The sequence below is a fragment of the Nocardioides antri genome (assembly GCF_008373765.1).
Lineage (GTDB): Bacteria > Actinomycetota > Actinomycetes > Propionibacteriales > Nocardioidaceae > Nocardioides > Nocardioides antri.
Window position 1 is genome coordinate 56,608 of the sequence record NZ_VUJW01000001.1, and the last position, 56,193, is coordinate 112,800.

Sequence of the window (56,193 nt, forward strand, 5' to 3'; positions counted from 1 at the left end):
ACGACCTGGACGTGAAGGCGATCTTCGGCCAGCACTGGCTCTTCGTCGCCACGGAGGCCGAGATCCCGGAGGCGGGTGACTTCGTCACGGTCGAGATCGGCACCCAGTCGCTGATCATCGTCCGCGACGACGACGAGGAGGTCCGCGCGCTGCGCAACGTCTGCCGCCACCGCGGCTCGCGTCTCCTCGAGGAGCCGTGTGGTGCGATCGGCAACCTGGTCTGCCCCTATCACCAGTGGACCTACCGCGCGGACGGCGAGCTGGTGTACGCCGAGAGCCAGTCGCCCTCCTTCGACAAGAGCAAGTTCGGCCTCAAGCAGGTCCACGTGCGCACGGTCGGCGGCCTGATCTTCGTCTGCCTCGCCGACGAGCCGCCGGCGGACTTCGACGAGGTCGCCTCGGTGATCGAGCCCTACCTCAAGTCCTACCGCCTCAAGGAGGCGAAGGTCGCCCACCAGACCGACCTGGTCGAGGAGGGCAACTGGAAGCTCGTCATGGAGAACAACCGCGAGTGCCACCACTGCGACGCTTCCCACCCGGAGCTGATCACGTCGTACTTCCCGTTCCTTCGGTACGACGAGTCCGACATCACGCCGCGCCTCCAGCCGCTCTACGAGCGCTACCTGAAGGCGACCGAGGACCTTGACAACGTCTGCAAGACCAACGGCGTCCCGCGGGAGCTGGTCCACGAGCTCGACACCCGCGAGACCGGCTTCATGATCATGCGCCTTCCGCTGGACGGTGACGGTGCCTCGTTCGGCATCGACGGCGCCCAGGTCTGCCAGAAGCTGATCGGCGACTCGCCCACCCCGAAGTTCGGTGACCTCTCCCTGCACATGCAGCCGAACTCATGGTTCCACTTCCTCAGCGACCACGTGATCGTCTTCAGCGTCCTGCCGATCGCTCCGGACAAGTCGATGGTCCGCACGACGTGGCTGGTCCACCCGGATGCCGTCGAGGGCGAGGACTACACCATCGAGGGGCTGACCAGTGTCTGGAAGGCCACCAACGACCAGGACCGCGCGCTGGTCGAGAAGGCCCAGCGCGGCGTCACCGACCCGAGCTACGTGCCCGGTCCCTACGCGCTGGTCGAGGACGACGTCGAGTCGTTCATCAACTGGTACGTCGGGCGGCTCCGCGACTACCTCGAGCCGCACCGCGAGAGCGCCGAGCGGCTCGGTCATCTCAACGCGGTCGCGGCCCAGTAGTCACCTGATCTCCGGGAGGAGAAAGAAATGTCGTCCACCCAGGCACTCGAGAGCCTCGTGCCGTCCCTGCAGTCTGCGGTCTGCTGGGCGGACGAGGACCAGGCCGTGCTGGTGTGCACTGCGGTCAGCGACGTCACCCACGACGTCAAGAACTTCGTGTTCGAGCCCGAGGGCGACCGGCTCTTCGAGTTCGACGCGGGTCAGTTCCTGACCCTGATGCTCGACATCGACGGCACCCGGGTGAACCGGTGCTACACGATCTCCTCGCCGCCGACCCGCCCGAACCGCATCGCCATCACGGTGAAGCGGGTCGTGGGCGGCAAGGTCTCCAACTGGGTCCACGACAACATCGTGCCCGGCAGCAAGGTCACCGCACTGGCGCCGCTCGGTGCCTTCACGCTCACCAGCCGGCCGACGGAGAAGCTCCTCTTCCTCTCCGCGGGCAGCGGCATCACCCCGCTGATGTCGATGCTGCGGACGCTCTACGACCTCGGGTCCGACGCCGATGTCGTCTTCCTGCACAGCGCGCGCACGCCGAGCGACATCGTCTTCCGCAGCGAGCTCGCGGCCATCGAGACGCTCATGCCCAACCTCCGGGTCGTGCACGTCTGCGAGGCCGACTACCCGTCGGAGCGCTGGGGCGGCATGCGGGGACGTCTCTCGCCGACCATGCTCCACACGATCGTCCCCGACCTGCTCGAGCGGACCATCTTCAACTGCGGCCCGGTGCCGTACATGGACGCCGTACGCCGGATCCTCGGTGAGCTCGACTACGACCTCGGCAGGTACCACGAGGAGAGCTTCACCTTCGACGACCCGGCCGTGCCGGGTGCGACGCCGCCTCCCGACGGGGTCGCCTACGAGGACATCGCCGTCGCGTCGCCGCCCGCCGGCGACGACGGGGTGGCGACGTACTCCGTCGAGTTCACCAAGAGTGGCCGCACGATCACGTGTCGCGCGGACGAGAACGTGCTCGACGTGGCGCTCGCCGCCGGCGTGCGCCTCGCGTCGTCCTGCAGCCAGGGGATGTGCGGCACCTGCAAGATCCCCAAGCTCTCCGGCGAGGTGGAGATGAACCACAACGGCGGCATCCGCCCCCGCGAGATCGCCGCCGGAAAGATCCTCGCCTGCTGTTCCAAGCCGCTCAGCGACCTCTCGCTCGACGCCTGATCGCGCCAGTAGCGCACCCCCTCACCCGAACAAGAATGGAGTCACCCCATGGCTGACAACCGAGTCGTCGTCTACGCGGGACCTGGCAAGGTCGCGATCGAGAACACCGAGTTCCCCAAGCTGGAGATCCCGCAAGAGGTCGCCCAGGGGCTCGGCATCAAGCAGGCCGCCCCGCACGCCGTGATCCTCAAGCTCGTCACCACCAACATCTGCGGCAGCGACCAGCACATGGTCCGTGGCCGCACGACGGCACCCGTGGGCCAGTCCCTGGGCCACGAGATCACCGGCGAGATCGTCGAGATCGGTGACGACGTCCTCTTCCACCAGGTCGGCGACATCTGCTCCGTGCCGTTCAACATCGCCTGCGGTCGTTGCCGGATGTGCAACGAGGGCAAGACCGGCATCTGCCTCAACGTGAACCCGGCGCGCGCCGGCGCGGCGTACGGCTACGTCGACATGGGCGGCTGGGTCGGCGGCCAGGCGGAGTACGTGATGATCCCGTTCGCCGACTTCAACCTGCTGAAGTTCCCGGACCGTGACGCGGCGCTGGAGAAGATCCTCGACCTCACGATGCTGTCGGACATCTTCCCGACCGGCTACCACGGCGCCTACACCGCCGGCGTCACCACCGGCTCCACGGTGTACGTCGCCGGCGCCGGCCCGGTGGGCCTCGCCGCGGCGTACTCGGCCCAGCTCCTGGGTGCGTCGACCGTCATCGTCGGCGACATGAACGCCGACCGTCTCGCGCAGGCCAAGAGCTTCGGCTGTGAGATCGCGGACCTGTCCACCGGCGACTCGCTGGCGGACATCATCGACGACATCCTCGGCGAGCCCGAGGTCGACGCTGCCGTCGACGCCGTCGGCTTCGAGGCGCGCGGCCACGGCAAGGACGCCGCCGAGGCGCCGGCCACGGTGCTCAACGACATCATGAACGTGTCGCGTGCCGGTGCCTCGCTCGGCATCCCCGGCCTCTACGTGACCGGCGACCCGGGCGCGGTGGACGACGCCGCGAAGGTGGGCCAGATCGGCGTGCGGCTGGGCCTCGGCTGGGCCAAGTCCCACACCTTCGTCACCGGCCAGTGCCCGGTGAAGCAGTACAACCGCCAGCTGATGAACCTGATCCTGGCCGACAAGGCGCACATCGCGAAGGCCGTGAACGCCACCACGATCAGCCTCGACGACGCCGCGCAGGGTTACGCCGCGTTCGACAAGGGTGCAGCGCAGAAGTTCGTCATCGACCCGCACGGCATGGTCCGGGCCTGACCCATGGGAGATCTCATGACTTCGCACTCCGTCCTCGACCGCACCCTCGCCGACTTCGACCCCGAGGTCGCCGAGCAGATCGAGCGTGAGCTGGTCCGCCAGCAGAGCACCCTGGAGATGATCGCCTCGGAGAACTTCGCGCCGCGGTCGGTCATGGAGGCCCAGGGCTCGGTCCTGACCAACAAGTACGCCGAGGGCTACCCGGGCCGGCGCTACTACGGCGGCTGCGAGAACGTCGACGTCGTCGAGCAGCTCGCGATCGACCGGATCAAGGAGCTCTTCGGAGCCGAGGCCGCCAACGTGCAGCCGCACTCCGGCGCCCAGGCGAACGCCGCGGCGATGTTCGCCCTGCTGGACCCGGGCGACACCATCCTCGGCCTCGACCTGGCCCACGGCGGTCACCTCACCCACGGCATGCGGATCAACTTCTCCGGCAAGCTCTACAACGTCGTGGCCTACCAGGTCTCGCCGGACGACTTCCGGATCGACATGGCCGAGGTCGAGCGCCTCGCCGTCGAGCACAAGCCGAAGCTGATCATCGCCGGCTGGTCGGCGTACCCGCGCCAGCTGGACTTCGCGGAGTTCCGCCGGATCGCCGACAAGGTCGGTGCCTACCTCATGGTCGACATGGCCCACTTCGCCGGTTTGGTCGCGACCGGCCTGCACCCGAGCCCGGTCCCGCACGCCGACGTCGTCACCACGACCACCCACAAGACCCTCGGTGGACCGCGCGGTGGCGTGATCCTGAGCAAGCAGGCGCTGGCCAAGAAGATCAACTCCGCGGTCTTCCCCGGCCAGCAGGGTGGCCCGCTGGAGCATGTGATCGCTGCGAAGGCGGTCGCGTTCAAGATGGCCGCGGAGCCGGCATTCAAGGACCGTCAGCAGCGCACCCTCGAGGGTGCGCGGATCATCGCCGAGCGGCTCTCGCAGCCGGACGTCGCCGAGGCGGGCATCTCCGTGCTCTCCGGCGGCACCGACGTGCACCTGGTCCTGGTCGACCTGCGCCACTCCGAGCTCGACGGCCAGCAGGGCGAGGACCGCCTGCACGCGGTCGGGATCACGGTGAACCGCAACGCCGTGCCGTTCGACCCGCGTCCGCCGATGGTCTCCTCGGGCCTGCGGATCGGCACCCCCGCCCTGGCCACCCGCGGCTTCGACGCCGGGGCGTTCGAGGAGGTCGCCGACATCATCGCGGCCACCCTCGCCGGGGCCGGTGAAGGGGACGACCTCGCCGCGCTGCGCAGCCGGGTCGAGGCCCTCGCCTCGAAGTTCCCGCTCTACCCGACCCTGGAGGACTGATGGCCAAGCTGCTTCCGGAGCACCCGGCCTGGCTGTGGCGGGACCCCGACCCGAAGTCGTCGTACGACGCGGTCGTGGTCGGTGGCGGCGGCCACGGTCTCGCGACCGCCTACTACCTGGCCAAGAACCACGGCATGACCAACATCGCCGTGCTGGAGAAGGGGTGGCTCGCGGGCGGCAACATGGCCCGCAACACGACCATCATCCGGTCCAACTACCTGTGGGACGAGAGCGCGGCGATCTACGAGTTCTCGCTGAAGCAGTGGGAGCAGCTGCCGGCCGAGCTGGACTACGACTTCCTGTTCAGCCAGCGCGGGGTCCTCAACCTGGCGCACACGCTCCAGGACGTCCGTGAGGCCACCCGGCGGATCAACGCCAACCGGCTCAACCGGGTCGACGCGGAATGGCTGGAGCCCGACGAGGTGGCGAAGGTCTGCCCGATCGTCAACGTCTCGCAGGACGTGCGCTACCCGGTCCTCGGTGCGACCTTCCAGCCGCGCGCGGGCATCGCGAAGCACGACCACGTGGCGTGGGCCTTCGCCAGGGCCTGCGACGCGATGGGCGTCGACATCATCCAGAACTGCGAGGTCACCGGCTTCGTCAAGGACGGCGACCGCGTCGTCGGCGTCGAGACCACCCGCGGCCGGATCAACGCCGGCAGCGTCGGTCTGGTGGCCGCCGGCCACAGCACCGTGCTGGCGGAGAAGGCGGGCTTCCGGCTCCCCGTGCAGTCCCACCCCCTGCAGGCGCTGGTCTCCGAGCTCTACGAGCCGGTCCACCCGACGGTGGTCATGTCCAACCACGTCCACGTCTACGTGTCCCAGGCCCACAAGGGCGAGCTGGTGATGGGCGCCGGCGTGGACGCCTACAACGGCTACGGTCAGCGCGGCTCCTTCCACGTGATCGAGCACCAGATGGCCGCGGCTCTCGAGCTGTTCCCCATCTTCGGGCGCGCGCACCTGCTGCGCACGTGGGGCGGCATCGTCGACGTCTCGCCCGACGCCTCCCCGATCATCGGCCCGACCCCGCTGGAGAACCTCTACATCAACTGCGGGTGGGGCACCGGTGGGTTCAAGGCGACACCCGGCGCCGGCTGGGCGATGGCCCACACCATGGCGACCGGCGAGCCCCACGACCTCAACCGTGCGTTCGGGCTGGAGCGGTTCGTCTCCGGTGCGCTCATCGACGAGCACGGCGCCGCTGCCGTGGCCCACTGACCTTCAAGACCGAGGAGCTGCTCACGATGATGCTGCTGACCTGCCCGTGGTGTGGCCCGCGGGACGAGACCGAGTACCACTACGGCGGCCAGGCCCACGTGGCCTACCCCGAGAACCCCAGCGACCTGTCGGACGAGGAGTGGGCGGACTACCTGTTCTTCCGCGACAACCCCAAGGGCCCGTTCGCCGAGCGGTGGTCCCACAGCGCGGGCTGCCGTCGGTGGTTCAACGTCGTCCGTGACACCGCGACCTACCAGGTCCTGAAGGTCTACACCAACGCCGACGACCCGCTTCCCGTGGTCGGCTCCAGCGCAGAAGCAGGAGGCTCCCGATGAGCAGCCAGTCCCACCGCCTCCCCACCGGAGGGCGGATCGACCGCGACCGGGTCCTGACGTTCTCCGTGGACGGGGTGGACTACACCGGCCACCCCGGCGACACCGTCGCCTCCGCGCTGCTGGCCAACGGCCGGGTGAGCGTCGGCGACTCCATCTACCGGCGCCGGCCCCGCGGCATCATGGCGGCTGGCGTCGAGGAGCCCAACGCGCTGCTCCAGGTCGGCGGCGACTGCCCCGAGCCGATGGTCCCCGCGACCACGCGCGAGCTGGTCGACGGGTTCACCGCGTCCACGCTGAGCGGGCTCGGTGTCCTCGACCCGCTGCCCGACGACGCGGTCTACGACAAGAAGTTCGTCCACGCCGACGTCCTCGTCATCGGCGGAGGCTCCGCCGGCCTCGCCGCAGCGCTGTCCGCTGCCCGGTCCGACGCGCGCGTCGTGCTGATCGACGAGCAGCCCGAGCTCGGTGGCTCGCTGCTGGCGAGCCGGCGCGAGCTGGTCGACGGCATGCCTGCCCTGCACTGGGTCGCGTCGGCCGCGGCCACGCTCGACGCGGCCCCCGAGGTCACGGTGCTCAACCGCACCGTCGCGTTCGGCTCGTACGACGCCAACTACGTGCTGGCCGTGCAGAACCGCACCGACCACCTCGACGGCGCCACTCCGACGGGGGTCTCGCGGCAGCGGGTCTGGCACATCCGGGCCCGTCAGGTGGTGCTGGCGACCGGCGCCCACGAGCGCCCGCTGGTGTTCGCCGGCAACGACCGTCCCGGCGTGATGCTGGCCGGCGCCGTCCGGACCTACATCAACCGGTACGCCGTCAGGCCGGGCGACCGCGCGGTCGTCGCGACCACCAACGACAGCGCCTACGACACCGTCGACGACCTGCTCGCAGCCGATGTCGACGTCGCCGCCGTGCTCGACGCCCGCGACGTGCTCTCCGGGCGCGCTGCCGAGATCGCCGCGCACGGCGTACGGGTGATCCCGTCCAGCACCGTGCAGGACACCGACGGCGACCCGAGCACCGGCCGGCTGACCCGGGTCCACGTCGGGACCCTCGGCGACGACGGCGCGGCCACCTCGTGGGAGAGCCTGGACTGCGACCTGCTGGCCGTCGCGGGCGGCTGGAGCCCGGTGGTCCACCTGCACAGCCAGCGCAACGGAAAGCTGCGCTGGGACGACCGCCTGGCCGCCTTCGTCCCCGACGGCACCGTCGAGGACCAGCAGGTCGTGGGAGCGGCCGCTGGGACCCCCACCCTGGACGCCTGCCTCCAGCAGGGCGCGGTCGCCGGAGCCGAGGCCGCACGCCGGGCCGGCTTCCCGACGAGCCCACTGAGCATCGGCGGGTCCGCGCCGCTGGCGGAGGCCGGCGAGGTCCGCCAGCTCTGGCTGGTCCCCGGGCGCGACGGCGACCCCGGCGAGTGGGACCAGCACTTCGTCGACCTGCAGCGCGACCAGACCGTGGCCGACGTGTGGCGGGCCACCGGCGCCGGCATGCGCAGCGTCGAGCACGTCAAGCGCTACACGTCCATCGGCACCGCCCACGACCAGGGCAAGACCTCCGGCGTCAACGCGATCGGAGTGATCGCGGCGGCGCTCGGCGGGCCCGGCGGGCCCGGCGTGGGAGAGATCGGTACGACGACCTACCGCGCGCCGTACGCGCCGGTGTCGTTCGCCGCTCTCGCCGGTCGCGAGCGGGGCAACCTGTTCGACGCCGAGCGCACCACGCCGATGCACCCCTGGCACGTCGAGCACGGCGCGGTCTTCGAGATCGTCGGCCAGTGGCTGCGGCCGCGCCACTACCCGCAGCCCGGTGAGGACATGGACGCCGCCGTCGCCCGCGAGTGCCGGGCGGCCCGCACCGGCGTCGCCATGATGGACGCCTCCACCCTCGGGAAGATCGAGGTCCAGGGACCTGACGCCAGCGAGTTCCTCAACCGGGTCTACACCAACGCGTTCAAGAAGCTCCCGGTCGGCTCGGCGCGCTACGGCGTCATGTGCAAGCCCGACGGGATGATCTTCGACGACGGTGTCACCCTGCGCCTGGCCGACGACCGCTACTTCATGACCACCACCACCGGCGGGGCCGCAGGCGTCCTGGACTGGCTGGAGGAGTGGCTGCAGACGGAGTGGCCCGAGCTCGACGTCTACTGCACCTCGGTCACCGAGCAGTGGTCGACCATCGCCGTCGTCGGTCCGCAGTCCCGCGAGGTCATCGCGCGGGTCGCGCCCGACCTCGACGTCAGCAACGAGGCGTTCCCGTTCATGACGTTCCAGGAGACGACGCTCGCCTCCGGCGTGCCGGCGCGGATCTGCCGGATCTCGTTCTCCGGTGAGCTCGCGTTCGAGGTCAACGTGGCCGGCTGGTACGGCCTCGCCGTGTGGGAGCAGATCCACAAGGCGGGCCAGGACCTCGGCATCACGGCCTACGGCACCGAGGCGATGCACGTGCTGCGGGCCGAGAAGGGCTACCCGATCGTGGGCCAGGACACCGACGGCACGGTGACCCCGCAGGACGCGGGGATGGAGTGGATCGTGTCCAAGCAGAAGGACTTCATCGGTCGCCGGTCGTTCTCCCGGATCGACACCCAGCGACCCGACCGCAAGCACATGGTCGGTCTGCTGCCGGTCGATCGCAGGACCGTCCTCCCCGAGGGCGCCCAGCTCGTCGCGCCGGGGACGGTGGTCGACGAAGGCCCGGACCCGGTGCCGATGCTGGGTCACGTCACCTCGAGCTACCACAGCGAAGCGTTGGAGCGCCCGTTCGCCCTCGCGCTCGTCGCGGGCGGCCGGGACCGGATCGGCGAGCGACTGCTCGCGCCGATCGGTGACGACCTGGTCGAGGTCGAGGTGGCCTCGCCCGTTCTCTACGACCCCGAAGGGACGAAGCGCGATGGCTGAGCTGACTGGGCTGACCCAGGACTTGATCGGGATGCGCCGCAGCCCGCTGGCCGGCATGGCCCGCGAGCTGATGGAGAGGGCCGTCACCGGCGAGCGCAACGTGCGGGTGTCGGAGTGGCGGTTCACGACGATGGTGAGCCTGCGCGTCGATCCCGCGTCGTCTGCTGCGGAGGAGCTGGAGGGAGTGCTCGGCACCACGCTGCCCCGCACCTCCGGTGAGGTCAGCAGCCACGGCCAGCACAGCGTGCTCTGGCTGGGACCCGACGAGTGGCTCGTGGTCTCGCAGATGTCGCCCGCCGTACTCGTCGCGGCGCTCCTGGAGAGCGTGGGCGACGCGCACGCGGCGGTCGTCGACGTGTCGGCGAACCGCACCGTGGTGGAGCTGCGGGGTGCGGCCGCACGCGCCGTGCTCGAGAAGGGCTGCCCGCTCGACCTCCACCCGCGGTCCTTCGGCCCCGGCCAGGCGGTCAGCACGACCCTGGCGCGGATCCCGCTCGTCCTGTGGCAGGTCGGCCCGGACAGCTACCGGCTGCTGCCGCGGTCGTCGTTCGCCGAGTACGTCGCCCGGTGGCTGGTGGACGCCTCGCAAGAGTTCGCCTCCACCTTCCGGGACGGTGGGCGCAGCTAGTGACGCTCTCCGCCTTCGACCTCTACTCCGTCGGCATCGGGCCGTCCTCGTCCCACACGGTGGGGCCGATGCGCGCGGCCAAGCGGTTCGCCGACAGCCTGGCCGACGCGGGACGGCTGTCCGACGTCGTGCGCGTGCGTGCGGAGCTCTTCGGCTCGCTCGGCGCCACCGGCCACGGGCACGGCTCTCCGAAGGCGGTCGTCCTCGGGCTCGAGGGGGAGGACCCCGCGACGACGGACCCCGACCGCGCGGACGGCCGGCTGGAGGAGATCAGGAGCAGCGGTGAGCTGCTCCTGGACGGCACCACGTCGATCAGGTTCGACGTCGACTCCGACCTGGTCATGCACCGCCGCAAGAGCCTGCCGGCGCACCCCAACGGCATGACGTTCGCGGCGTACGACGCCGCCGACGCCGAGATCGCCAGCAGCACCTTCTACTCCGTCGGTGGCGGTTTCGTCGTCGACGAGGCCGCCACCGGGGCCGACCGGGTCGTCCTCGACGACACCCCGGTCAAGTTCCCGTTCTCCACCGGCGCCGAGCTCCTCGACATCTGTGCGCGCGAGCAGCTCTCCATCAGCGACGTCATGCTCGCCAACGAGCAGTCGTGGCGCAGCGAGTCGGAGATCCGCGACGGGCTGCTGCACCTGTGGTCGGTGATGGCCGAGTGCATCCAGAACGGCTTCCACCGGGAGGGCGTCCTTCCCGGCGGCCTCCGGGTCCCGCGGCGGGCCCCGGCCCTCTACCGCGACCTCACCGCGCAGGGCGACGCCGACCCGCTCCACGTCGTCGACTGGGTCAACCTCTACGCCCTCGCGGTCAACGAGGAGAACGCCTCGGGGGGCCGCATCGTCACCGCGCCCACCAACGGCGCGGCCGGCATCATCCCCGCCGTCCTCCACTACTACGTCCGCTTCGTCCCCGGAGCCGACGACGACGGCATCGTCCGGTTCCTGCTCACCGCTGCCGCGGTCGGGATCCTCTTCAAGACCAACGCGTCGATCTCCGGCGCCGAGGTCGGCTGCCAGGGAGAGGTCGGCTCGGCCTGCTCGATGGCGGCCGGGGGGCTCGCCGAGGTGCTCGGCGCCGACCCGCGCCAGGTGGAGAACGCCGCCGAGATCGGCATCGAGCACAACCTGGGCCTCACCTGCGACCCGGTCGGCGGCCTCGTGCAGATCCCCTGCATCGAGCGCAACGCCCTGGCCTCGATCAAGGCGATCAACGCCGCCCGCCTCGCCATCAACGGCGACGGCACGCACAAGGTCAGCCTGGACAAGGCGATCAAGACCATGCGGGACACCGGTGCCGACATGAAGACGAAGTACAAGGAGACCGCCCGCGGCGGTCTCGCCGTCAACGTCATCGAGTGCTGATCCCCGCCGGCCTCGGTAACGAGAAGAACTCCGGCCGTGCGCTCTCGCGCACGGCCGGAGTCGTTGTGCCGGGAGCTACGCGCGGGTGTCGTCGTTCCCGTTCTTGCCGGTGCCGCACTCGACGCTGAGGGCGAAGTCGTCACCGTGCTCGGTGACCCCGGCGATCACCGCCTGGGAGACCGCCTCCTCGGCGTACCTGCGGCGCACCATCAGCGGGTCCTTGCGCAGGTCCTTCACCAGGGCCACCGCGAGTCCGACCATCACCACGACGAACGGCAGCGCGGCCACGATGGTGATCGTCTGCAGGCCGCTGAGCGCGTCGGGTCCTCCGACCAGCAACATCACCGCCGCGGAGGCGCCGGTCGCGACACCCCAGAAGACCACGTTGGGCCGGCTGGGTTCCTGGGTGCCCTTCTGGGAGAGCGTGCCCATCACGATCGAGGCCGCGTCCGCGCCCGAGACGAAGAAGATCGAGACCAGCACCATGACCAGGATCGACGTGGCCGTCGCGAGCGGGAAGGACTCCAGCGTGGTGAACAGCCGCGACTCCAGCCCGGTGGCACCGGCGATGTCGGTGCCGTTCAGCTGGAGGTCCATGGCCGCGCCACCGAGGACGCAGAACCAGACGACGCTCACCAGGCTCGGGACCACCAGCACGCCGGTGACGAACTGCCGGATGGTGCGACCACGGGAGATGCGGGCGATGAACATGCCGACGAACGGCGTCCAGGACAGCCACCACGCCCAGTAGAAGACCGTCCAGCTCTCGAGCCACTCCTGGGTCTCGGCCCCCTCGGCACCGGTGCGTGCCGACATCTCGGGAAGTGTCTGCACGTAGCTGCCGATCGACGTCGGGAGCAGGTCGAGCATGAAGACCGACGGGCCGACGACGAACAGGAAGAGGGCGAGGAGGACCGCCAGCACCATGTTGGTGTTGGAGAGCCACTGGATGCCCCTGGCGACACCGGAGACGGCGGAGACGACGAAGGCCGCCGTGAGTACGGCGATGATGCCGATGAGCACCGCGTTGCCCGTCGTGCCGATGCCGGCGACGATCTCCAGGCCGGTCCGGATCTGGAGAGCTCCGAGGCCCAGCGAGGTCGCGGAGCCGAACAGGGTCGCGAAGATCGCGAAGATGTCGATCAGCTTGCCGAGACCGCCGTTCGCGCGCTTGCCGAGGAGCGGCTCGAACGCGGACGAGATCAGCTGCAGGCGCCCCTTGCGGTAGACGCCGTAGGCGATCGCGAGACCGACGACGGCGTAGAGCGCCCACGGGTGCAACGTCCAGTGGAAGAGCGTGGTCGCCATCGCGTTCTGGACCGCGTCGGGGTTGCCGGCCTCGCCGGTGCCCGGCGGAGGGGTGGTCAGGTGCGAGATGGGCTCGGCCACGCCGTAGAACATCAGGCCGATGCCCATGCCGGCGCTGAACATCATGGCGATCCAGGAGACGGTCCGGAACTCCGGCTCCTCGTCGTCACGACCGAGCGGGATGGTGCCGTAGCGGCTCGCCGCCAGCCAGATGACGAAGACGACGAACGAGCTCGACGTGAGCACGAAGAGCCAGCCGGCGTTGCCCATCACCCAGCCCAGCGCGTCGCCCGAGGCACTGCTCAGGGAGCTGGTGCTGATCATTCCCCAGGCGAGGAACGCGAGCGCGACGGCCGCGCTGACCCCGAAGACGATCCTGTCCAGCCCGCCCTGCTCGCCCCGAGCCGCCTCGGGCTCGACATCGAGCGCCGGGTGGGGGATCGGGTCCCCTGCGGGCGACTTCAACGCGTCCTCGACGGCGTCGTGCACCGCCTTCCCAGTCGTCCGGCCGTCCGGTGCCGGTGGTCGGCGGCTCGGGGTCTCGGGTGTCGTTGTCATTGCTGGTGTCCCTTCGAGGGGTCGTCGTGCGCCCGGGCGTACCTAGGACCATAGACATTTGTTGTGACAGACGCAACAGAGTGCTTATCGTGCAACAGAGATTTGACTTTCAGGTGGCCGTCTCCGCCACTGGGACCGAGCCCGGAGTCTGGTCCGAGCGGGCGAGGGTATCGGTGCGCTGTGAGTCTGATGGCGGAAGTGCTCCTTGCCAGCGGTGTCGCGTTGGACCTCGTGGGTGCCGGAGTCCTTGCCCACGCGCACAACGCCGAGTCGATCGTCGAACTGCGCGAGGAGGTCGGTCAAGAGGGCTCTGCGGTAGGGGAGCCGGACGCGCTCTCCACCCACGCCCAGCTGCTGGCGGAGAAGCGGATCGGCTTCCTGCTGCTGACCCTCGGCTTGAGCGTCTACCTCTGCGGCATCGTCCTGAAGAGCCCCGAGGGGGAGGCGGTGATGGCGCCCATCGCGGTGGGTGTCGTGCTGGCGGGGCTGGTGGCGAGCGTCGTCTTCACCCGCGTGGCCCGGTCGCGGATCCGCGAGCAGGCGCGGCGGGACCCCCAGCCGGAGCACTCGGACGAGCTTCCCGAGCAGTAGCTCGTCGCCGGAGCGGCGGAGGCGTCAGGTCGCGGACAGGCCGGCGATCTCCCCGGCGCGGAACGCGTCGACGAACAGAGCGTGGTCGCGACGGACGGTCCCGGCGTACGCCATGGCGAAGTCGACCAGGTCCCCGACGAACTCCTGCTCCTGGTCGCCGATGACGTCGAGGATGGCCTCCTCGGTCTGGAACTCGACGAGCTCCTCGTCGCTGTCCTCGTCGGAGGCGCAGTGCACCTTCGCCGTGGCTCGGCCCAGGTCCTCGAGCAGCGGCGCCATCTCGTCGGGCTCGGTGATGTCGCTCCAGTCCAGGTCGGTCTCGTACGGCGACAGCTCGGCGACGACGAAGCCGGCGTCGTCGATGGTGGTCCAGCCGAGGAACTGGTCGGTGTGGGCCTGGAGGGCACGCTGGCTCACGACCGTGCGATGCCCGTCGTGCTCGAAGAAGTCGTGGATCCGCTTGTCCTGCACCACCTGGCTGGCGGCGGGGCGGTTGCCCAGCTTCATGCTGAGGACGATGTCGTTCTCGAGAGCCTGGTTGAACCCCTCGATGAGCACGTTGTAGGCCGGCAGCCCGGCGCTGCCGATCCCGAAGCCGGTGCTCGCGACGACGTCCTTCACGTCGTAGAAGACCGTCCGGCCGGAACGCTTCCTCGGAGGGATCGTCTCGAGGTAGCGGTCGAAGGCGGCGAGCACCATGGACCGCTCCGAGGCGTTGAGGTGCCGCGCGGTGGCATCGTCCACGAACCGACGCTCGTGGTCGGACACGACCGTCATCGACTCGAGCAGGCCGATCCGGGTCTGCGCCCGCGCGGCGTGGAGCACGGCGTGCACGGCCCCCTCGGTGTTGTCGAGCCGCAGGGCGAACTCGTCGAGGTCGTCCTCGGTCTCGGCGTACCGACGGACCTGGTCGACGTAGGCACGGAGGTAGGCCGCGGCCAGGTCGCGCACCTCGTCCTCGGGGAGTGCCTTCTGCCAGCCCATCAGCGCGAGGCTGGCGACGAAGCGGCGCAGGTCCCAGGAGAAGTGGCCGAGGTAGGCCTCGTCGAAGTCGTTGACGTCGAAGACGAGCAGGCCCTCGGCGTTCATGTAGGTGCCGAAGTTCTCGGCGTGCAGGTCGCCGTGGATCCACACCCGTGACGTCCGTTCGTCGGCCCACCGGTCGTCGAGGTCGGCCAGGTCCGCGTAGAACAGGCACGCCGACCCCCGGTAGAAGGCGAACGGGTCGGCCGCCATCTTGCGGAACTTCGTCCGGAAGCCGCGCGGGTCGGTCCGGAGCAGGTCGTCGAAGGCCTGGGCGAGGACGTCGATGACCTGCTGGCGCCGCGCCGCCTCTCGTTTGCTCACCCGCTCAGCCTAGGCCGGGGACGATGAGCGGGCCGGGCGCGTACTTTCCTCAGAAGCGGGTCGTGCCGCGCAGGCCCCGGGGCCTGCCGTCGGGGTCGTAGAGCGTGCGGTACGCCGCGCCGGCCCACAGCCGGGTCCGCGCCGGGAGCGCAGTCGGGACGTGCCGGCTGATGCGGCTGTCCGGAGCGCCCACCCGCTCCGCCCAGAGGTCCATCGCCCGGTCCAGGTCCGACAGCCGCGGGTCGTCCTCCGGGAGGCCGAGGTGCTCGGCCCACAGCGTGGCCCGGGTGCTGCGCGGCAGCTCGTCGTCGGGGTCGACGACCGCGCACGTGAGCTCCGAGTCGTGGGTCCAGGAGCGCAGGTTGAGGTTGTCGGACCCGATCGTCATCCAGTGGTCGTCGACCACGCACACCTTCGCGTGCACGTAGATCGGCGTCCCGGCGGCGTTCTCCAGGTCGAACATCGCGAACCGGTCCCCGCCCGCGTCGTGGAGCGCCTCCCACGCCAGTCGCTGCCCGTAGATCATCGGGGGCCCGCTGACGCGGCTGTCCTCTTCGGGATAGCGGGGAACGACGGCGATCACCCGCAGCTCGGGTTGACGTCGCAGCGCCTCGGCCAGCGCGTCGGCCACGACGGCGGACCAGAAGTACTGGTCCTCGATGTAGATCAGCCGTCGGGCGCGCTCGAACGCGCGCGAGTACCCCCGCGCGATGGTGCGGTCGCCCTCGGGCGCGAAGGGGTACGCCGGCCGCTTGGCCGGGTAGGTGCGCAGGAGCTGCACCTGGTGCCGGCCGACCTCGGGAGGCGGGTCCCAGCGTTCCGGCAGCTGCTCGGGGTGCCGCGGCATCCGGACCATCCGGTGGAGGACCGCCCGGTAGGGGTTGCGGTGGTCGAGCGGCGTCGGATCGTCCCAGCGCTCCGCGAACGTGTCGAGGACATGGGCGACCGCGGGCCCGCGGATCTCCGCCATCGCGTCGTGCCAGGGCGGGGTCGGGCCGTACCGCTTGTCCAGCGGCGGCGCCTGGGGATCTCCGGCGTGGTCGGCGTCGTCACGACGACCGTGGCAGAGGTCGATGCCGCCGACGAACGCCACGTCCTCCTCCGGCCGGCCCTTCCGTCGTACGACGAACAGCTTCTGGTGGTGGGAGCCGCCGCGGCGCACCCGCTCGTCGAGGAGGGCCTCGCCGCCGCTCTCGTTGATGACGGCGCCGAGGTGGTCGTTCTCCTCGGAGTTGAGCTTGCCGGGGTGCGAGCGCCACAGCAGCGCCCGGACCTCGACGCCGCGCCGCGACGCCGACTCCACGAGCTCCCCGACGGTGGGGCCGTCGTCGGTCATCTTCTCGTCCACGTCGCCGCGCCAGTCGGTCAGGAAGATCCGGTCCCCGGGCTCGGTCGCGCCGACGACCTCCAGCAGGCGAGCGAAGTAATTGGCTCCGTGGATGTGCGGCACCACGATGTTGCCCGAGGTCCAGCTGCGCTCCTCGGTGGGAAGGAACCAGTCGCTCACCTGCTCAGGCTCGCAGCAACGGTGCGGATCGTCCACGACCCCGGGCCGGGGTGGCGTGTCATACCCCCTCCACGTCCTTCGCCGGTGCCTCGGCGACGGCGACGCGGCCACGGCCGGTCTTCTTGGCCTTGTAGAGCGCGCGGTCCGCTGCGGAGTACAGCCTGCGGAGATCGGTCGCGTGGCTGGGTGCGTGTGCCAGGCCCACGCTGATCGTCACCTGGAGACCCTCGGACTCCGCGAGGGAGAACGTGTGGACACGGACGTCCGCCAGCATCTCCTCCGCGCGGGTCTCCGCGTCCTCGCGGGAGCAGGCCGGGAGCAGGACCGCGATCTCGTCACCGCCGAGCCGGCAGACGACGTCGCCGCGACGCGTCCGGCTGACGAGCAGCTCCGCAAGCTGGACCAGCACCTCGTCGCCCGCGGGATGGCCGTACTGGTCGTTGATCGACTTGAAGTGGTCGACGTCGAGCAGGATCAGCGAGGTGCCCTCCTCGCTGCTGGCACCGGACAGCGCCGAGGTGGCGGCCTCGTCGAACACCCGGCGGGTCACCAGGCCGGTGAGGGAGTCGACCGCCGCCATCTGCTCGAGCTGGGCCACCAGCCTCGCCTGGCGCTCGCTGGTGATGGTCAGGAGCACCGAGACCGTGATCAGCGCGGCTCCGACGTAGCCGCCGTCGACGACCGCCTGCTGCAGCGGCAGCTGTGCTCCGACGACGATCAGCTCACCGGCCAGCGCCGCTGCGGTCATCACCGCCGAGCCGGCCGGCCGGAGCTGCGAGGCGCCGTACAGGATCGGGAACACGAAGAAGATCTGGGCCGCGACCGTCGCGTCGTTCGTCATCAGGTCCAGCACGACGATCGTGGCGACCGCCAGCAACGGGCCGGCCACCCACGCGACCGTGTTGGCCCGCGGGTCGTAGCGCGCCGCGACGCAGAGGAGCACGACCGCGGTCAGCATCGCGGTCCCGGTGACCAGCTCGGCGACCCCGGGCTGGCTCGTCGCGGACTGGAAGGGAGAGAGAACCAGCGTCACGACGGCGGCAACGGCGCAGAGCGCGATCACGGAACGAGCGGCTGCGCGGTGGTCCCGAGGCTGCATGCAGTCGAGAGCGTTCATCGTGCGTCCAACGACACCAGGTCCGTTGGGGACACGCCATCGAAACCAGGAATCGATAACGACCGGGACCAAGGTCCCACTGCTTGGCCGGTGGCGGATAGTGCGTCCGGGCCATGCCCGCCGCGTCGGTCGGCCAGGAAAGCCCGAAAGCGCCACGGACTGGCCCGCGCGGCCCCGACCATGGTCCGGTGCCACGTCTCCGACCTGCCCGCTCGACGGCCGCGCTCGCCGCGCTCGCCGTGGCCGGCGCCGTCCTGGCGCCGGGCGCGGCCGTCGGTGGGGACACCCCTCCGAACGGTGCGGGCACGGCGGGACCGCCGTACGAGTACGACACCGCGCTGATGGGGCAGTACGCCTTCATCCCGCTGCCGGACCAGGCGATGGTGACCCGCTCCGACCGCGGCTACGTGTTCCGTGCCGGCCAGCAGGACAGCCGGCTGGTCGTCACGCTCGAGGGCGGGCGGCTGCGGTTCGCCGACAGCGGGACCGAGCGGTTCAAGCGGCTCGGCCGTGGCTGCCGCGAGGAGGCCGTCGAGGTCGGCGTGGCCGCGACCTGCCGGGTGCCGAGCTGGGTCACGACCGACCAGCCGCTGCTCCTGGAGGTGTGGCCACGGCTCGGCGACGACCATCTCGACGCATCGACCCTGCCGGCGACCTTCGCGATGACCATGCTCGGCGACGCCGGCCACGACGTGGCGATGTTCGGCGCCGGACCCGACTTCTTCAACGGGTTCACCGGGAACGACCAGGTGTGGGGCGGCGACGGCAACGACTGGATCCGCACCGGCGACGGCGCCGACGAGGTGTGGGGCGGCGGAGGCGACGACCAGATGGTGGGCACCGACGGCAAGGACCGGTTCTACGGCGAGGACGGCGACGACCTGCTCGGTGGGGGAGCGGGCGACGACGGGCTCGACGGCGGCCCCGGTTCGGACCTCCTGCGCTGCGAGGGCGGCCGCGACACGGTCCGGACGGATGGCGCCGATCGCTTGCGCAACTGCGAGACGGTCGACCGCGGCTGATCCGGCTCCCGGTCAGCCCAGCAGCGCGGCGACCTCCGGCGAGGAGTAGAACGGCTCGAGCCGCGACCGCAGCAGCCGCTCCAGGTCGCCCGAGGCGTCGAGGAGGTCGACGACGCCGGGCGCGAGCCGGACGATGTCGTCCCGGACGTCTGCGCGGTCGACGTCGAGCTGCTCGAGGAGCTCGGTGGCGGTGTAGCCGCCGAACCGGTCGATGAACCCGTCGACGAGCACGTCCGCGAGCTCGGCGGCGTGCTTGCTGGCGAGCGCGGTGGTGGTGAGCTCGTGGACGGCGTTGACGACCTCGTCGAGCTCCTCACGACTGGCGTGCCGGTCGAGGCCGGCCAGCGGCTCAGCGGCGACGACGTCCCAGGCCTGCAGGATCGCCTCGCGGGTCGTCGGGTCCTGCATCGTCTCGACGATGATCCGGGTGAGGCGTCGTACGGCGAACGCCCCGCTCTTCCCGACCGTGTCACCGAGCAGCCCCTCGAACTGCCGGTCGGCCGCGCCGACCACCCTGGCCGCCGTGCTCGTCCCGAAGGACATCAGGGTGCCGAGGCCGGGCACCTTGTCGGCCACCGCCTTGTTGGCCTGCAGCACCTCGCCGACGATCCGGCCCATGAACCGGGACGCGACCATCCCGATCAGCGGGCTGTCGGCCAGCCGGGAGAGGCTGCGGTCGACCGCCGGGCTGAGGGCCAGCAGCGCGTCGACGAGCACGGCGACCTGGTCACGGTCGACGAGGTCCCCCAGCGGGAAGGGCTCGGCCGGCCCCTCGTGGACGACGTCGAGCAGCAGCTCGATGACGCCGCTCACCGCGGCGCTGCGCGGCACGGTCGTCAGCGCCCGGACCACGACCTCCTTCACCGCCTCGTGGTCCACCAGGTCGGCGATCTGGTGACCGCCGGCCGCGTCGAGCAGCTCGTCGGTGAGGGCGGCGGCGTTGGCACGCAGGTTGTCGCCGCGGAGCTGGTCGAGGTGGTAGGCCACCTGGGCGTCGAGCAGCTGCTGGGCGAGAGGCGGGGTCGGGGACACACGGGAACCCTAGGGAAGCGCGGCCAGGAGCGCTGTCATGCATCCCACACCGATGGGGGCGGTTGCTGACGGCCGAGCTCGCGAGCGAGCAGAGCAGCCCCGGGGCCGACCTCGTGCCCGAGTCGGAGGCAGCCGGCCGGCGCCCGGTCCTGGGCTGCGCCGCCGACGGCGACGAGGAGGCCGGGGCGACGTGCCCCCAGCGCCTCCACAGCCGCTTCGGTCGCGGCGGCGTCCGCCTCCATCGGCACGGCCAGCACGGCGGCCGCGGCGGGGTGCGACGCGACGGCGGTGGCCCAGTCGCTGACGGGCACGTCGGCGCCGAGGTAGGTGGTCGCCAGGCCGGCTCGGCGGGCGGCGGCAGCGAAGGCGAGGATCCCCAGCTCGTGACGCGACCCCGGAGGGAGCCCGATCACGACCGTGGGCGCGCCCGGGTTGCTGCCGGCGGCGTCGTAGGCGGCAGCGAGGCGGCGTGCGACGCCGTGGGCGACCAGGTGCTCCCCGGCGACCGACACCCGGCCGGTCTCCCAGCCGGTGCCGAGGTCGCGCAGGGCGGGGAGCAGCCACGCGTCGGCGACGGACTCGAAGGACGCGGCGCTGAACCGGCGGTCGAGCAGCCTCGTCAGGCCGGGGGCGTCGAACGTCTCCGCGGCCCTGACGAGGGCCTCCGCGTCGCTCGCGTCGTCCGCCGCCGGCTCGGGGTCCCGCGCGGGGCCGCTCGCCATCCGCTGGCGGGTCTCCTCGGCGGCGGCGCGCACCGACCAGCCGGCCGCGACGAGCGACTGCATGAGGCTGAGCGCCCGGACGGCGCGGTCGTCGTACAGGCGGTAGCCGGCCTCGGTACGCCGGGCCGCGCCGACGCCGTACCTGCTCTCCCACGCCCGCAGGGTCGAGGTGCTCACCCCGACCTGCTCCGCCGCCCGCTTGATCGTGTACATCCGCTTCCCGATCGAACCTTTGACAAACCTTACACAAAGACTCTACCGTCGGGGAGGTGACGAAGCGAGGGGTGACGGGCCGATGACGGCGGTCCTCTGGCTGCGCCGTGACCTCCGGCTCCACGACCAACCCGCTCTCACCGCCGCGGCGGAGGAGGGTCCGGTGCTGCCGCTCTTCGTCCGGGACCCCGGCCTCGCCGGGGCAGGCGACGCACGCCGCGACCGGCTCGAGGCGTCGCTGGCGGCCTACGCCGAGGCGAGCGACGGTGCGCTCGTGGTGCGGACCGGTGACCCCCGGGAGGTCGTGTCCGCCGTGGCCGCGGAGGTCGGCGCGCGAAGCGTGCACGTCACCGGCGAGTTCACGCCCTACGCCCGCCGCCGGGACCGGGCGGTCGCCGACCGGCTCCGAGACGCAGGAGTCCCGATGGTGGCGTCCGGGACGCCGTACGCCGTGCGGCCGGGCACGCTGCGGACCGCCAAGGGTGCGCCGTACCAGGTCTTCACGCCGTTCGCGCGGGCCTGGCGCGACCACGGTGCCCCGGACCCGGTCGAGCGGCCGCGCGCCGTGCGCTGGTGCCGCCGAGCCGAGGGCGAGGGGCTCGACGCCGGCCTGCTGGAACGCGGCCGTTCGGACGCCGTCGGCGAGGAGGCCGCCCTGGAGAGGTGGCGGCAGTTCCTCGAGGGCGGTCTGGCGGCCTACGCCGACCAGCGTGACCGTCCCGACGTGGACGGGACGAGCCGGTTGTCGGTCCACCTCAAGCACGGCGAGATCCACCCCCGGACCGTGCTCGCCGACCTGCGGCGGGCGACCCGCCGACGCGCCGACGGCGCCCGGTCGCTCACGACCGAGCTGGCGTGGCGCGAGTTCTACGCCGACGTGCTGTGGCACCGCCCCGACACCGCCTGGGGCGACCTCCGCGACGACCTGACCGGTCTGCGGTACGACGACGAGGCCGATGCCGACACGCTGGTCGACGCCTGGCGGAGGGGACGCACCGGCTTCCCCCTCGTGGACGCCGGCATGCGGCAGCTGCTGGAGACGGGCTGGATGCACAACCGGGTCCGCATGGTCACCGCGAGCTTCCTGGTCAAGGACCTGCACGTGTGGTGGCCGGTGGGCGCGCGCTACTTCCTCGACCACCTCGTCGACGGCGACCTCGCCTCCAACAACCACGGCTGGCAGTGGGTGGCCGGGACCGGCACCGACGCGGCGCCGTACTTCCGGGTCTTCAACCCGGTCACCCAGGGGAAGCGGTTCGACCCCGAGGGTCGCTACGTCCGCCGGTGGGTCCCCGAGCTCGCGCACCTCGCGGGAGCCGCCGCCCACGAGCCGTGGCGTCACGACGACGGGTACGCCGCGGGCTACCCACACCGGATCGTGGACCACGACGAGGAGCGGCGCGACGCCCTCGACCGCTACGACCGGGCGCGGGGCCGGCGATGAGCACGCCTGTGGTCCTGGTCGCCGGTGGCACCGGCTTCGTCGGCCGGCGCCTCGTCCGGGACCTCGCCGACGACGGCCGGGACGTGCGCGTGATGACCCGCCGGCCCGGCGACCACGACGGACCCGGCACCCCCGTCGGCGGCGACGTCTCGCGCCCCGACTCGCTGGAAGAGGCGTTCGACGGCGTCACTGCGGCCTACTACCTGGTGCACTCCCTCGGCTCGTCGGACTTCGAGGCCCGGGACGCGGCCGCGGCGAGAGCGTTCGGGGAGGCGGCCGCGGCGGCGGGAGTCCGCCAGATCATCTACCTCGGCGGCCTCGGCGACGACGACGACGACCTGTCGGCGCACCTGCGGAGCCGCCGGGAGGTCGAGAGCCTGCTCGGCGCGGCAGGCGTCCCGGTCACCGTGCTGCGGGCCGGGATCATCGTCGGGCACGGCGGGATCTCCTGGGAGATGACCCGCCAGCTGGTCGAGCACCTCCCCGCCATGGTCACCCCGCGGTGGGTCCGCACCCGGACCCAGCCGATCGCCATCGCCGACGTGGTGCGCTACCTGATCGGCGTCCTCGACAACCCCGACGCCGTGGGCCGGACCTTCGAGATCGGCGGTCCCGAGGTCCTCGCCTACGTCGACATGCTCAAGCGGGTGGCCGCCATCGAGGGCCGTGCCCTGCCGGTGGTGCAGGTCCCGCTCCTCAGCCCGGGGCTGTCATCGCGCTGGCTCGCGCTCGTCACCGACGTGGACGTGCGCGCCGGGCGCACCCTGGTGGACTCGATGGTCAACGAGGTCGTCGTCCGCGACCCGTCGATCCGCGACGTCCTGCCGTTCGAGACGACGGGCTACGACGACGCGGTCCGGACCGCGCTGGACGAGCGACGGGAGAGCGGGTGAGGCGGGCGACGGTGCGCGAGCGCCTCCGCGGTGCGCTGCCGATGCCGTTGAGCCACATCGTGGTCGAGCACGCCGACACCCGTGAGGAGCGGCGGCGGCGGCGCCGGGTGGTCGCGGTGACCTCGCTCCTCGGCGCCGGCCTGCTCGGAGGGTCGCTGTCGAGGCGTCCCGGCTCGCGGTCGTTCTACGTCTCGACAGCGGCCCTGGCCGGGGTGTGGGCGACCGGGGGACTGGCCGCCGGCCGGCTGCACCTCGGCTGGATCGAGTCGCGCGACTCCACTCTGCGACGCCCAGTGGCGGTCCCTGCGGCGACGGGCGTGGCAGCGTTCGGCGTGTTCTACGGCGGCGCGCTCGTCGTACGCCGGATCCCGACGCTGGACGCCGCCCTCGCCGACGTCCTCAGGTTCGCCGAGGAGGGCGACGGCCGGCTGGTGCTGCTGACGACGTTGGCCAACGGCCTCGCGGAGGAGGTCTTCTTCCGCGGCGCGCTGTACGCCGCTCTCGGCGACCGCGGGAGGGTCGCCGGGTCCACCGCGGTCTACACCATCGCCACCGTCACCACCCGGAACCCCGCGCTCGTGCTCGCCGCGGCGGCGATGGGCACGCTGTTCGGGCTCCAGCGCCGGGCCACCGGCGGCCTGCAGGCGCCGACCATCACCCACCTGGTCTGGTCGGCCCTCATGCTGCGCTTCCTTCCCCGGCCGCCTGCTTCCCACGCCGACGCGCAGTCCCTATCGTCAGCGCGGTGAGCGCCCTCTCTCCCGCAGCGGCCGTCGACCGGCTGCGTGCCGCGTTCGGGCGGCCGGCCGAGCGCGACACCGACCACCGCACCCTCCACGCCAAGGGCGGGTTCTACGCCGGCACCTTCACGGCGACGCCACGGGCTGCCGCGCTGAGCACGGCCGGCCACCTGCAGGGCGGCGAGGTCCCGATCCTGGTCCGGTGGTCCAACGGCGGCGGCAACCCGCGGGGGTCCGACAAGGCCCCGGACGTCCGCGGGATGGCGGTGTCGTTCACGCTGCCCGACGGCACGGTGACCGACCTCCTCGCGCAGACGGCGCCGCGCTTCGTCGTACGGACGCCGGAGGCGTTCGTCGCGTTCACCGAGGCCGCCCGGAACCCCCGCCGGATGCCGGGCTTCCTGGTGCGGCACCCCGACGCGATCGTGCCGCTGCTCGTGAACGCCAGGGCGAAGGCGCTCGTCCCGCCGAGGTCGTACGCCGTCGCGACCTACCACGCCGTGCACGCCTACCAGTGGCTCGCCGCGGACGGCACGGCCACCTGGGTGCGCTACACCCTGCGGCCGGGGTCGTCGACCGACCCGGACGGGACGTACGACGGCCGCGACCGCCTGCGCGAGGAGATCGCCGCGCGGCTGGCCGCCGGGCCCGTGACGTTCACCCTCGAGGTGCAGGTCGCCGGCGCCGGGGACGACCCGCACGACCCGATGTCGGTGTGGAAGTCGCGCGACGTCTTCGACGCCGGGACCCTCATCGTCACCGGCGTCGCCGAGGACCCGGAGACCGACGGGGGCGTCGTGGTCTTCGACCCGACCCGGGTCGTGGACGGCATCGAGCTGTCCGACGACCCGATCCTGCTGTTCCGCCCGCTGGCGTACGCCGAGTCGGTGAAGCGCCGCCCCGGTCAGACCAGCTAGCGCAGGTCCGGCGCAGGCCGCACGAGGTGCCGCGCGACGCCGGTGATCTCCATCAGCCTCGTCACCGGGTGCGGCGGGTGGTAGAGCAGGAGCTGCTTGCCGGCCGCCGCCAGGGTGGACGCACATGCCTCGATGGCCCGCAGTCCGGCGACGTCGCAGAACCGGACGCCCGCCAGGTCGAGCACCACCAGGTCCGCAGGGCACGCCGTGGCGGCGATCGCGTCGAGGGCGTCGGTGAGCAGGTGCAGGGAGTCGAGGTCGAGCTCGCCGGCGAGGCGGACGGTGGGCAGGTTCGGGATGAAGCGGATCCGGACGTCGAGGACGGACGCGAGCTCGGGGACGCCGGGGGAGACCGGCTCGCCGGGCGCCGTGAACTCGAGGTCGTACCGGTCCCGGACGGTCATTGGACGGGCCTGAGTCGTGGTCGCGGCCGGGCGGCCGAGCTCGGCGGCAGCGGCAACCGGATGCCGTCCAGCCGGCCGACGGCCGCCTCGACGTGGCTGCGGACGGCGTCGTCCCACTCGCGTGAGTCGTCGCCCATGCACACCGCGTGGACCAGGATCTGGGCGACGTTCACGACCGTCGCGTCCGTCTCCCTGGCCCAGTCGCGGAGGACGTCGAAGGCCTGCTCGGAGTTGATCCGGTAGAGGAGGATCAGCACGCCCTTGGCCTGCTCGACCAGAGCGCGGTGGTGGACGGCGCGCCGGAGCGGGCCGTTGTGGACCAGAGAGAGGTGGGGGCTGCTAGCCGGCATGGGAGCTCCGTCCTGAGCCGAGTGCCCGATGTGCGAGGTGTTCTTCGCCGGCTGTTCTCCCAACCAATTAAGACGGTAGCCCCCGTGTCAAGCACCGGCCGGCTCGTCCGGCCTGCGGAACGGGTGCGGGGTGACCGGCGGCTGGCCGGTCAGCCGGGTGATGACCTCGACGGCCACGTCCCGCAGCTTGCGGTTGTGGTTCTGGGAGTGCACGCGCAACAGTTCGAAGGCCCGCTGCGAGGAGCACTTCTCCTGCGCCATCAGCACGCCGAGCGCCTGGTCGATCACCGACCGGGACAGGAGCGCCTTCTCCAGCTGCTGGGCGAGGTTCTGCTGCTCCTTGCGCTGCACCGCGAGCGCGATCGCCGTCGACGCCTGGGTGGCGAACAGCTCGACGCGGCGCCGCTCGTCGTCGCCGAACTCGCGGGGTCGGTCGAAGCCGTAGACGTTGAGCGCACCCAGGGTGCGGTCGCCGTCGAGCGTCAGCGGGATGCTCAGCGAGCACCGCACCCCGAGCGCGACGGACCGCTCGGCGTAGGCCGGCCAGCGGTCGTCGTGCCGCTGGTCGAGGACCTCGACCGGCAGTCCGTGCTCCAGCGTGTCGAGACACGGCCCGGTGCCGGTGTCGTACTGGATCTGGTCCACCTCGGCGGCCCGGGCGTCGCTGGTCGCGACGGTGGTGGGCCGCCCGTCGGGCTGGGTGGTGATGCCGCACGACGCCGGCGGCTCGACCACCTGCGCTGCCACGGCGGCGACGCCCTCGAGAAAGCTCTCCAGGTCGTTCGTGCTCAGGAGGAGGGTCTGCAGGGACCCGACCAGCTGACCCAGCTTCAGCTCCTCGTCGTGGTACGGCATCGGTCCTTCTCTTCCTTCCTGAGCCCACCGTGAGTCCGTTCCAGAAGTACCCATTTTCCAGGTCCGCCAGCGTCCGCTACGGGGTTCCCGGAGGTTGCGTCGAAAGGGGTGTCTACGTTCGGCGCGGCGGGGTAGCGCCCCTACGACCCGCACGAGCGCGCAGCATGGGGAAAGCCGAGGTGGCGCGGAGGCATGTCCGACCGAGGTGACCTGCTGGCCCGGCTCACGGGAGCGGTGGCCCGCGCCACGGTCGGGTCGCTCGGCGACCGGCTCTGTGCGGCGTTCCGCGACCTGACCGGCGCCACCGGCGCCGCCCTCACGGTCTGGTACGGCGAGCCGCACCGGGTGACCCTCGCTGCGACCGATGCTGCCGCTGCCCGCCTCGAGGACCTCCAGGACGTCATCGGCGAGGGGCCGGGTCACACGGCCTGGTCGAGCGGCCGGATCGAGACCGGCATCCTTCCCCGCACCGAGTCCCTGGCCCGCTGGCCGGTGTTCGCCGAGGCGGCCGAGGAGATGGGCGACCACATGGTGATCCATGCGGTGCCGATGCGTCCGTGGGAGAGGAGGTTCGGCATCGCCACCCTCTACCGGACCGGTCCGTCGCCCGGTCTGCTGCTCGACCCTGCCCAGCTGAGCTTCCTCGCCGACGCCGTCGGGGCCGCGCTGATCCGGGACGCGCTTGCCGTCGAGGAGGAGAACGCGTCGGGTCCGTGGGGGTCGCGGGCGCAGGTCCACCAGGCCACCGGCATGGTCATCGCCCAGCTCCGGGTCGGTACGGAGGACGCGCTGGCGCTGCTGCGGGCGCAGGCGTTCGCACAGAACGCAACGCTCGCCGAGATCGCGGCCTCCGTAGTGAAGCACCGTCGGCTGGACTTTCCGGTCACGCGGTGACCGGTCCTGCCTGAGCTCCTGGCCCGGTGGGCGGCTAGCCCTGGGGGAGGCCGGCCCCGGTTCGCTGGAACTCGAGGAGGCGCTCGTTCTCGTAGGCGACCCGCCCCGCCGTGCCCTCGAGGTCGCGGAACATCTGCTTGAGCACGCGGACGCCCACGGGGGACTGGCGGGTGATGGCCGCGGCCACCTCCAGCGCAGCGGCCTCGGCCTCGGCGGCCGGAGCGGTGCGCTGGAACAGGCCGAAGGAGTCGGCCTCGGCCAGACCCACCGGGCGTCCGGTGTAGACGAGGTCCTTGGCGCGGGCCAGCCCGACCAGCGGGGTGAGCCGGGCGGGTCCGACCGGCACACCCAGCCGAGCACCCGCCCAGGCGAGCTTGAGGTTGTCGCCGCCGACCCGCAGGTCGCAGCCGACCACGATCTCGGCGCCGGCTCCGACGCAGTTGCCGACGCACACGGCGATGGTCGGCACCGGGACCTCGTCGACGAGCCGGTACAGCTCGGCGAACGCCTCCATCCGCGCCACGCCGCCGGCAGCGTCCAGCGGCTCGCTCACGTCGGCGCCGGCGCACAGGGCGGTGGTCGAGGTCGTCGAGATCACGAGGACGCGGAGGTCGGGATCCGCCGAAAGCTCGGCCAGCGCCCCGTTGAGGAGGGCCAGGGTCGCGGTGTCGAGCGCGTTGCGCTTGTCGGGGCGGTTGATCCGGAGCACCTCGATGCCGCCGTCCAGCCGCTCGCGCAGGAGGGGAGTCACGGGCGGCGAGCGTAGTGCCGTCCTCGGTCGCCTCGGCCGATGTGTGACGAGGTTCTCGCCCCTGTCTGCCCGTCCCGGGAGCGGGTACGGCACCAGGGCGAGATTCCGACGAGATTCCGACGAGAGGACAACATCCATGTCGACCATGGAGAAGACCGTGACCGTCGATCTGCCCGTCCACACGGTGTACGACCAGTGGACCCAGTTCGAGACGTTCCCGCAGTTCATGGAGGGCGTGGAGGAGGTGCGTCAGATCGACAACACGCACCTGCACTGGAAGGCCGACATCCTCGGTGTCACCCGCGAGTGGGACGCCGAGATCGTCGACCAGACCCCCGACGAGCGCATCACGTGGCGCGCGATCGACGGCACGAAGAACGACGGCACCGTGTCGTTCGCCCCGGAGCAGAGCGGCCAGAGCACGCGGGTCACGCTCCGCCTCGAGCTCGAGCCGTCCGGCATCGTCGAGAAGGCCGGTGACGTGACGGGCCTCGTCGAGCGCCGGATCTCCGGCGACCTGGACCGGTTCAAGGAGTTCATCGAGTCCCGGGGCACCGAGACCGGTGGCTGGCGCGGTGAGGTCGACCCGGGAGACGTCGGTCCCAGCTGACGCACATCCCCTGGTCGCCGGCCGCCCCGCCGCCGTAGGTTGTCGGGCTGTGATCACCCTTCCGATCCAGCTCGCACGCCGCGCAACGCAGGAAGCGCAGTACGCCTCGTACGCCTTCCGGCGTGGCGCGCTCGGCATCGACCCGCCGTGGAAGGTCGCCCAGCTCGGCCACGCACTGTGGCGCTACGGCATGCTCGGGGCGATCCCGGCGGTCGCGTCGATCCGGCACGGCCGGGACCAGGCGGCCGTGATCGACGAGCTCGGCACGATGACCTACGGCGAGCTCGACGACGCGGCCAACGCGCTGGCGCACCACTGGCGGAGCGCCGGCCTCGGGCCCGGTGACGGCGTCTCGATCCTGGCGCGCAACCACCGCTGGTTCCTCGTCGCCACCTACGCCGCGGCGCGCTGCGGCGCGCGGATCGTGCTGCTCAACACCGACTTCGCCGGCCCGCAGATCCGCGACGTCGCGGCCCGCGAGGGCACCGACCTGCTGGTGCACGACGACGAGTACGGCGACTTCCTGGCCGGTGTCGAGACCCGGCTCGGTCGGACCCGGGCCTGGACGGACGACCACGCCGACCGCGGCGACGACACCATCGCCGGCGTGGTCGCCCGCGGCGACACCTCGCCGGCGCCCCGGACGGGGGTCGACCCGAAGGTCGTCCTCCTCACCAGCGGCACCACCGGCACGCCGAAGGGCGCGCCCCGTGCGGAGCCGCGCTCGCTCGCACCTATCGGCGCCCTGCTGTCGCGGGTGCCGTTCCACGCCAAGGGCACGCTCGTGCTGCCGGCCCCGATGTTCCACACGCTCGGCTTCGCCCAGGCGCTGCTCAACGGGTTCCTCGGCTCGACGCTGGTCGTGCGGCGCCGGTTCGACCCGGCGCTCGTGCTCCAGGACCTGTCAGAGCACCGGGCGACCGGCATGGTCGCCGTCCCGGTGATGCTGCAGAAGATGGTGGAGCTCGGCGACGACGCGTTCGCCGAGGCGGACCTCTCCCGGCTGACGGCGATCTTCGTAGCCGGCTCCCAGCTCGGGGCCGAGCTCGCGTCCCGGTCGACGCAGCTGTTCGGCCCGGTCATCCACAACATGTACGGCTCGACCGAGGTCGCCTACGCCACCATCGCGACGCCCGAGGACCTCGCCGCCGAGCCGGGCTGCGTCGGCCGCCCGGTCATGGGCGCCGTGGTCAAGGTCTTCGACGAGAACGGGCGCGAGGTGCCGGCCGGCACGACCGGCCGGATCTTCGTCGGCAACGACTTCCAGTTCGAGGGCTACACCGGCGGCGGCGACAAGGACCGCATCGACGGGCTGATGTCCACCGGCGACGTCGGCCACTTCGACAGCGCGGGCCGGCTGTTCATCGACGGGCGCGACGACGACATGATCGTGTCCGGCGGCGAGAACGTCTTCCCCGGCGAGGTCGAGGAGCTGCTCTTCACCCACGACGCCGTCCGCGAGGCCGCCGCGATCGGCGTGCCCGACGAGCGGTTCGGCCAGCGCCTCCGCGCGTTCGTCGTACTCAACGAGGGAGCGGAGCTCACCGCCGACGACGTCAAGGCGTACGTCGCGCAGAACCTCGCCCGCTACAAGACGCCCCGGGACGTGGTGTTCGTCGACGAGCTGCCGCGGAACCCCACCGGCAAGGTCCTGAAGCGCAAGCTCGCGGAGCTGCAGCCCTAACCCCGCCGTCTCCCGGTCAGGACGCGCGGAGCCCGCCGAGCGGGGAGGCCCTACGATCGTGGCCGGACATCGGGACCATTGGAGTGCGCTCATGGGCAGAATCTGGTTGCTGCGCGGCGTGGCCGTCGCCGTCTTCGCTGTCCTGGTGGGCGCGTGGGCCTTCGGTCTCGCCGGGCTCGGCACCACGTCGTCGTCGACCCCGAAACCCACCCCCGTGCCCCCCGACAGCTCCGAGGTGTCCGACAGCCAGGGTCCGACGGTTCTCCAGAAGGGGAAGCCTCGGCGGGCCCGCGGGCCGCGTCCGTCGCAGGACGCGCTCCCGGACCCGAGCCCGACCACCGCCGACGACACTCCCGGCACACCGGACCCGACGAGCGCCGCCCCCACCCCCGACCCGACGCGTCCGTCCGACGACCCGCCGAGCTCGTCCCCGCCGTCGCAGACCCCGAGCCGTCCACCGAGCCCGCCGGCCGACGAGTGCACCGATCTGGCCTCGACCATCGACTGCGCGCTGGACCCCGTCACCGGTCACCCCTGAGCGGACCTGCCCGGCAAGCGCGGGGAGGATCGGTCATCCGGGAGGCGTCCTCCCGAGAGCCGCAGCCCGAGCGAACACGCTGTCGAGCATCGGCTCCGTGAGCCGGCCCGTGAAGGTGTTCTGCTGGCTGGGGTGGTAGCAGCCGAGCAGAGTCACCGACCGCCCGTCGCCCACGAGGGTCGCCTCGATGCCGTGGCCGAACCGCGGCTTGGGCCGGCTGACCTCCCAGCCGAGGGCGGCGTACGACCTCAGCGTCGCATCCCAGCCGTAGCCGCCGAGCGCCACCACCACCCGGACGTGCTCTGCGAGCAGGCGGAGCTCTGCCTCGATCCACGGAGAGCAGGTGTCGCGCTCGGCGGTCGTCGGCTTGTTCTGCGGTGGGCCGCACCGGACGGTCGCCACCATCCGGGTGTCGATGAGCGCGAGGCCGTCGGCGGCGTGCACGCTCGTGCCCTGCGTGGCCAGGCCGACGCGGTGCAGCGACGCGAAAAGCCAGTCCCCGCTGCGATCGCCGGTGAACAGTCGGCCGGTGCGGTTCCCGCCGTTCGCCGCGGGGGCGAGGCCGACCACGAGGATGCTCGGTGTCGGGGACCCGAGGCCGTGGACCGGCCGACCCCAGTAGGGCTGGTCGGCGTACGACGCGCGCTTGGTCTCCGCCACCTGCTCGCGCCAGCGGACCAGCCGCGGGCACGCGCGGCAGACGCTGATCCGGGCGTCGAGCTCGTCGAGGCCGACGCGCCCGGCGAGGCGGCGTACCTGCGTGGCTGTCCGTGCAACCGGCGTCTCCCGGGTGGCCGGGTCACCGGGCCAGCCGGTGCCGGGCGGCACCGGCGAGGGGAACAGGTCGCCGGTCGCCGGATGCGGCAGGAGGTCGTCGCTCATGCGCCCCATCCTCCAGGGTTCCGGGGCGGGGGGTGCGCACTCGAGCGGTCCGTGCTGCCTAGGGTGGGGGCATGAGTGCGAGCCGCTGGGCCCGCCGGCTGGAGCAGGCGTGGGACGGGGTCCGGCTGCGGCGGACCGGCACCCGAACGCCTGCAGACCTGCGGATCGAGCCGTACGTCGGCCACGGCAGTGATCAAGGGGTGGTGGTGCGCGGCAGGGTCCTCGACGACCCAGCCCCGTCCGAGGCGGTGGAGGGTGAGGGCGTCGGCGCCGCCGTACGACGCACCTTGCAACAGTTCCTGACCGACGACCTGCCGGGTGTGCCCCTGCGCGTGACCGTCGCGGGCACGACGGCCGAGACCGCGACCGATGCCGACGGCTACTTCCAGGTGCGCCTGCAGCCCGATCCTGGCCAGCTGGCCGCCCCGTGGAGCAGCGGGATCGTCGAGCTCGCCGGGGAGTATCGCGGCGTCACCGACCCGATGACCACGCCGTTCGACGTTCTCGTCCCGAGCCCTGCCGCGAGGTTCGGGGTCATCTCGGACGTCGACGACACGATCCTCGAGACCGGCGTCCAGCGGGTCGGGCGGATGATCCGGCAGACGTTCACCGGGTCCGCCCTCACCCGCACACCCTTCCCGGGCGCGGCGGAGCTGTACCGCGACCTCTCCGCCGGCATCAACCCGGTGTTCTACGTCTCGTCCAGCCCCTGGAACCTGCACAGCTTCCTGGTGGCGTTCATCCGGCACCGCGAGTTCCCGATGGGACCGTTGCTGCTCCGCGACCTGCTCGGCACAGCAGCGGGCCGTGAGCAGAAGCCGGGTCGCATCCAGGAGGTCCTCGACCTCCACCCTCGGCTGCGGTTCGTTCTCATCGGCGACTCCGGGGAGAAGGATCCCGAGATCTATGCAGCAGTCGCCAGGGCGAACCCGGGGCGGATCATCGCGATCTACATCCGCGAGGTGCGTCTCGACCCGGGCGACGGTCGGGTCGAGGAGGTCTCGGGCACCTGGACCGAGGACGTGCCCTTCGTGGTCGCGGCCGACACCGACGCCGTACGCCGGCACGCGCTGGAGCTCGGTCTTCTCTGACCGGCGCCCTCACCCGGGGCGGGCAGCTCCGCTTGCCCTGCCAGAGGGCGTGGGCAGTGACAAGATGGCCACGTGGCATCGGACTCCCGCATGGTGGCGTTGGGCTTCGGCAAGTTCGCGCGCGCCGACCGCATCTTCGCCCTGGAGCGGATCGCCGGGAAGGAACGCGGCGACGGCCGCCGCACGCGAGTCTGGATCGACGGGGTCGCCGAGCCCTTGATCGCGTCCAGGACGGAGACGACGATCCTGCGCGACATGGGTCAGGAGGCCGCCGTCGCCGCACCCGAGCTCGACGAGGCACTGGACCTCGCTGCACGGCTGGCGGCCGCAGCCGAGGAGGGGCGGGTCGACCTGAGCGACCTGGGACGTCGAGCGCGCCGCCTCCTCGCCACGACCACGTCATCGTCGGCGTCGGAGGGCTAGGACGCGGTGTTCCCGCGCGAGTAGGCGGTGTCGGTGGGGGTATTGATCCTCTGTGACCGCTTCCGCTGATGGGGGCAGCAGAACCAGGGGTGGCGCCATCTGCCAGCTCACCCGGATGCTGAGCGTCGCGGTCGTGGTGGGCGTGCTCGTCGGTCTCGCCGTCGCTCCGGTCGTGGGCCTGACGGCCATGTTCCTGGCCGACGTCACGCGACACTTCCCGGCACCGCTGTCCTTCGAGCCGCTTCCGCAGCGGAGCGAGGTCGTGGACCGGAACGGCGAGACGGTCGCCACCTTCTACCAGAGGAACCGGGTCGTGGTGACTCTCGACGAGGTCGACCCGCTCCTCGTCGATGCCGTGCTCGCGATCGAGGACAACCGGTTCTTCCAGCACGGGGCGATGGATCCGCAGGGCACGATGCGGGCGTTCGTCACCAACCTGCTGCGCCAGGAGCAGGCCCAGGGCGGCTCGTCGATCACCCAACAGCTGGTCAAGCTGACCCTGGTCGAGCAGGCCGGCTCGCGCCGCGGCCGACTGGAGGCGGTCGAGCCGACGTACGAGCGCAAGGTCGTGGAGCTGCGGCACGCCGCCTGGCTCGAGCAGAGCCACAGCAAGGAGTGGATCCTCGAGCGCTACCTCAACATCGCCTACTTCGGCGAGGGCGCGTACGGCGTCGAGGTCGCGGCCCAGCACTACTTCTCGCGGTCGGCCGAGCACCTGTCGTTGCGGCAGGCCGCCCTCCTCGCGGGGCTCGTGAGCCGGCCCGAGGGTCAGGATCCCGTCGAGCAGCCCGGCCGGGCGAAGGACCGTCGCAACGTCGTGCTGGACCGGATGGCCGAGGTCGGCGTCATCAGCGCCGAGCGGGCTGCCCGGACGAAGGAGCTCGGTCTCGGGCTGCAGGTCGCCCCGACGCCCAACGGTTGTGTGCGCTCCGCGGCGCCGTTCTTCTGCGACTACCTGCTGGCCTACCTGCTTCGTCAGCCGGCCCTGGGTGTCAGCGAGGCCGCCAGGGAGGAGCTCCTGCACACAGGCGGCCTGACGATCAGGACCACGGTCGACCTCCGGTTCCAGCGGGCTGCCGAGCAGGCCGCGCGGGCCCACGTCCGCCCCACCGACCAGGCGATCGGCGCGCTGGCCATGCTCGCCCCGGGCTCGGGCGACGTCCTCGCGCTCGCGCAGTCCCGACCCATGGGCCGGGACCGGCAGGAGGGCGAGACGTTCCTCAACTACGTCGTCCCGCAGGAGTACGGCGACGCGAACGGCTTCCAGGCCGGGTCCACGTTCAAGGTCTTCGTGCTCGCTGCGGCGATCGAGCAGGGCATCCCGCTGGACACCGAGATCCGCGCGCCCCAGCGAATCTCCCTGCCGGTCAGCGGGTTCCGCACCTGCCAGGGATATCCGCGCTCCACCCAGGTGTGGTCGCCCCGGAACTCGACCGGGTCGGGGACGTTCGATCTGTACACCGGCACCCAGCAGTCGGTGAACACCTTCTACGCGCAGCTCGAGCGCCGCACCGGGTTGTGTAGGCCGTACCGGCTGGCGCGCGCCATGGGCATCCCGCTGACCGACCCGGCGACCCAACAGGTGCCGTCGTTCACCCTCGGGGTCGTCGACGTCAGTCCGCTCGAGATGGCGGAGGCCTACGCGACCTTCGCGGCGCGCGGACGCCACTGCGCTGCCCGGCCGGTCACGGAGGTCCTCGACGCGGAGGGGCAGGTGCTCGACAGCTACTCCGCCGATTGCCGGAGGATCCTGGATCCCGGCGTGGCGGACGCGGTCAACGACGTCCTGCGCGGAGTGCAGGAGACCGGTGGCTTCGGCTACGAGGCGGGGCTGGGCCTGGACCAGCAGTCAGCTGCGAAGACCGGCACGACCGACGAGAACCGGTCGGTCTGGTTCATCGGCTACACGCCGAACCTCGCGGCCGCCGCAATGCTCGCGGGCGCTGACGACGACGGGCACTGGCGGACCCTCAACCGACAGGTCATCGGCGGCGAGTTCGTCTCCGAGGCGTTCGGCAGCACGCACGCCGGCCCGATCTGGGGAGATGCGATGAAGGCGGTGGAGCAGTGGCTCCCCGACACCACGTTCACTCCGCCCCCTCGTCGCTACCCGCCCGAGCCAGAGCAACCCTGACACCCCATCGCCCCGTCGCGCGTCAGCCGAGCTGCTCGAACAGGGACACGATGATCCCCTCCGGCCCGCGCACGTAGGCCATCCGCACGCTGCCCTCGTACTCGCCGATGCCGCCGACCAGCCCGTAGCCGTCCGCAGCCACCGCGTCGATCGCCGCCTGCAGGTCGCCGACCTCGAAGGACACGTTGCGCAGACCCAGCTCATTGGCCATCGCCTCGGGCGATCCGGGCACGTGGTCGGGCGTGACGAACCTGGCGAGCTCCAACCGGGCTCCACCCTCGGGCGGCCGCAGCATCGCGAGCTCACAGTGCGCGCCCGGGATGCCGCAGACGGTCTCCACGAACTCGCCCTCCACCGACCCAGTGCCCTCGACCTCGAAACCCAGCCCGACGAAGAACGCCGTCACCGACTCGAGGTCCGCGACGGTGATGCCGACATGGTCGAAGCGCTTCACGTGTGCCATGTGATACATCCTCAGGTGCTGAGCTGGTGGGGTCGATGCTGGGACGGAGCCGGGCTGGGATCTCGACATGCTCGAGCCGCGAACCTGTAATAGCGGGCGACGGGATGCAGAGACGGTCGCCGGCCCTCACGCTCGGGCAGTGGCTACGACACCCGGGCAGCGGCCGAACCGACAACTACCGTGGAGCTGTAGTCACTACCCGGGTGGTCGACCACCCGGACAGGGACCACAACGCCCGGGCAGTCCGCGGCGTCGGGCGCTTCTCGGCAGTAGAGGGCGGATCGAGCAGTCCGACAGGCGGCGCAATGTCGCACTTCGAATCCGCGCAACTGCGCACCACGGCAGATCGGCGAGTGCGAATCGCACAGTGCGCGGAAGAGGTCGGCCACGGTCAGGAGGGGTCACTCAGGCGTCGCCGCACCACGCGCCGCCGCAGGGTGGGGGAGGCGACCACCTCATAGCCGGCCTCGAGGAAGACCTGCACCAGGCCGACTGAAGCCTCGTCCCAGATCACGGACCGGCCTGACGGCGGCTCGATCGGGTAGCCCTCCAGGACGTGAGCGCCGACCTGCTGGCCGTACTCGACGGTGGCAGCGGCGAGCTCGTAGGTCAGGCCGGACTGGCGCCATCCTGTGCGCACGACGAAGCAGGTGACTGACCAGACCCCTGGCAACTCAGGGTCCATCCGCATCCACGGCTGCTTCCTGCTCCATAGCCTGGGATAGTTCGCACGCTGCTCGACCGCCACCCAGCCGGCTGGCTCGCCGTCGACGTATCCGATCAGCCCGGACGTCGGTCCGGTGGTGCCGCAGGCGGTCTGCTCGAGCAGCGCGGCGTCTCTCTGCTCCTGGGTGGTGTCGCGCCAGATCCACCCCGGCACCTTCAGGGCCTGGCAGCGGCACTTGCGGGCGCCACCGGTGGCGAAGACCGCCTCCACGTCCTCGGCTGCTGCTCGGTTGGCCGGGAGCCAGGTGAACTCAGGCATGCCGCGACTCTAGGACCCGCCGGACTCCGTCCACCGGACAATCTGGAGCCGACCGGATGCCGCAGGTCCCGTTGCAGCACGGCCGGTTTCCTACACCTAGCCGAGTCGCCCCGCTCGTCGTCAATGGTCCTCGCCCCAGTTGGCCACGATCACGGCGATCGGTGGGAGCACTGCAGCGACGACGGACATGACCACCGCTGCGGTCGTCGACCACAACCGGACCACGTTCCAGGCCAGCAGAATCAGCACGAGGCAAACGCCCATCAGGGCGAAGTACCACCGCTGACGCCGGCGCAGCCGTTCGCTCTGCGGCCAGCGCACACCACTGCCTGTGACGCGCTGGTGTCGTCTCATCGCCTCCACCATCTCACCCTGACCGCCAAGAATGCGGCCCGGCATCGACGTCGGTGAGGTGCTCGTCGAGCTGCCTGGCCGTGGTCAGACCTTCGACTCCGGGAGTAGCGTGCGGTTGATGAGCGAGCAGGAGCCGAGCGTCGACGAGCGGGACTGGCCGAAGAGGTGCCCGCACTGCCAAACCGAGCTGCAGACCGCGACCCAGGGTTTCAATCCGGCAGGTGAGGACGACATCGATCACGGCGAGATGGGTGAAGTCCTTGCCGTCGATTTCTGTCCCAACCCGGACTGCCCCGGCAAAGACTGATCCCCCGCGGGCTCCACCTGACCAGTGAGGCAAGACCGGCCCGGCTCTCGTCTTCCAAGGCCCCCGGCCCGGCATGGGCGTGCGCAAGCCGAGGCGCCAACGCGGCGAAGGACGCGGGGCCGCGGTCCACGGGCGGGCGTTCCGATAAGCGGCAGCGTCAGCGAGGCGTCACGACCACCCGCCCGGCAAGCGCCCCCGCGGCCTGCCGTACGACGAGGACCGGCGCGTCCGGCGCGGAGACGACGCGGCCTCCGGTGACGGTGGCGCGGTAGCCGTCGCCGTACACGAGGGTGGGTACGGCGATCCGCGTGATCGCACCGCCGCCGAAGCGGCCCGGCAGCGAGCCGGCGCGGGCCGTCGTCCACGACGTGACGAACCGCTGGGTGGAGCGGTCGAAGTCCCACCGGGCGGGGGTGCCGGCCACGACCAGCGGGTGCGGGGTGACCAGCGCAGCGAGCTTGGCGTGGTCGATGTTGTCGCCGGCGGGGGTCTTCGCCGGGTCGAGCACGAGCGCCTGCTCGGCGCCCGGACCGGTGGTGGTCGGGTCGTCGCAGCCGCAGTAGGCCCAGTACTGCCAGCCGAACCGGTGCGCGGCGGCGCGGTCGACCATGTCGCGCAGGACTGTGGCGTCGGTCGTGGCGCCGAACTCCGTCAGCAGCGGCGTGTCACGGGTCCGCGCCAGCTGCGCCTCGGCGTTCTGCCACACCAGGTCGTCGAAGGCCGAGCAGGTGAGGTCCTGGACCGGCGTGCCCTCGAGCCCGACGTCGGCGGTGAGGCAGTAGTCGTGGAAGGAGAAGCCGAGGTCCGCGCCGGTCGGTGAGACGTGGGTGCGGGCGCCGTTGTTGAAGAGCACGTGCGGCTCGTAGAAGATCGGCGTCCGCCGGTCGACCTCGCGGATGGCGTCGATGGCCCGCTGCGAGAAGGCCTCGAGCTGGGCGTCGAACAACGGGCAGCCCAGCGGGTTGGCGCAGAGCTCCCAGAGGGTGCCCGGCCACGGCTCGTTGAAAAGGTCGAATCCCATCACTCCCGGTGTGTCGAGGAAGTACGACGCGACGTGCCGCCAGGCGGCGGCGTACCGGTCCTGGAGGCCGACCCCGCCCGGGCCGGGGTCGTTGGCCCAGAAGTGGTCGAACGCCCGCATCAGGGCCACCTGCGCGAAGTAGTTGTAGGGGAAGCCGAGCTGCGGCTGGGCCGGGAGGCCGTCGTCCTGGACGGCCCAGTCGGGCGCGCCCTCGCCCTGGAACCGCTCGTTGAAGAGGTCCTGGTGGAAGTCGAGCATCACGTGGATGCCGGCGGCGGCGAGCACCTCGGTAGTCCGGCGGATCCGGGCGAGGTAGGCGTCGTCGTACACGCCGGGCTCGGGCTCGACGGCCTTCCAGATCACGCCGAGGCGGACGGTGGTGAAGCCCTGCCGGACGAGGAAGCGGGCGTCGTCGGCGCCGAAGCCCACGGCGTCGGGGGCGTACGGCGGCCGCTTGTAGACCATGTTGACGCCGTGCAGGACCAGCACCCGACCCTGCGGGTCGACGAGGAACCGACCCTCGGTGCTCGGTCGGGGTGCGGGGTCGCCCGCGGCTGGGGCCGCGAGCAGCACGCTCAGGAGGAGGGCGACGACGAGCCTCGGGATCCGGCGCAGCACAGCAGGTCAAACGACCTGCTTGCGGCGGGGTCACGGGAACCACCAGAACCGGGCGCGCATCGTGCGCGATGATCTCCCGGTGGTCGAGGAGCCGATGCCGCCGTTGCTGACCCCCGCGTTCGTCGCGCTCGGTCTCGCCGACCTCGCCTACTTCGTGTCGGTCGGGATCGCGATCCACACCCTCCCGCTCTACGCCGTCGGCCCGGTCGGGTCCGACGAGGCCGGCGCCGGACTGGCGTTCGGGGCGTTCGGCATCACCGCGCTGATCTGCCGCCCGATCGCCGGCCGGCTGTCCGACGTCCACGGCCGCATCCCGCTGCTGGTCGGCGGGGCGCTGCTGGCGGCCGCCGGCATGGTGTTGCTGCCGTACGTCGACACCCTGGTCGCCGTCGTCGCGATCCGCCTGCTCCAGGGCGTGGCCGAGGCCGCGTTCTTCGTCGCCGGCTTCGCGCTGCTGGCCGACCTCGCGCCGCCGGAACGGCTCGGCGAGGCGCTGAGCTACAACTCGCTCGGCCTCTACCTCGGCATCGCGTTCGGCCCGCCGCTCGGCGAGTTCGTCGAGGAGCAGTGGGGCTTCACCGCTGCGTGGTGGGTGGCCGGCGTGCTGGCAGCGGCTGCGGCCGTCATCATCCGGTGGGTGCCGGAGGCCGCCCGGCTCGACAGCGACGGCCACGGCAAGCTCATCCACCGTCCCGGGATCCCGGCCTCGCTCGGCTTCTTCGCGTCGCTCGCGGCCATCAGCGGCTTCCTCGCCTTCGCCTCGCTCTGGTCCGCCGACGTGGGGATGGAGAACACCTCGATCCCGCTCGTCGTCTACGGCGTCGTCGTCGTGGTGTGCCGGGTCGTCTTCGCCCGGGTGCCCGACCGGCTGCCGTCGCTGCCGCTGGGCGCGGCGTCGCTGGTCGCGATCGCGGTCGGCCTCGCCCTGCTGACGGGCTGGCGGTCGCCGACCGGCCTGCTGGTCGGGGTCGTCGTCATGGCGGTGGGTGTGACGTTCTCGACCCCGGCGTTCTTCGCTGCGATCTTCGCGACGGCGAGCCCGGCCGAGCGAGGCGCCGCCGCGGGCACCGCGTCGGCCTTCATCGACCTCGGGCTCGGCTTCGGCCCGATCGCCCTCGGCCTGGTGGCGCGGGAGCAGGGGCTCCCGTGGGCGTTCGGCGTCGGCTGCGGGATCGCGCTGGCGGGCGCCGCCTGGACCGCTCTCCTGGCAGTCCGGACCTCCACTCAGCCGAGCTTGCGCAGCTGATAGAGGCCGCGGGTGGTGGCGACGACGTTGCCCTGCCCGTCGGTGATCTCGGCGTAGAGGACGAACTCCGACTTGCCCTTCTCAAGGGCCTCGCGCCGCACGCGCTCGGCCTCCTCGGGCGCCAGCCGCGCCGTCGCGGTCACGTCGCCGAGAGCCGGCTTGAGGAACTTGATCTCCGATGACTTCACGAGCGGCACGTAGCCCGCGAGCTCACCCTCGAGGTCGAACGTCGTCCGCGGGATGAGACCGCCCAGGAGCTCGGCCGCAGTGAACAGGGACCCGGCGTAGAGCACGCCGAAGTGGTTGCCGTTCGGGCCGGCAGGCAGCTCGACCGTCGCGTGTCCCACGCCCCCGTCGAGGACCCGGATGCCCATGGCGCCCACGATCGGGATGGCGTCGTGGATGTGGGCGGTCGCATCGTCGAGGGACATCGGTCCGCTAGCGTCGGTGTCTGGCATGGGAGGAACCTTGCCAGTGCAACTGTCACGATGGAAGGGCGGCCCCCCGGGCATGAAGGCATGGCAGGTGACCGAGCTCGGTGAGCCGGCGAAGGTGATGCAGCTGCGCGAGGTCCCCGAGCCGGAGCCCGGCCCGCGCCAGCTCGTCGTCCGCGTCCTCGCGGCGCCCGCGAACTTCCCGGACGCGCTGATGTGCCGCGGGCTCTACCAGGTGAAGCCGGACCTTCCCTTCACGCCGGGGGTCGAGCTGTGCGGCGAGGTCGTCGCCGTCGGCGCCGAGGTCGAGGGCTTCGCCCTCGGCGACCGGGTGGTGGGCGGCGGCACCATGCCGTACGGCGGCTTCGCCGAGCTCGCTCTCATGGACGAGCCCCTCACGTTCCCGGCCCCGGAGTCGCTCGACGACGCCCAGGCCTCCAGCCTCTACATCGGCTACCAGACCGGGTGGTTCGGGCTGCACCGCCGCGCAGGGCTGACGGCGGGGGAGACCCTGCTCGTGCACGCCGCGGCCGGCGGGGTCGGCAGCGCCGCCATCCAGCTCGGCAAGGCTGCCGGCGCCCGGGTGATCGGTGTCGTCGGGGGCCCCGAGAAGGCCGAGGTCGCGCGGCGGCTGGGCGCCGACGTCGTGGTCGACCGCCACCAGCAGGACTTCGTCGACGTGGTGAAGGCCGAGACCGGCGGGCGCGGGGCCGACGTCATCTACGACCCGGTCGGCGGCGAGACCTACACCCGCTCGACCAAGTGCATCGCGTTCGAGGGGCGCATCCTCGTCATCGGCTTCGCCGGCGGCGACATCCAGACCGCCGCGCTCAACCACGCCCTGATCAAGAACTACTCGATCGTCGGCCTGCACTGGGGTCTCTACAACCTCTACGACCCGCCGGCGGTCCAGGAGTGCCACCGGGCCCTGACAGCGCTGGCCGCCGAGGGCCTGGTCGCGCCGCTCGTCAGCGAGCGGCTGCCGCTCGAGGAGGTCGCGGCCGGGGTCCAGCGGCTGGCCGACGGCAGCACCGTCGGCCGGGTCGTCTACGCAGCCAGCCCCACCGCGTAGGCGGCGACCCCGAGGAGCGCGCACAGGCCGAGGGTCCGCAGCGGCCCCCACCCGCGCCAGAACATCGCGGCCAGGGCGATGCCGGTGATGGCGAACGCCAGCGGGTCCCAGGAGGACAGCACCGGCACGTCGAGGCTGACCGGGCCCGACCCGACCTCACGGTTGCGGTCGAACAGCGTGTGCAGCGCGAAGAACACCGCGAGGTTGGCGATGACGCCGACCACGGCGGCCGTGACCCCGGTCAGTGCGGAGGTCAGGTGGCGGTTGTGGCGGAGCCGCTCGACGTACGGCGCGCCCAGCAGCACGAAGAGGAAGCACGGCACGAAGGTCACCCAGGTCACCAGGAGCGACGCGAGCACGGCGGCGACCCACGGGTCGAGGGAGCCGGGGTCCCGGTAGGCGCCGAGGAACGCCACGAACTGCACGACCATGATCAGCGGTCCCGGGGTCGTCTCGGCGAGCGCGAGCCCGCGGACCATCTCTCCGGGGGCGAGCCAGCCGTAGACGTAGACCGCCTGGTGCGCGACGTACGCCAGCACGGCGTACGCGCCACCGAAGGTGACGACCGCGGTGCCGGAGAAGAACAGCCCCTGGTCGACGAAGACGTCGGTGGAGGAGACGAGCGCGGCGAACGCGACGACCGGGGCGAACCACAGCAGTGCGCCGAGCGCCACGATGCCGAAGGACCGCCGCTTCGACGGCAGCTCGTGGTGGAGCGCGTCGTCGCTGATGAGGGGCGCGGGGCCGTCGTCGGCGTCGCCGTGGCTCGAGGCACGGCCCAGCCCCGGGATCCGCCGGCCGAGCGCCCAGCCGATCAGGGCGGAGGCGAAGACGACGATCGGGAACGGGACCCCGAACATTGTGAGGGCCACGAACGCCCCGACCGCGATCGCGACCAGCGCCCCGTGGGCGAGGGCGCGCTTCGCGATCCGGTGCACCGCCTGCACCACGATCGCGATGACGGCGGGCGCGACGCCGGCGAAGAGCGCCGACACGACGTCCGTGCTGCCGAACCGCACGTAGATCGCGGACAGGGCCAGCAGCGCGATCACGCCGGGGAGGACGAACAGGCTGCCGGCGATCAGTCCGCCGCGGGTGCCGTTGAGGAGCCAGCCGGTGTAGATGGCGAGCTGCTGCGCCTCGGGTCCCGGCAGCAGGGTGCAGTAGTTCAGCGCGTGGAGGAACCGCTGCTGCCCGATCCACCGCTTCTCGTCGACCAGCTTGTGCTGCATGACCGCGATCTGGCCGGCCGGACCGCCGAACGTCTGCAGCGAGATCGCGAACCACGCCCGCGTGGCCTCGGCGAGGGGGATGACGTCACCGCCAGTCGGGTGGACCGGCTGCGTCGAGGAGTCGTTGGAATCGATGGCGAAATACAACCACAATGATCGGATAAGTCGACCTAGGGGGGCCGCGTATCCCTTCCGCCCGGGCGGCGTTGACGAAGCATGGTGCTTCGTCGTCTCGCCGCCGCCGCGTCGTTCGCGGTCGCTGCCGCCACCCTCGCCGCGCTGCCCGCGGAGAGCAGTCCTGCGGACTCGTACGTCGGGCCGCACGTCGGTGACAAGCGGGTGCCGGCCGAGTGCCTGCTTGACATGAGCCCGGCCAACCCGGACAACGACTGCTACCACATGCTGGTCGGCCTCAACGCGCTCGATTCGCCGAAGGTCGACGTCGCGGTGCTGGTGCCGGTCTCGCCGACCGCCGAGCGCGACCTGCGCATCATGCGCCAGGCCGTCCACATGTGGGAGGGCGGCATCGACTACCTCAGCGAGGAGATGGACCTCGACTGGCTGGCGGAGGGCGTCGAGTTCCGCGTGACCGGTGAGGAGGTGGAGGTCGGCGACGACGGCCTGCCCGTCAGCCCGGTCCAGCTCACCGACCCCGAGATCGTGGTCGTGGCGACCAACCCGGTCGGCGGCATCGGCATCGGGATCGACCCGGTCGACTTCATCGCGGAGATCGGGATCACCGACGCCGACGGCGTGCCGTGCTCGCCGGCCGACCTCAGCGTGCTCGAGGACGAGGACCACGGCCAGGACACCGGCGTCTACGTCGAGGACTGCGGGGGCCAGGGCGGCAACGTCTGCTTCGCGTTCAACGGCGCGATCGACCCGGTGCCGGGGACCACGGACCTGTTCGGGATCTTCGACCTGGTCACCCACGAGTTCGGTCACTGCCTGACCATCGGCCACGTCGGCGACGGCGCGGACGGCCCGTGGGGCCCGACGCCGACCAACGACATCATGGCCTACAGCACCGACCCGCCGGGACTCAGCAAGTGCGTCTCCACGCTCGACGTCGAGGGGTTCGCCCTCCGGATGAGCCGCTACCTCGACCGCAACGGCGACGGGTCGGTGACCGCTGCCGACCACCTCGAGCCCAACGACGTCGCGGGCGACGGCTTCAACTCCTTCCAGGTGCAGCACCACGCCGACCACCACTACGCCTCCTCCACCGGCGACCCCCGTGACTGCCCGCAGCCCGACGTCGGGCTGGTCCCCGGCGCGACGACGGACTGGACGCCGGAGCCGGTCGACACCACGCGCCCCAACCTCTGGGTCCGGTCGCTCACTGCCGCCGACGGGCAGCTGCGGGTCGACGGCCGCGCCGCCTGGCTGCCGATCGCGACGCCGCCCACCGACACGACCGGCTCGACCGACGACCCGACGGGTGACGCCAGCGCCCCGGTCAGCGACATCACCGGCCTCGAGGTCGAGGTGACGGCCGAGCACGTCCGGGCCGTCCTGAGTGTCGACGAGCTCTGGCCGGTCGACAGCGGCGGGTCGGCCGTCGCCTACAGCCTGGTGGTCGACGGGCGCAGGTTCGACTCGTTCGTGCCCACGACGAGCACCGACGGCGCCCCGATCACGCTCGACAACGGCACGGGCGTGCCGATGCCCGCCGACACGGCGGTGTGGGACAAGGACGCCGACACCGTCACCTTCGAGGTGCCGCGCTGGTACCTCAGGGAGCAGAACATCGTGGCGCCGTACGACGTCGGCAGCCACACCGGTCTCCACGCCCGGACGAACGACTGGCTCGCCACCGAGGACTCCGCCCCCGACACCGGCGTGATCTCCCTCGCCGGCCCCGCGCCCGCCCCCGGCCCGCGGCTGGACGTACCAAAGGCCACCTCCGTGACGACCCGGACGGTCAGTCTCGAGCACGAAGGCGGCAACACCTTCCTGCCCACCGACTCCACGTTCGGGCTGGGCCTGATCAGTGCCGTCGAGACCCGGCACTTCGTGCCGATCGACCTGGACCGGCAGGCGACCGTGACGGTCACCCTCGCCTGGGACGACCCGGCGTCGGTCCTCGGCCTGAAGGTCGAGGGCGGGTCGGGCCAGGTCGTGACGGAGGGCGAGCAGTCGGTCACGGTCACGGTGCCGTGGGCACGGCGCGACCTCGTCGCCATCGTCGACCCGCAGGAGATCCTCGGCCCGGTCACCTACACGCTGACCGCCAAGGTCAGGACCGTCCTCGCCGACCGCGACGCCGACAAGGTCCCGGACGTCGCCGACATCTGCCCGAACGCCGCCGGAGCGCTGACCGCCGCGGGCTGCCCCGACACCGACCGCGACACCGTCCAGGACCGGTTCGACCGGTGTCGGCTGGTCGCCGGGACGGCGTCCGACGGCTGCTGGGAGCCCAGCGGCGAGCGGATCGTGGTGCGGGTGGACGGCGTCCGCGCCGGCGTGCAGAACATCATGACCCGTCGCGGTTCCTATGCGTACGACGTCTCGGCGCCGATCACGCCCGGCCCGCACACGGTCGAGGTGGCGTGGTACTCCGACGGGCAGCTCGTGAAGCGGGTGACGCGCTCGGTCGGCTGAGCCGCCGGTAGGTCAGCGCAGGTCGGCGCAGGTCAGGGGCGGGGCGCGAGCGCCTCGGCCAGCGACTCGAGGACTCCCGGCACGAGGCTGAAGTAGGCCCACTTGCCGCGCTGCTCCCGGGACACCAGGCCGGCCTCGGTGAGGACCTTCATGTGGTGCGAGATCGTCGGCTGGGCGAGGCCGACGGGGGCGGTGAGGTCGCACGCGCACGCCTCCTGGCCCTCGGCTGCGGCGATCAGCGACAGCAGCTTCACCCGGTTGGGGTCGGCCAGCGCCTTGAACATCCGCGCCAGCGCCTCCGCCGCGGCGTCGTCGATGCGGCCGCCGGTGGCGGGGGAGCAGCAGGACGCGAGGTCGGGGAGCGGGAGCACGGTGAGCTCGGTGGGCATGGGGTTCATCCTAGAGAACGTATTGACATCTGTCGATGTGAGGCTAGAGTCGTCGTATCGACCATCGTGAATATGAGGAGATTCGAACCATGACCGACCGACCTGTCGTCGTCATCGGCGCCGGCCCGCAGGGTCTCGCCGCGGCCGCCCACCTGCTGGAGCGGGGTCTCACCCCGTTGGTGCTGGAGCAGGGCGCCGGTCCGGCGTCCGCCGTGGCGGAGTGGGGACACGTCCGGCTGTTCTCGGCCTGGCCCGAGCTCGTCGACGGGGCGAGCGCACGGTTGCTCGACCGGGCCACCATGGGCGGCTGGACCGCACCGGAGTCCGGGTACCCCACCGGCGCCGAGTGGATCGAGCGCTACCTGGCCCCGCTGGCTGCGGCGCTCGCCGACCACGTCCGGTACGACGCCCGCGTGGTCGGTGTGTCCCGCAAGGGGCGGGACCGGCTCGTCGACGCCGGCCGGGCGGAGCAGCCGTTCACGGTCCACGTCACCACGGCCGCCGGCGTCGAGGAGCGGTTCGAGGCGCGGGCCGTCATCGACGCGTCCGGCACCTGGCGCAAGCCCAACCCGGCCGGTGCGGACGGGATCCCCGCTCTCGGCGAGGCCGCCGCGACGGCCGCCGGCCTGATCTCCTACGCCGTGCCCGACAGCGCTGACCCCGAGCGCTACGCCGGCAAGCACACCGTCGTCGTCGGCGCCGGCGCCTCCGCGTTCAACGCGATCATCGAGCTGACCCGGATCGGCGCGGCACATCCCGGCACGACCATCACCTGGGCGCTGCGCCGGGTGGTCACGAGCAGCACCTTCGGCGGGGGAGAGGCCGACCAGCTCCCGGAGCGCGGCGCCCTCGGCCTGCGGGCGAAGCGCGCCGTCGCCGACGGCGCCGTCGAGCTCCTCACGGGCTTCCGCACCGCTCGGATCACCGTCGACGAGGGCAGGGCCGTCGTGTGGTCGGAGGACGGCCGGGCACTGCCGCCGGCCGACAACGTCGTCGTGCTCACCGGCTTCCGGCCGGACCTGTCGTTCCTCTCCGAGCTGCGGCTCGACCTCGACCCGACGCTCGAGGCGCCGCGCAACATCGCGGTCGAGATCGACCCCAACATCCACTCCTGCGGGTCGGTCCAGGCGACCGGCGCGGCCGACCTCGCCCAGCCCGAGCCGGACCTCTACCTGGTCGGCATGAAGTCCTACGGCCGCGCGCCGACGTTCCTCGCGCTGACCGGCTACGAGCAGATCCGCAGCGTCGCCGCCGAGCTCGCCGGCGACCACGAGGCGGCGGCCCGGGTCGAGCTGGTGCTGCCTGACACGGGCGTGTGCGGCGGGGCCGGGGTGTTCGACGAGCCCGAGGGCGCGCAGGGCGGCGGCTGCTGCGCCCCGGCGCAGGAGGTGCTCACGCTCGGGACACCGGTGTCGTCCTGACCGCCGCGCCCCGCGGCGTCCTCGCCGCCCTCTGCGTCACCGTCACGATCAGCTACGGCGCGCTGTACTACGCGTTCGCGGTCCTCGCACCGACGATCACGGCCGACACCGGCTGGTCGATGACCGCGATCACGGCGGCGTTCTCGCTGGGCCTGCTGGTCTCCGGGCTGGTGGGTGTCGTGGCCGGACGGACGATCCAGGCCGAGGGCCCGCGCCGGGCGATGGTCGCGGGGGCGGTCGTCGGCGCCGCGGGGCTGGGCATGGTGGCGGGCGCTTCGTCGTACCTCTGGTTCGTGGTGGCGATGGTCCTCTGCGGGGCCGGCGCGGCCGGCCTGTTCTACGCGCCGGCCTTCGCCGCCCTCACGCACTGGTACGGCGCAGGCCGGGTCCGCGCGCTGACGACGCTGACCCTGGTCGCCGGGTTCGCCAGCACGATCTTCGCTCCGCTGACGACCGCACTGGCGGACCTGACCAGCTGGCGCACGACGTACGCCGTCCTCGCCGTGCTCCTCCTCGTCGTCGCGGTGCCGACCCACGCGATCGCGCTCCACCACCCGTGGCCGGCCCACACCGACACCGAGCACGTCACGCCCGACCGCGAGGTCCTGCGCAGCCCGGCGTTCGTGTTGACCGCCGCCGGGGCGACGCTCACCAAGCTGGCGATGTTCGCGGCGCTCGTCGCCCTCATCCCGCTCCTGGTCGGACGGGGGATGACGCCGACGCTGGCCGCGTGGGCGCTCGGGCTCGGCGGCGCCGGCCAGGTCATCGGCCGGGTCGCGTTCCCGCGCCTCACGGCGGTGACCAACGTCCGGCAGCGGGTCCTCTGGGGTACCACCGCGATGGCGCTCACGACGCTCGCGCTCGCGGTCGTCCCCGGTCCGGCCCTCCTCCTGATCGGCCTCGCGATGGTGGCCGGCGCGGCCCGCGGCGTCTACACCCTGGTCGGCGCGACGCTCGTGACCGACCTGTGGGGCCCGGAACGTTACGCCGCCATCAACGGCGTCCTCGGCGCGCCGATCTCCGTCGCGACCGCGCTCGGACCGTTCGCGGGCGCCTGGATCGCCGAGCTGACCGGCGGCTACCCGGAGACCTTCGCCGTGCTGGCCGCGCTGGCTGCGGTCGGGTCGGCGCTCTCCGTCCTGGCCGTCCGCCGAGCGCCGCTGGCTGCCGCTGTCGCCTAGGGTGCACCTCGTGCCCGAGTCGCTGCGACCGATGCCGGCCGGCGCCGCCGGGCTGGGGGCGCAGCTGCAGGTCGCCGTCACCGAGATGGCCGCGTGGATGAACGAGTACGGCGACGTCGCGGCCCATCCCTCCCAGGACGTCGACCTCGACGCGCTCGCGGCCGCGGCGGCCGACCTCCGCAGCCGGCTGCGCGACAACTACCCGTTCCACCACCCGCGCTACGCCGCGCAGATGCTCAAGCCGCCCCACCCGGCGGCCGTGATCGGCTACGTCACCGCGATGCTGGTCAACCCCAACAACCACGCGCTCGACGGCGGGCCGGCGACGGCGGCGCTCGAGAAGGACGTGGTCGCCCAGCTGGCCGCGATGTTCGGGTTCCCGGAGGCACCCAGGCACCTCGGGCACCTGACCAGCAGCGGCACGATCGCCAACCTCGAGGCGCTGTTCGTCGCCCGGGAGACCCATCCCGGCAAGGCGATCGCCCACAGTGCCGACGCCCACTACACACATGCCCGGATGGCCCACCTGCTCGGCATCGAGTCCGTCGCCGTACCGTCCACCGCCGACGGCACCATGGACCTCGACGCGCTGGAGGCGCTGCTCGGCGCGGGCCGGGTCGGCACGGTCGTGGCCACCGCCGGCTCCACCGGTCTCGGCGCCGTCGACCCGGTGCACGAGATCCTCGCGATCGCGCGCCGGCACGGCGTCCGGGTGCACGTCGACGCTGCGTACGGCGGTTTCTTCCGCCTGATCGCCGACGACCGCCCCGACGGCATCGCGGCGGCGCCGTTTCTCGCGATCTCCGACTGCGACTCGGTGGTCATCGACCCGCACAAGCATGGCCTGCAGCCCTACGGGTGCGGGGCGGTGATCTTCCGCGACCCCGGCGTCGCCCAGCACTACCTGCACGACTCGCCCTACACCTACTTCACCTCCGACGACCTCCACCTGGGCGAGATCTCGATCGAGTGCTCGCGTGCCGGCGCCGCGGCGGCCGCGCTCTGGCTGACGCTGCGGCTGCTCCCGCTGACGCCCGACGGGCTCGGCGCCGTACTGCGGCCGGGTCGCCGGGCCGCCCTCGACTGGGCGCGGCGGATCGAGGAGAGCGACGAGCTGCGGCTCTTCCAGCCGCCCCAGCTGGACATCGTGACCTACCTCCCGGCACGCGACCGGCTCTCCGAGGTCGACGCGGTCAGTGCAGCCGTCATGGCCGCCGGGATGGCCCGCCCGCCGGCAGACTCGCTGTTCCTGGCGACGTACGGCGTCGACGCCGCCGCCCTCGCTGCGCGCGGCCACCCCGTCGAGGCCGACGTGCCGACGGGCCGGATCCTGCGCAGCGTGCTGATGAAGCCCGAGAGCGAGGCGGCCGTGCCGTGGCTGCACGAGCAGCTGCTCGGCCTGCTCTGACCGCCGGCGTTCGTGCTCGGACGCACGAGGCCGAGCGGACGTTGTCCGCGGCGGCTCCCGCCTGTTCACTTGCTGGATGCCGACCCGGTTGCTGATCATCGCCGACACGCACGTGCCGAAACGCGCACGCGACCTGCCGGCCCAGGTGTGGGACGCAGTCGACGCCGCGGACGTCGTGGTCCACGCGGGCGACTGGGTCGACGAGCGCCTCCTCGACGACCTCGAGGAGCGGGCGCGGCGCCTCGTCGCCGTGTGGGGCAACAACGACCACGGGGCGCTGAGAGAACGGCTCGGCGAGGAGGCGCGGGTCGTGGTCGACGGCATCCACCTCGGCGTCGTCCACGAGACCGGCGGCGCGAAGGGACGGGAGGAACGGTGCAGTGCGAAGTATCCCGACCTCGACGTGCTGGTCTTCGGCCACAGCCACATCCCCTGGGACACCACGAGCGAGTCGGGACTGCGGTTGCTGAACCCGGGCTCGCCGACCGACCGCCGCCGGCAGCCGTACTGCACCTACCTGACAGCGGTTGCCGAGGACGGTCGGCTCCGGGACGTCCAGCTCCACAGGATCGTCAAGGCGCCGCCCGGGTCCCGCAGCCCTGAAGAGGCGTAGGGGCGCAGGCCCCGAACCACGAACCCGCCCCCGCCACCCAGACCCTGCGGCCGGGGACGGGGGTGTCGAGTCGGCTCAGCGGCCGCTGCGCTTGGACTCGAGGTCGTACTCGAACGCCTTCGGGAACCTCAGGTCGACGGTCTTGCCGCGGTACTTGAAGGTGGCGTCGACCAGCAGTCGCGTGCGCGTGCCGGTGCTCTTGATCAGCTCCCCGTCGGGAGACGGCTCGGTGACCCGCTTCGAGTGGCGGGTCTCGGTGACGCTGCCCTTGACGACGGCCAGGTGGCCGGCCACGTCGAGCCCGACGTTGAGGACGCCGTCGATGACGTAGGCGTCGCGGCCCTGGCCGGCGCCGATCGCGTGCTTGCCGTCGGGGTCGCCGACCACGATCTGCAGCGAGTTGCCGTACTTGTTGTTCTCGTAGACGAAGACCTGCACCGGCTGGCCGCGCCAGGTGCCGGTGCCCTCGAGGACGATGCCCCGCTCGCGGACGGTCGTGGCCCTCCGCTGGTCGTCGTCAGGGGCGGCCTGCACGGAGCGCGAGCTCGAGGTGGTGTCCCGCTCGGCGGTCGTGCCGTTGTCTCCCGAGGCAATCTGGGCGGCGCCGAGGGTGAGCGCGCCGGCGAGGACGCCTCCCAGGATGAGGGAGCGCGTCGTGGTGGTGGATCGCATGATGGTTTCTGCCTTTCAGAATCGGTTTCCCGTAGGACGCGAGCTCGGCGGGGAAAGTTGGAACGCTGCGGATGGCGTGCGTCACACGCGAACGAGCGACCAGCGCGGGGACACTGCGCCACCACGCCGTCGGTACCGTCGGAGATGGCCGGACGACGGCCGAACAGCAACCGGAGGTGCATCGTGCGACCACTCCCGCGGCCGTTCGGTGCCGAGCTCACCCTCCTCCAGCAGCGGCTCGGCGCGGCGATCTTCCACCGGGTGGCAGGTCCCGACGGCGCCCACCACCGCGATCGGATCCACTTCACCCCGGGGCCGCGATGGTTCGAGCCGGGCAGCCCGATCACGCGCGTCCACGGCGACGCCTCGATGTTCATCGGCGGCATCCGCGCGCTGCTGATGCAGACCCTCCACCCGGTGGCGATGCAGGCCGTGTCCGAGCACTCCGGCTTCCGTGGCGACATGTGGGGGCGGCTCGCGCGGACCAGCCGGTTCCTGGCGGTGACCACCTTCGGCACCGCGGACGACGCCCAGCAGGCCATCGACGCCGTCCGCGCCATCCACGACCGGGTCACCGGCACGACGCCCGACGGGGCGCCGTACACCGCGTCCGACCCGCACCTGCTGCTCTGGGTGCACGTCGCGGAGATCGACAGCTTCCTGCTCGCCCACCAGGTCTACGGCGACCGGCCGCTCGACCAGGACGAGCGCGACGAGTACGTCGCCCAGACCGCCGAGATCGCTCGCCGGCTCGGCGTTCTCGAGCCACCGACGACCGAGGCCGGGCTGCGCGAGGTGCTGGCCGCCTTCCGCCCCGAGCTGCGCGGGACCCGGCAGGCGCGCGAAGCGGTCCGCTACCTCCTGATCAGGCCGCCCCTCCCGGTCGCCGCGCGAGCGCCCTACAGCGTGCTCACCTCGGCCGCGGTCGGCCTGATGCCCGTCTGGACCCGACGCCACCTCCGCCTCCCGTGGTTCCCGATCGCCGAGCGCACCGTCGTGCGCGGCATGGGTGCTGCCGCCGTCGGCACCATCCGGTGGGCCATGTCCCCTCCCGGCGCCGCCTAGCGGATCGTCTGCACGACGCCGGCCGCACCGGCCGTCGCCCCGCGGATCAGCCCCAGGCCGACGGCGGCGTCGCCGACGGCGTGCACCGGGACCCCTGGGAGGCGCTCGGCGACCTCGTCGTGGAGGCCGAGGTCCGGGAGCGCCGTCCCGGCCAGCACGACCGCGTCGGCCGCCAGCTCGCGGCTGCTCCCGTGGGCGGGCGTGTAGCGGACCGTGCTCCCGGTGATCTCGTCGACGGTGCAGCCGACGTGGACGGTGATCCCGAGCCGGTCGATCCGGTCGAAGTGCTCGGTGCGTCGCTTGAGGCCGAACTCGGGTCCGATCTCCGGGCCGGGTTCGAGGATCGCGACCAGCCGTTCCCGGGCGGCCAGCAGCTCGGCGTACTCCACCGCCGCCAGGCGGCCGCCGATCACCACGACCCGCCGCCCGGTGGGGAGCCGGTCGGGGTCGAGGCCGCGTACGACGTGCGGGAGGTCGTCGCCCACGACGGTCGGGAACACGACCGCGCCGCCGGTGGCCACGACGACCACGTCCGGCGCGAGCCCGGCAACGGCTTCCGGGGTCGCCGCGGCGCCGAGTCGTACGGCGACGCCCGACCTGTCGACCTCGGCGACCAGCCACTCCAGGTAGGGCCGGTTCTCGGGATGGACCGTGGCCGCGGCGACCAGTGCACCGCCGAGCCGCTCGGCGCGCTCGAGGAGTACGACGTCGTGCCCTGCCGCGTCCGCCAGCCGGGCCGTCTCCAGCCCCGCCGGTCCGGCGCCGACCACCACCACCCGACGCGGCTGCGGCGCGGGCGGCAGGGCGCGGTCGAGCTCGTGGCCGGTGAACGGGTTGACCGCGCACTCGGTGGCGAGCTTCTCCTCGAGGGTGTCGATGCAGTTCTCGCAGGAGATGCACCGGCGCACCCGCTCGGGCTCGCCGGCTGCGAGCTTCCCCGGCAGGTCCGGGTCGGCCAGCAGGGGCCGCCCCATCGCCACGAAGTCGGCCCTGCCGTCCGCGAGCACCTGCTCCGCCAGCGCCGGGTCGTGGAGCCGGCCCACCGCGATGACCGGCACGTCGACCGCCTCCTTGACCGCGGCGGCCGCCCCGACGTTGAGGCCGTCGCCGTCGTCCGCCGCGTTGACCATGCCGGTCACCAGCCGGTCGATCACCCCACCGCTCACGTGGAAGGCGTCGACGCCGCCTTCGACCAGGAGCGGTGCGATCGCGGCGGTGTCGTGGACCGGCCGACCGGCCGCGACCCGCTCGTAGCCGGAGATCCGCAGGGTGACCGGGAAGTCGCTGCCGACCTCGCTCCGGATCGCGGCCAGCGCCTCGAGCACGACCCGGATTCGCCCCTCGACCGACGTCCCGCGGTACCGGTCCCCGCGTCGGTTGCGCTGGGGAGCCAGGAAGGACCCGAGGAACATGTAGCCGTGGGCGGCGTGCAGCTCGAGGCCGTCGTACCCCGCCTCGCGGACCCGGACCGCCGCCGCCCGGAACTGGTCGAGGACGGCGGCGATCTGGTCCTTGGTCGCCTCGGCCGACGGGCGACCGGTGAGGTACGACGGGATCACCGACGGCCCGAGCGAGGTGACCCCGTGCATCTCGGGGCCGAGGCCGTCCGGACCGGCGTGCACGACCTGCGGCTGGATCCGGGCACCGTGGGCGTGCACCGCCTCGACCAGCCGGCGGTGGGCGGCGACCGCGTCGTCCGTGCCGATCTGGAGACCGCCCGGGGTCTCCGGGTGCAGGGGGTCGATGCCGGTCGCGCCGACCGTGATCAGGCCGGCCCCACCGGCGGCCCGGGCCGCGAAGTAGGCGACCGTCCGGTCCGACGGCAGGCCCTCGGGAGTGCCGTACATCGTCTCCATGGGCGACATCACGATCCGGTTGCGCACGGACATCGTGCCGATCCGCCCCGGGGCGAGCAGGTGGGGATACATAGAACATGTTCTACCGTGTCTCCGTGGACTTCGCCGTCGTCACCGCCTACCAACCGATCGACGAGCTCGTCCCGATCGCCCGGGCAGCGGAGGAGCACGGCTTCCGGGCGCTCAGCGTCGCCGACCACGTCGTCGACCTGGAGACGATCGGGACGCCGTACCCCTACGAGGCCAGTGGCGAGCGCCGGTGGACCCGCGACGTGGACTGGCCGGACCCGTGGGTCCTGGTCGGCGCGCTGGCGCAGGCCACCACGCGGCTGGAGTTCTTCACCTCCATCTACGTCGCCGCGATGCGGAACCCGTTCGTGGTGGCGAAGGCGGTCGGGACCGCCGCCGCGCTGTCCGGAGGCAGGGTGACGCTCGGGGTGGGCATCGGGTGGTGCCGCGAGGAGTTCGACCTGCTGGACCAGGACTTCTCCACCCGCGGCCGTCGCACCGACGAGGCGCTGGCCCTGATGCAGGAGCTGTGGCGTCCCGGCTGGACCGAGTTCGAGGGGGAGTACTACTCGTGCGAGCGGCTGGTGATGAAGCCCGAGCCTCCCGGGCCGGTGCCGGTCTGGGTGGGCGGCCTCTCCGAGCCGGCCCTGCGCCGAGCGGCCCGGCACGACGGCTGGGTCGGGGACGTGACGACGATCGACGAGGCGACGCGGACGGCGGCGCGGCTGGCGGAGCTTCGCGCGGCGGCAGGTCGTGAGGAGACGCCGTACGACGTCGTGGTCGCGCTCAGCGACGCGGTGTCCGCCGCCGACTTCGCCCGTGCCGAGGCCGGCGGGGTCACCCTGGTGATGACGATGCCGTGGCTGTACTACTACGGGTTCGACGCCACGCTCGAGCAGAAGATCGACGGCATCCGCCGGTTCGGTGCGGACGTCATCGGCGGAACGCCCGCATCCGGCTGAGGTAGGAGCGCAGCCGGAGCGCCGGCACCGGCCGCGGCCAGTCGTCGGCGCGGAACCACGCGTCCGAGCCGCCGTCGACGAAGACCACGCTGCCGCAGAGGAAGTCTGCGGAGTCGGACAGCATGAACACGACCCAGTCGGCGAGCTGGTCGGCGTCGCCGTACCCGCCGATCGGCACGGGGAACCGCTTGATCTGCTTGGCCTCGGCAGGCGTCGCGAGCTGCTTGTCCAGCAGCGGTGTGAGTACGGCGCCCGGCGCGATCGCGTTGAGCCGGATCCCGGCGCCTGCCCAGCCCCGGGTGACCGCGGTGCGGCGTACCCACCGGCTGATCGCGACCTTGCTCGCCGCGTAGGCGAACGTCGGCGCCTGCTTGCCGAAGGGCCGCAGGGTCCTGAGCACCTTCTCGAGGTCGCCGTCGAGGAACCCCCGCACGGCCCGACCGGGCACGACCGGGACCGTCGTGCTGGAGTTGCTGGCGAAGACGACGACCTTGGCGCGGTCGGCCGCGGCCAGGGCCGGCCGCCACGCCTCGAGCAGGTCGACCACGCCGAAGTAGTTGACCTCGGCGATCAGCCGCGGCCGGTCCCTGCCGGGAGCCGGGCCGAGCCCGGCCGCCATGACGGCGCCGTCGAGACGACCGTCCGCGCGCTCGAGGACCTCGGTGGCGGCACTGCGGCGGCCGGCCGGCGTCGAGAGGTCCGCGGTGACGGTCGACTCGACGATGTCGACGTCGATGACGGTGTGCCCGGCTGTCCGGAGCTGGTCGGCGACGGCCCGGCCCATGCCGGATGCGGCGCCGGTGACGGCGTACGTGCTCACGGCCCGACACTAGAACAGGTTCTCGACCGTCCGTGACGCCGGCCACA

At 72.0% G+C, this 56,193-nt stretch carries 53 protein-coding genes (1 of these 53 only partly in view); 32 read left to right on the forward strand and 21 right to left on the reverse strand.

What is annotated here, in order from left to right; translation table 11 throughout:
• The 9 genes in view from F0U47_RS00265 to F0U47_RS00305 are tightly spaced (at most 48 nt apart) and all read left to right on the forward strand, a layout consistent with a single transcriptional unit that may run on beyond the window.
• Window positions 1-1,208, forward strand: partial view of an aromatic ring-hydroxylating oxygenase subunit alpha gene (locus F0U47_RS00265; RefSeq protein ID WP_246159342.1) — the 3' portion only. 112 nt of this gene lie to the left of the window's left edge; 1,208 of the gene's 1,320 nt are visible here — the last part of the coding sequence; the start codon falls outside the window, past its left edge; its stop codon occupies window positions 1,206-1,208.
• 27 nt (window positions 1,209-1,235) lie between these two features.
• On the forward strand, window positions 1,236-2,378 hold the full coding sequence (locus tag F0U47_RS00270) for an FAD-binding oxidoreductase (RefSeq protein ID WP_149748319.1): 1,143 nt from the start codon (window positions 1,236-1,238) through the stop codon (window positions 2,376-2,378).
• 48 nt (window positions 2,379-2,426) lie between these two features.
• The gene (fdhA, locus tag F0U47_RS00275; protein WP_149748320.1) at window positions 2,427-3,641 is read left to right on the forward strand and encodes a formaldehyde dehydrogenase, glutathione-independent; all 1,215 of its coding nucleotides are present in this window, start codon (window positions 2,427-2,429) and stop codon (window positions 3,639-3,641) included.
• Between the two features lie 15 nt (window positions 3,642-3,656).
• Entirely contained in the window at window positions 3,657-4,940 is a 1,284-nt protein-coding gene (glyA, locus tag F0U47_RS00280) for a serine hydroxymethyltransferase (protein ID WP_149748321.1), read from the forward strand.
• The gene (locus tag F0U47_RS00285; protein ID WP_149748322.1) at window positions 4,940-6,157 is read left to right on the forward strand and encodes a sarcosine oxidase subunit beta family protein; all 1,218 of its coding nucleotides are present in this window, start codon (window positions 4,940-4,942) and stop codon (window positions 6,155-6,157) included. The genes glyA and F0U47_RS00285 overlap by 1 nt, the downstream gene beginning before the upstream one ends.
• Window positions 6,158-6,183: 26 nt before the next feature.
• On the forward strand, window positions 6,184-6,492 hold the full coding sequence (locus F0U47_RS00290) for a sarcosine oxidase subunit delta (protein WP_149748323.1): 309 nt from the start codon (window positions 6,184-6,186) through the stop codon (window positions 6,490-6,492).
• On the forward strand, window positions 6,489-9,389 hold the full coding sequence (locus F0U47_RS00295) for a sarcosine oxidase subunit alpha family protein (RefSeq protein WP_149748324.1): 2,901 nt from the start codon (window positions 6,489-6,491) through the stop codon (window positions 9,387-9,389). The genes F0U47_RS00290 and F0U47_RS00295 overlap by 4 nt, the downstream gene beginning before the upstream one ends.
• Window positions 9,382-10,017, forward strand: a complete 636-nt coding sequence (locus F0U47_RS00300) for a sarcosine oxidase subunit gamma (RefSeq protein ID WP_149748325.1) — start codon at window positions 9,382-9,384, stop codon at window positions 10,015-10,017. Before F0U47_RS00295 ends, F0U47_RS00300 begins: the two co-directional genes overlap by 8 nt.
• Entirely contained in the window at window positions 10,017-11,387 is a 1,371-nt protein-coding gene (locus tag F0U47_RS00305) for an L-serine ammonia-lyase (RefSeq protein ID WP_149748326.1), read from the forward strand. Before F0U47_RS00300 ends, F0U47_RS00305 begins: the two co-directional genes overlap by 1 nt.
• 75 nt (window positions 11,388-11,462) lie before the next feature.
• Here F0U47_RS00305 and F0U47_RS00310 read toward each other — a convergent pair whose 3' ends face one another.
• Window positions 11,463-13,253 (reverse strand): BCCT family transporter, encoded by a 1,791-nt coding sequence (locus tag F0U47_RS00310; protein WP_149748327.1) that lies wholly within the window; start codon window positions 13,251-13,253, stop codon window positions 11,463-11,465.
• Between the two features lie 189 nt (window positions 13,254-13,442).
• On the opposite strand from F0U47_RS00310, the gene F0U47_RS00315 reads away from it, so the two are divergent.
• Window positions 13,443-13,844 carry a hypothetical protein gene (locus tag F0U47_RS00315; RefSeq protein ID WP_149748328.1) on the forward strand — a complete coding sequence of 134 codons (402 nt, stop codon included), beginning with the start codon at window positions 13,443-13,445 and terminating at the stop codon, window positions 13,842-13,844.
• A 24-nt stretch (window positions 13,845-13,868) separates the two neighbouring features.
• Here the strand turns inward: F0U47_RS00315 and F0U47_RS00320 are convergent, their stop codons facing one another.
• Genes F0U47_RS00320 through F0U47_RS00330 form a run of 3 tightly spaced genes read right to left on the reverse strand, consistent with a single transcriptional unit; the run spans window position 13,869 to window position 17,797 of the window.
• The gene (locus F0U47_RS00320) at window positions 13,869-15,191 is read right to left on the reverse strand and encodes a DUF2252 domain-containing protein (protein WP_149748329.1); all 1,323 of its coding nucleotides are present in this window, start codon (window positions 15,189-15,191) and stop codon (window positions 13,869-13,871) included.
• A 49-nt stretch (window positions 15,192-15,240) separates the two neighbouring features.
• Entirely contained in the window at window positions 15,241-16,698 is a 1,458-nt protein-coding gene (locus tag F0U47_RS00325; RefSeq protein WP_246159343.1) for a phospholipase D family protein, read from the reverse strand.
• A 58-nt stretch (window positions 16,699-16,756) separates the two neighbouring features.
• On the reverse strand, window positions 16,757-17,797 hold the full coding sequence (locus F0U47_RS00330; protein ID WP_149748331.1) for a GGDEF domain-containing protein: 1,041 nt from the start codon (window positions 17,795-17,797) through the stop codon (window positions 16,757-16,759).
• A 206-nt stretch (window positions 17,798-18,003) separates the two neighbouring features.
• Between F0U47_RS00330 and F0U47_RS00335 the strand changes: the two genes are divergently transcribed.
• The gene (locus tag F0U47_RS00335; RefSeq protein WP_149748332.1) at window positions 18,004-18,837 is read left to right on the forward strand and encodes a calcium-binding protein; all 834 of its coding nucleotides are present in this window, start codon (window positions 18,004-18,006) and stop codon (window positions 18,835-18,837) included.
• A 12-nt stretch (window positions 18,838-18,849) separates the two neighbouring features.
• Here the strand turns inward: F0U47_RS00335 and F0U47_RS20930 are convergent, their stop codons facing one another.
• Both F0U47_RS20930 and F0U47_RS00345 read right to left on the reverse strand, forming a co-directional pair.
• Window positions 18,850-19,869 carry a hypothetical protein gene (locus F0U47_RS20930; protein ID WP_188111103.1) on the reverse strand — a complete coding sequence of 340 codons (1,020 nt, stop codon included), beginning with the start codon at window positions 19,867-19,869 and terminating at the stop codon, window positions 18,850-18,852.
• A gap of 35 nt (window positions 19,870-19,904) precedes the next feature.
• The gene (locus F0U47_RS00345) at window positions 19,905-20,804 is read right to left on the reverse strand and encodes a MerR family transcriptional regulator (protein WP_149748333.1); all 900 of its coding nucleotides are present in this window, start codon (window positions 20,802-20,804) and stop codon (window positions 19,905-19,907) included.
• 82 nt (window positions 20,805-20,886) lie between these two features.
• On the opposite strand from F0U47_RS00345, the gene F0U47_RS00350 reads away from it, so the two are divergent.
• From F0U47_RS00350 to F0U47_RS20940, 4 genes are read left to right on the forward strand one after another with little or no spacing between them, the layout of a single operon-like run.
• Window positions 20,887-22,248: a cryptochrome/photolyase family protein gene (locus tag F0U47_RS00350; RefSeq protein ID WP_149748334.1), complete on the forward strand. Its 1,362-nt coding sequence runs from the start codon at window positions 20,887-20,889 to the stop codon at window positions 22,246-22,248.
• The gene (locus F0U47_RS00355; protein ID WP_149748335.1) at window positions 22,245-23,141 is read left to right on the forward strand and encodes an NAD(P)H-binding protein; all 897 of its coding nucleotides are present in this window, start codon (window positions 22,245-22,247) and stop codon (window positions 23,139-23,141) included. Before F0U47_RS00350 ends, F0U47_RS00355 begins: the two co-directional genes overlap by 4 nt.
• A gap of 11 nt (window positions 23,142-23,152) precedes the next feature.
• Window positions 23,153-23,890 carry a CPBP family intramembrane glutamic endopeptidase gene (locus tag F0U47_RS20935; protein WP_223162606.1) on the forward strand — a complete coding sequence of 246 codons (738 nt, stop codon included), beginning with the start codon at window positions 23,153-23,155 and terminating at the stop codon, window positions 23,888-23,890.
• The gene (locus tag F0U47_RS20940; protein WP_188111104.1) at window positions 23,887-24,798 is read left to right on the forward strand and encodes a catalase; all 912 of its coding nucleotides are present in this window, start codon (window positions 23,887-23,889) and stop codon (window positions 24,796-24,798) included. The genes F0U47_RS20935 and F0U47_RS20940 overlap by 4 nt, the downstream gene beginning before the upstream one ends.
• On the opposite strand, the gene F0U47_RS00365 is transcribed toward F0U47_RS20940, so the two are convergent.
• The 3 genes from F0U47_RS00365 to F0U47_RS00375 form a co-directional block, all read right to left on the reverse strand.
• Window positions 24,795-25,202, reverse strand: coding sequence for an STAS domain-containing protein (locus tag F0U47_RS00365; protein WP_149748337.1), 408 nt, complete (start codon window positions 25,200-25,202; stop codon window positions 24,795-24,797). The two genes, F0U47_RS20940 and F0U47_RS00365, sit on opposite strands and share 4 nt — an antisense overlap.
• Window positions 25,199-25,552 (reverse strand): ANTAR domain-containing protein, encoded by a 354-nt coding sequence (locus F0U47_RS00370; protein WP_149748338.1) that lies wholly within the window; start codon window positions 25,550-25,552, stop codon window positions 25,199-25,201. The genes F0U47_RS00365 and F0U47_RS00370 overlap by 4 nt, the downstream gene beginning before the upstream one ends.
• 87 nt (window positions 25,553-25,639) lie before the next feature.
• The gene (locus tag F0U47_RS00375; RefSeq protein WP_149748339.1) at window positions 25,640-26,407 is read right to left on the reverse strand and encodes a GAF and ANTAR domain-containing protein; all 768 of its coding nucleotides are present in this window, start codon (window positions 26,405-26,407) and stop codon (window positions 25,640-25,642) included.
• Between the two features lie 192 nt (window positions 26,408-26,599).
• Here F0U47_RS00375 and F0U47_RS00380 point away from each other — a divergent pair, with 192 nt between their 5' ends.
• Complete coding sequence (locus tag F0U47_RS00380) at window positions 26,600-27,301, forward strand: ANTAR domain-containing protein (RefSeq protein WP_149748340.1); 702 nt, start codon at window positions 26,600-26,602, stop codon at window positions 27,299-27,301.
• A gap of 34 nt (window positions 27,302-27,335) precedes the next feature.
• Here the strand turns inward: F0U47_RS00380 and F0U47_RS00385 are convergent, their stop codons facing one another.
• A complete protein-coding gene (locus tag F0U47_RS00385; RefSeq protein WP_188111105.1) occupies window positions 27,336-28,052 on the reverse strand; it encodes an enoyl-CoA hydratase/isomerase family protein in 717 nt (238 codons plus the stop codon).
• A gap of 136 nt (window positions 28,053-28,188) precedes the next feature.
• Between F0U47_RS00385 and F0U47_RS00390 the strand changes: the two genes are divergently transcribed.
• The 3 genes from F0U47_RS00390 to F0U47_RS00400 all read left to right on the forward strand — a co-directional run bounded on the left by F0U47_RS00390 (window position 28,189) and on the right by F0U47_RS00400 (window position 30,884).
• Window positions 28,189-28,662, forward strand: a complete 474-nt coding sequence (locus F0U47_RS00390) for an SRPBCC family protein (RefSeq protein WP_149748342.1) — start codon at window positions 28,189-28,191, stop codon at window positions 28,660-28,662.
• A 49-nt stretch (window positions 28,663-28,711) separates the two neighbouring features.
• Entirely contained in the window at window positions 28,712-30,346 is a 1,635-nt protein-coding gene (locus tag F0U47_RS00395) for an acyl-CoA synthetase (protein ID WP_223162607.1), read from the forward strand.
• A 91-nt stretch (window positions 30,347-30,437) separates the two neighbouring features.
• A complete protein-coding gene (locus F0U47_RS00400; protein WP_149748343.1) occupies window positions 30,438-30,884 on the forward strand; it encodes a hypothetical protein in 447 nt (148 codons plus the stop codon).
• Window positions 30,885-30,917: 33 nt separating this feature from the next.
• Here F0U47_RS00400 and F0U47_RS00405 read toward each other — a convergent pair whose 3' ends face one another.
• Window positions 30,918-31,766, reverse strand: a complete 849-nt coding sequence (locus F0U47_RS00405; protein WP_149748344.1) for a uracil-DNA glycosylase — start codon at window positions 31,764-31,766, stop codon at window positions 30,918-30,920.
• Window positions 31,767-31,837: 71 nt separating this feature from the next.
• On the opposite strand from F0U47_RS00405, the gene F0U47_RS00410 reads away from it, so the two are divergent.
• From F0U47_RS00410 to F0U47_RS00420, 3 genes are all read left to right on the forward strand, one after another.
• The gene (locus F0U47_RS00410) at window positions 31,838-32,857 is read left to right on the forward strand and encodes an App1 family protein phosphatidate phosphatase (protein WP_149748345.1); all 1,020 of its coding nucleotides are present in this window, start codon (window positions 31,838-31,840) and stop codon (window positions 32,855-32,857) included.
• A 72-nt stretch (window positions 32,858-32,929) separates the two neighbouring features.
• A complete protein-coding gene (locus tag F0U47_RS00415) occupies window positions 32,930-33,280 on the forward strand; it encodes a hypothetical protein (protein ID WP_149748346.1) in 351 nt (116 codons plus the stop codon).
• Between the two features lie 52 nt (window positions 33,281-33,332).
• Entirely contained in the window at window positions 33,333-35,414 is a 2,082-nt protein-coding gene (locus F0U47_RS00420; protein ID WP_149748347.1) for a transglycosylase domain-containing protein, read from the forward strand.
• 22 nt (window positions 35,415-35,436) lie between these two features.
• On the opposite strand, the gene F0U47_RS00425 is transcribed toward F0U47_RS00420, so the two are convergent.
• From F0U47_RS00425 to F0U47_RS00435, 3 genes are all read right to left on the reverse strand, one after another.
• The gene (locus F0U47_RS00425) at window positions 35,437-35,877 is read right to left on the reverse strand and encodes a VOC family protein (protein ID WP_149748348.1); all 441 of its coding nucleotides are present in this window, start codon (window positions 35,875-35,877) and stop codon (window positions 35,437-35,439) included.
• Between the two features lie 391 nt (window positions 35,878-36,268).
• Window positions 36,269-36,862 (reverse strand): GNAT family N-acetyltransferase, encoded by a 594-nt coding sequence (locus F0U47_RS00430; RefSeq protein ID WP_149748349.1) that lies wholly within the window; start codon window positions 36,860-36,862, stop codon window positions 36,269-36,271.
• A gap of 120 nt (window positions 36,863-36,982) precedes the next feature.
• Window positions 36,983-37,216 (reverse strand): DUF3099 domain-containing protein, encoded by a 234-nt coding sequence (locus F0U47_RS00435; protein WP_149748350.1) that lies wholly within the window; start codon window positions 37,214-37,216, stop codon window positions 36,983-36,985.
• A gap of 118 nt (window positions 37,217-37,334) precedes the next feature.
• Here F0U47_RS00435 and F0U47_RS00440 point away from each other — a divergent pair, with 118 nt between their 5' ends.
• Window positions 37,335-37,523 (forward strand): hypothetical protein, encoded by a 189-nt coding sequence (locus F0U47_RS00440; protein WP_149748351.1) that lies wholly within the window; start codon window positions 37,335-37,337, stop codon window positions 37,521-37,523.
• 157 nt (window positions 37,524-37,680) lie between these two features.
• On the opposite strand, the gene F0U47_RS00445 is transcribed toward F0U47_RS00440, so the two are convergent.
• Window positions 37,681-39,162, reverse strand: a complete 1,482-nt coding sequence (locus F0U47_RS00445) for a cellulase family glycosylhydrolase (RefSeq protein WP_188111107.1) — start codon at window positions 39,160-39,162, stop codon at window positions 37,681-37,683.
• Window positions 39,163-39,223: 61 nt separating this feature from the next.
• Between F0U47_RS00445 and F0U47_RS00450 the strand changes: the two genes are divergently transcribed.
• Window positions 39,224-40,408, forward strand: a complete 1,185-nt coding sequence (locus tag F0U47_RS00450) for an MFS transporter (protein ID WP_188111108.1) — start codon at window positions 39,224-39,226, stop codon at window positions 40,406-40,408.
• Here the strand turns inward: F0U47_RS00450 and F0U47_RS00455 are convergent.
• On the reverse strand, window positions 40,387-40,866 hold the full coding sequence (locus F0U47_RS00455; protein ID WP_188111109.1) for a PaaI family thioesterase: 480 nt from the start codon (window positions 40,864-40,866) through the stop codon (window positions 40,387-40,389). The two genes, F0U47_RS00450 and F0U47_RS00455, sit on opposite strands and share 22 nt — an antisense overlap.
• A gap of 67 nt (window positions 40,867-40,933) precedes the next feature.
• On the opposite strand from F0U47_RS00455, the gene F0U47_RS00460 reads away from it, so the two are divergent.
• Window positions 40,934-41,914, forward strand: coding sequence for an NADPH:quinone oxidoreductase family protein (locus F0U47_RS00460; protein ID WP_246159344.1), 981 nt, complete (start codon window positions 40,934-40,936; stop codon window positions 41,912-41,914).
• Here the strand turns inward: F0U47_RS00460 and chrA are convergent.
• Window positions 41,890-43,293 (reverse strand): chromate efflux transporter, encoded by a 1,404-nt coding sequence (gene chrA, locus F0U47_RS00465; RefSeq protein WP_246159345.1) that lies wholly within the window; start codon window positions 43,291-43,293, stop codon window positions 41,890-41,892. The genes F0U47_RS00460 and chrA overlap by 25 nt on opposite strands.
• Before the next feature lie 69 nt (window positions 43,294-43,362).
• On the opposite strand from chrA, the gene F0U47_RS00470 reads away from it, so the two are divergent.
• Complete coding sequence (locus F0U47_RS00470; protein WP_149748356.1) at window positions 43,363-45,750, forward strand: hypothetical protein; 2,388 nt, start codon at window positions 43,363-43,365, stop codon at window positions 45,748-45,750.
• A gap of 32 nt (window positions 45,751-45,782) precedes the next feature.
• On the opposite strand, the gene F0U47_RS00475 is transcribed toward F0U47_RS00470, so the two are convergent.
• Entirely contained in the window at window positions 45,783-46,139 is a 357-nt protein-coding gene (locus tag F0U47_RS00475; RefSeq protein WP_149748357.1) for an ArsR/SmtB family transcription factor, read from the reverse strand.
• A gap of 89 nt (window positions 46,140-46,228) precedes the next feature.
• Between F0U47_RS00475 and F0U47_RS00480 the strand changes: the two genes are divergently transcribed.
• The 4 genes from F0U47_RS00480 to F0U47_RS00495 all read left to right on the forward strand — a co-directional run bounded on the left by F0U47_RS00480 (window position 46,229) and on the right by F0U47_RS00495 (window position 50,762).
• Window positions 46,229-47,560: an NAD(P)-binding domain-containing protein gene (locus F0U47_RS00480; RefSeq protein WP_149748358.1), complete on the forward strand. Its 1,332-nt coding sequence runs from the start codon at window positions 46,229-46,231 to the stop codon at window positions 47,558-47,560.
• Window positions 47,455-48,741: an MFS transporter gene (locus F0U47_RS00485; RefSeq protein WP_223162608.1), complete on the forward strand. Its 1,287-nt coding sequence runs from the start codon at window positions 47,455-47,457 to the stop codon at window positions 48,739-48,741. The genes F0U47_RS00480 and F0U47_RS00485 overlap by 106 nt, the downstream gene beginning before the upstream one ends.
• Before the next feature lie 10 nt (window positions 48,742-48,751).
• Complete coding sequence (locus tag F0U47_RS00490; RefSeq protein ID WP_223162609.1) at window positions 48,752-50,149, forward strand: pyridoxal phosphate-dependent decarboxylase family protein; 1,398 nt, start codon at window positions 48,752-48,754, stop codon at window positions 50,147-50,149.
• A 76-nt stretch (window positions 50,150-50,225) separates the two neighbouring features.
• Window positions 50,226-50,762: a metallophosphoesterase family protein gene (locus F0U47_RS00495; protein ID WP_149748359.1), complete on the forward strand. Its 537-nt coding sequence runs from the start codon at window positions 50,226-50,228 to the stop codon at window positions 50,760-50,762.
• 75 nt (window positions 50,763-50,837) lie between these two features.
• Here F0U47_RS00495 and F0U47_RS00500 read toward each other — a convergent pair whose 3' ends face one another.
• Window positions 50,838-51,434, reverse strand: coding sequence for a hypothetical protein (locus F0U47_RS00500; RefSeq protein WP_149748360.1), 597 nt, complete (start codon window positions 51,432-51,434; stop codon window positions 50,838-50,840).
• Window positions 51,435-51,617: 183 nt separating this feature from the next.
• On the opposite strand from F0U47_RS00500, the gene F0U47_RS00505 reads away from it, so the two are divergent.
• Window positions 51,618-52,499: an oxygenase MpaB family protein gene (locus tag F0U47_RS00505; protein ID WP_246159346.1), complete on the forward strand. Its 882-nt coding sequence runs from the start codon at window positions 51,618-51,620 to the stop codon at window positions 52,497-52,499.
• Here F0U47_RS00505 and F0U47_RS00510 read toward each other — a convergent pair.
• On the reverse strand, window positions 52,496-54,427 hold the full coding sequence (locus tag F0U47_RS00510; protein ID WP_149748362.1) for an oxidoreductase: 1,932 nt from the start codon (window positions 54,425-54,427) through the stop codon (window positions 52,496-52,498). The genes F0U47_RS00505 and F0U47_RS00510 overlap by 4 nt on opposite strands.
• A gap of 23 nt (window positions 54,428-54,450) precedes the next feature.
• Between F0U47_RS00510 and F0U47_RS00515 the strand changes: the two genes are divergently transcribed.
• The gene (locus F0U47_RS00515; RefSeq protein ID WP_223162610.1) at window positions 54,451-55,326 is read left to right on the forward strand and encodes a TIGR03619 family F420-dependent LLM class oxidoreductase; all 876 of its coding nucleotides are present in this window, start codon (window positions 54,451-54,453) and stop codon (window positions 55,324-55,326) included.
• On the opposite strand, the gene F0U47_RS00520 is transcribed toward F0U47_RS00515, so the two are convergent.
• The gene (locus tag F0U47_RS00520) at window positions 55,298-56,146 is read right to left on the reverse strand and encodes an SDR family oxidoreductase (RefSeq protein ID WP_149748364.1); all 849 of its coding nucleotides are present in this window, start codon (window positions 56,144-56,146) and stop codon (window positions 55,298-55,300) included. The genes F0U47_RS00515 and F0U47_RS00520 overlap by 29 nt on opposite strands.
• Window positions 56,147-56,193 lie beyond the last annotated feature (47 nt).

What these genes read in the sequence shown, in the direction of transcription:
- F0U47_RS00270 (WP_149748319.1), top strand. Translation starts at nt 1,236, where the DNA reads ATGTCGTCCACCCAGGCACTCGAGAGCCTCGTGCCGTCCCTGCAGTCT.
- fdhA (WP_149748320.1), top strand. Translation starts at nt 2,427, where the DNA reads ATGGCTGACAACCGAGTCGTCGTCTACGCGGGACCTGGCAAGGTCGCG.
- glyA (WP_149748321.1), top strand. Translation starts at nt 3,657, where the DNA reads ATGACTTCGCACTCCGTCCTCGACCGCACCCTCGCCGACTTCGACCCC.
- F0U47_RS00285 (WP_149748322.1), top strand. Translation starts at nt 4,940, where the DNA reads ATGGCCAAGCTGCTTCCGGAGCACCCGGCCTGGCTGTGGCGGGACCCC.
- F0U47_RS00290 (WP_149748323.1), top strand. Translation starts at nt 6,184, where the DNA reads ATGATGCTGCTGACCTGCCCGTGGTGTGGCCCGCGGGACGAGACCGAG.
- F0U47_RS00295 (WP_149748324.1), top strand. Translation starts at nt 6,489, where the DNA reads ATGAGCAGCCAGTCCCACCGCCTCCCCACCGGAGGGCGGATCGACCGC.
- F0U47_RS00300 (WP_149748325.1), top strand. Translation starts at nt 9,382, where the DNA reads ATGGCTGAGCTGACTGGGCTGACCCAGGACTTGATCGGGATGCGCCGC.
- F0U47_RS00310 (WP_149748327.1), bottom strand. Translation starts at nt 13,253, where the DNA reads ATGACAACGACACCCGAGACCCCGAGCCGCCGACCACCGGCACCGGAC.
- F0U47_RS00315 (WP_149748328.1), top strand. Translation starts at nt 13,443, where the DNA reads ATGGCGGAAGTGCTCCTTGCCAGCGGTGTCGCGTTGGACCTCGTGGGT.
- F0U47_RS00330 (WP_149748331.1), bottom strand. Translation starts at nt 17,797, where the DNA reads ATGCAGCCTCGGGACCACCGCGCAGCCGCTCGTTCCGTGATCGCGCTC.
- F0U47_RS00345 (WP_149748333.1), bottom strand. Translation starts at nt 20,804, where the DNA reads ATGTACACGATCAAGCGGGCGGCGGAGCAGGTCGGGGTGAGCACCTCG.
- F0U47_RS00350 (WP_149748334.1), top strand. Translation starts at nt 20,887, where the DNA reads ATGACGGCGGTCCTCTGGCTGCGCCGTGACCTCCGGCTCCACGACCAA.
- F0U47_RS00355 (WP_149748335.1), top strand. Translation starts at nt 22,245, where the DNA reads ATGAGCACGCCTGTGGTCCTGGTCGCCGGTGGCACCGGCTTCGTCGGC.
- F0U47_RS00365 (WP_149748337.1), bottom strand. Translation starts at nt 25,202, where the DNA reads ATGACCGTCCGGGACCGGTACGACCTCGAGTTCACGGCGCCCGGCGAG.
- F0U47_RS00370 (WP_149748338.1), bottom strand. Translation starts at nt 25,552, where the DNA reads ATGCCGGCTAGCAGCCCCCACCTCTCTCTGGTCCACAACGGCCCGCTC.
- F0U47_RS00375 (WP_149748339.1), bottom strand. Translation starts at nt 26,407, where the DNA reads ATGCCGTACCACGACGAGGAGCTGAAGCTGGGTCAGCTGGTCGGGTCC.
- F0U47_RS00380 (WP_149748340.1), top strand. Translation starts at nt 26,600, where the DNA reads ATGTCCGACCGAGGTGACCTGCTGGCCCGGCTCACGGGAGCGGTGGCC.
- F0U47_RS00390 (WP_149748342.1), top strand. Translation starts at nt 28,189, where the DNA reads ATGTCGACCATGGAGAAGACCGTGACCGTCGATCTGCCCGTCCACACG.
- F0U47_RS00400 (WP_149748343.1), top strand. Translation starts at nt 30,438, where the DNA reads ATGGGCAGAATCTGGTTGCTGCGCGGCGTGGCCGTCGCCGTCTTCGCT.
- F0U47_RS00405 (WP_149748344.1), bottom strand. Translation starts at nt 31,766, where the DNA reads ATGAGCGACGACCTCCTGCCGCATCCGGCGACCGGCGACCTGTTCCCC.
- F0U47_RS00410 (WP_149748345.1), top strand. Translation starts at nt 31,838, where the DNA reads ATGAGTGCGAGCCGCTGGGCCCGCCGGCTGGAGCAGGCGTGGGACGGG.
- F0U47_RS00425 (WP_149748348.1), bottom strand. Translation starts at nt 35,877, where the DNA reads ATGGCACACGTGAAGCGCTTCGACCATGTCGGCATCACCGTCGCGGAC.
- F0U47_RS00430 (WP_149748349.1), bottom strand. Translation starts at nt 36,862, where the DNA reads ATGCCTGAGTTCACCTGGCTCCCGGCCAACCGAGCAGCAGCCGAGGAC.
- F0U47_RS00435 (WP_149748350.1), bottom strand. Translation starts at nt 37,216, where the DNA reads ATGAGACGACACCAGCGCGTCACAGGCAGTGGTGTGCGCTGGCCGCAG.
- F0U47_RS00440 (WP_149748351.1), top strand. Translation starts at nt 37,335, where the DNA reads ATGAGCGAGCAGGAGCCGAGCGTCGACGAGCGGGACTGGCCGAAGAGG.
- F0U47_RS00455 (WP_188111109.1), bottom strand. Translation starts at nt 40,866, where the DNA reads ATGCCAGACACCGACGCTAGCGGACCGATGTCCCTCGACGATGCGACC.
- F0U47_RS00470 (WP_149748356.1), top strand. Translation starts at nt 43,363, where the DNA reads ATGGTGCTTCGTCGTCTCGCCGCCGCCGCGTCGTTCGCGGTCGCTGCC.
- F0U47_RS00475 (WP_149748357.1), bottom strand. Translation starts at nt 46,139, where the DNA reads ATGCCCACCGAGCTCACCGTGCTCCCGCTCCCCGACCTCGCGTCCTGC.
- F0U47_RS00480 (WP_149748358.1), top strand. Translation starts at nt 46,229, where the DNA reads ATGACCGACCGACCTGTCGTCGTCATCGGCGCCGGCCCGCAGGGTCTC.
- F0U47_RS00495 (WP_149748359.1), top strand. Translation starts at nt 50,226, where the DNA reads ATGCCGACCCGGTTGCTGATCATCGCCGACACGCACGTGCCGAAACGC.
- F0U47_RS00500 (WP_149748360.1), bottom strand. Translation starts at nt 51,434, where the DNA reads ATGCGATCCACCACCACGACGCGCTCCCTCATCCTGGGAGGCGTCCTC.
- F0U47_RS00510 (WP_149748362.1), bottom strand. Translation starts at nt 54,427, where the DNA reads ATGTATCCCCACCTGCTCGCCCCGGGGCGGATCGGCACGATGTCCGTG.